The sequence below is a fragment of the Aeromonas sp. 95A genome (assembly GCF_051919235.1).
In the GTDB taxonomy this organism is placed as follows: domain Bacteria; phylum Pseudomonadota; class Gammaproteobacteria; order Enterobacterales; family Aeromonadaceae; genus Aeromonas; species Aeromonas veronii.
In genome coordinates this window covers 3,792,672-3,850,342 of the sequence record NZ_JBQBFC010000001.1, presented here as the reverse complement: position 1 = coordinate 3,850,342, position 57,671 = coordinate 3,792,672, and the positions used below count along the sequence as shown (strand labels likewise).

Annotated in this window: 47 protein-coding genes, 5 tRNA genes, 1 pseudogene and 3 riboswitches (2 of these 56 cut by a window edge); of the genes and pseudogenes, 16 read left to right on the top strand and 37 right to left on the bottom strand. The window is 59.8% G+C overall.

The features are described from left to right. On the bottom strand, positions 1-1,370 hold the 5' end (the start) of the coding sequence (locus ACTG2U_RS17620; RefSeq protein ID WP_439974861.1) for a glycosyl hydrolase family 18 protein. It extends 1,660 nt beyond the left edge of the window; the window shows 1,370 of its 3,030 coding nt (coding positions 1-1,370); it begins with the start codon at positions 1,368-1,370; its stop codon lies beyond the left edge, outside the window. A 115-nt stretch (positions 1,371-1,485) separates the two neighbouring features. Continuing rightward, positions 1,486-1,568: riboswitch (cyclic di-GMP riboswitch) on the bottom strand. 293 nt (positions 1,569-1,861) lie between these two features. On the opposite strand from ACTG2U_RS17620, the gene ACTG2U_RS17615 reads away from it, so the two are divergent. After that, a complete protein-coding gene (locus tag ACTG2U_RS17615) occupies positions 1,862-4,045 on the top strand; it encodes an ExeM/NucH family extracellular endonuclease (RefSeq protein WP_439974859.1) in 2,184 nt (727 codons plus the stop codon). 171 nt (positions 4,046-4,216) lie between these two features. Here ACTG2U_RS17615 and ACTG2U_RS17610 read toward each other — a convergent pair. The 8 genes from ACTG2U_RS17610 to ACTG2U_RS17575 form a co-directional block, all read right to left on the bottom strand. Next, positions 4,217-4,292 (bottom strand) — tRNA-Ala (locus tag ACTG2U_RS17610). A 34-nt stretch (positions 4,293-4,326) separates the two neighbouring features. Beyond that, positions 4,327-4,402 (bottom strand) — tRNA-Ala (locus tag ACTG2U_RS17605). A gap of 48 nt (positions 4,403-4,450) precedes the next feature. Further along, positions 4,451-4,526 (bottom strand) — tRNA-Ala (locus tag ACTG2U_RS17600). A 63-nt stretch (positions 4,527-4,589) separates the two neighbouring features. Then, positions 4,590-4,665: transfer RNA gene (locus ACTG2U_RS17595), tRNA-Ala, on the bottom strand. A gap of 28 nt (positions 4,666-4,693) precedes the next feature. Then, positions 4,694-4,769 (bottom strand) — tRNA-Ala (locus ACTG2U_RS17590). 772 nt (positions 4,770-5,541) lie between these two features. After that, positions 5,542-7,458 carry a glycoside hydrolase family 19 protein gene (locus ACTG2U_RS17585; protein WP_439974858.1) on the bottom strand — a complete coding sequence of 639 codons (1,917 nt, stop codon included), beginning with the start codon at positions 7,456-7,458 and terminating at the stop codon, positions 5,542-5,544. Positions 7,459-7,537: 79 nt separating this feature from the next. Next, positions 7,538-10,519: a M66 family metalloprotease gene (locus ACTG2U_RS17580; RefSeq protein ID WP_439974857.1), complete on the bottom strand. Its 2,982-nt coding sequence runs from the start codon at positions 10,517-10,519 to the stop codon at positions 7,538-7,540. A gap of 73 nt (positions 10,520-10,592) precedes the next feature. Then, positions 10,593-13,205: a glycosyl hydrolase family 18 protein gene (locus ACTG2U_RS17575; protein WP_439974856.1), complete on the bottom strand. Its 2,613-nt coding sequence runs from the start codon at positions 13,203-13,205 to the stop codon at positions 10,593-10,595. Positions 13,206-13,309: 104 nt separating this feature from the next. Further along, positions 13,310-13,397: riboswitch (cyclic di-GMP riboswitch) on the bottom strand. Positions 13,398-13,712: 315 nt separating this feature from the next. Here ACTG2U_RS17575 and ACTG2U_RS17570 point away from each other — a divergent pair. After that, on the top strand, positions 13,713-13,880 hold the full coding sequence (locus tag ACTG2U_RS17570; RefSeq protein ID WP_439974855.1) for a hypothetical protein: 168 nt from the start codon (positions 13,713-13,715) through the stop codon (positions 13,878-13,880). A gap of 134 nt (positions 13,881-14,014) precedes the next feature. Here ACTG2U_RS17570 and ACTG2U_RS17565 read toward each other — a convergent pair whose 3' ends face one another. Both ACTG2U_RS17565 and ACTG2U_RS17560 read right to left on the bottom strand, forming a co-directional pair. Continuing rightward, positions 14,015-16,609, bottom strand: coding sequence for a glycosyl hydrolase family 18 protein (locus tag ACTG2U_RS17565; protein ID WP_439974854.1), 2,595 nt, complete (start codon positions 16,607-16,609; stop codon positions 14,015-14,017). 103 nt (positions 16,610-16,712) lie between these two features. Next, positions 16,713-16,800: riboswitch (cyclic di-GMP riboswitch) on the bottom strand. Positions 16,801-17,034: 234 nt separating this feature from the next. After that, entirely contained in the window at positions 17,035-20,490 is a 3,456-nt protein-coding gene (locus ACTG2U_RS17560) for a hybrid sensor histidine kinase/response regulator (RefSeq protein ID WP_439974853.1), read from the bottom strand. Between the two features lie 215 nt (positions 20,491-20,705). On the opposite strand from ACTG2U_RS17560, the gene ACTG2U_RS17555 reads away from it, so the two are divergent. From ACTG2U_RS17555 to ACTG2U_RS17545, 3 genes are read left to right on the top strand one after another with little or no spacing between them, the layout of a single operon-like run. Beyond that, positions 20,706-21,254 (top strand): DUF2975 domain-containing protein, encoded by a 549-nt coding sequence (locus ACTG2U_RS17555; RefSeq protein WP_076495674.1) that lies wholly within the window; start codon positions 20,706-20,708, stop codon positions 21,252-21,254. Between the two features lie 7 nt (positions 21,255-21,261). After that, positions 21,262-21,471, top strand: a complete 210-nt coding sequence (locus tag ACTG2U_RS17550; protein ID WP_005335250.1) for a helix-turn-helix domain-containing protein — start codon at positions 21,262-21,264, stop codon at positions 21,469-21,471. Positions 21,472-21,478: 7 nt separating this feature from the next. Then, entirely contained in the window at positions 21,479-22,696 is a 1,218-nt protein-coding gene (locus tag ACTG2U_RS17545; protein WP_439974852.1) for a hypothetical protein, read from the top strand. Between the two features lie 77 nt (positions 22,697-22,773). Here the strand turns inward: ACTG2U_RS17545 and ACTG2U_RS17540 are convergent, their stop codons facing one another. Then, entirely contained in the window at positions 22,774-23,928 is a 1,155-nt protein-coding gene (locus ACTG2U_RS17540; RefSeq protein ID WP_421285373.1) for a 3-phenylpropionate MFS transporter, read from the bottom strand. A 423-nt stretch (positions 23,929-24,351) separates the two neighbouring features. Here ACTG2U_RS17540 and ACTG2U_RS17535 point away from each other — a divergent pair, with 423 nt between their 5' ends. Further along, positions 24,352-24,783 (top strand): universal stress protein, encoded by a 432-nt coding sequence (locus tag ACTG2U_RS17535; RefSeq protein ID WP_005335309.1) that lies wholly within the window; start codon positions 24,352-24,354, stop codon positions 24,781-24,783. A 77-nt stretch (positions 24,784-24,860) separates the two neighbouring features. Here ACTG2U_RS17535 and ACTG2U_RS17530 read toward each other — a convergent pair whose 3' ends face one another. From ACTG2U_RS17530 to crp, 4 genes are all read right to left on the bottom strand, one after another. Beyond that, positions 24,861-25,496, bottom strand: a complete 636-nt coding sequence (locus ACTG2U_RS17530; RefSeq protein WP_108539805.1) for a murein L,D-transpeptidase catalytic domain family protein — start codon at positions 25,494-25,496, stop codon at positions 24,861-24,863. A 174-nt stretch (positions 25,497-25,670) separates the two neighbouring features. After that, positions 25,671-26,795, bottom strand: coding sequence for a porin (locus ACTG2U_RS17525; protein ID WP_439974851.1), 1,125 nt, complete (start codon positions 26,793-26,795; stop codon positions 25,671-25,673). Between the two features lie 326 nt (positions 26,796-27,121). Continuing rightward, positions 27,122-27,922 carry a putative RNA methyltransferase gene (locus ACTG2U_RS17520; RefSeq protein ID WP_439974850.1) on the bottom strand — a complete coding sequence of 267 codons (801 nt, stop codon included), beginning with the start codon at positions 27,920-27,922 and terminating at the stop codon, positions 27,122-27,124. 125 nt (positions 27,923-28,047) lie between these two features. After that, the gene (crp, locus tag ACTG2U_RS17515; protein ID WP_005335304.1) at positions 28,048-28,686 is read right to left on the bottom strand and encodes a cAMP-activated global transcriptional regulator CRP; all 639 of its coding nucleotides are present in this window, start codon (positions 28,684-28,686) and stop codon (positions 28,048-28,050) included. A gap of 300 nt (positions 28,687-28,986) precedes the next feature. Here crp and ACTG2U_RS17510 point away from each other — a divergent pair, with 300 nt between their 5' ends. Continuing rightward, entirely contained in the window at positions 28,987-29,391 is a 405-nt protein-coding gene (locus ACTG2U_RS17510; protein ID WP_005362569.1) for an OsmC family protein, read from the top strand. Between the two features lie 93 nt (positions 29,392-29,484). Then, the gene (locus ACTG2U_RS17505; RefSeq protein WP_005348285.1) at positions 29,485-29,781 is read left to right on the top strand and encodes an MliC family protein; all 297 of its coding nucleotides are present in this window, start codon (positions 29,485-29,487) and stop codon (positions 29,779-29,781) included. Between the two features lie 143 nt (positions 29,782-29,924). On the opposite strand, the gene ACTG2U_RS17500 is transcribed toward ACTG2U_RS17505, so the two are convergent. The 3 genes from ACTG2U_RS17500 to ACTG2U_RS17490 are packed head-to-tail and all read right to left on the bottom strand — an operon-like array spanning position 29,925 to position 31,621. After that, entirely contained in the window at positions 29,925-30,458 is a 534-nt protein-coding gene (locus tag ACTG2U_RS17500) for a DUF4136 domain-containing protein (protein ID WP_206877845.1), read from the bottom strand. Between the two features lie 16 nt (positions 30,459-30,474). Further along, on the bottom strand, positions 30,475-31,344 hold the full coding sequence (locus ACTG2U_RS17495) for a phosphoribulokinase (RefSeq protein ID WP_439974849.1): 870 nt from the start codon (positions 31,342-31,344) through the stop codon (positions 30,475-30,477). 52 nt (positions 31,345-31,396) lie between these two features. Continuing rightward, positions 31,397-31,621 (bottom strand): YheU family protein, encoded by a 225-nt coding sequence (locus tag ACTG2U_RS17490; protein WP_005335298.1) that lies wholly within the window; start codon positions 31,619-31,621, stop codon positions 31,397-31,399. Positions 31,622-31,718: 97 nt separating this feature from the next. Here ACTG2U_RS17490 and ACTG2U_RS17485 point away from each other — a divergent pair, with 97 nt between their 5' ends. Further along, complete coding sequence (locus ACTG2U_RS17485; RefSeq protein ID WP_439974848.1) at positions 31,719-32,870, top strand: GGDEF domain-containing protein; 1,152 nt, start codon at positions 31,719-31,721, stop codon at positions 32,868-32,870. Here ACTG2U_RS17485 and ACTG2U_RS17480 read toward each other — a convergent pair. The 3 genes from ACTG2U_RS17480 to ACTG2U_RS17470 form a co-directional block, all read right to left on the bottom strand. Then, a complete protein-coding gene (locus ACTG2U_RS17480; RefSeq protein ID WP_439974847.1) occupies positions 32,849-33,835 on the bottom strand; it encodes a hydrolase in 987 nt (328 codons plus the stop codon). The genes ACTG2U_RS17485 and ACTG2U_RS17480 overlap by 22 nt on opposite strands. A gap of 66 nt (positions 33,836-33,901) precedes the next feature. Next, positions 33,902-34,801 carry a chemotaxis protein gene (locus ACTG2U_RS17475; protein ID WP_005335289.1) on the bottom strand — a complete coding sequence of 300 codons (900 nt, stop codon included), beginning with the start codon at positions 34,799-34,801 and terminating at the stop codon, positions 33,902-33,904. Positions 34,802-34,954: 153 nt separating this feature from the next. Beyond that, entirely contained in the window at positions 34,955-35,614 is a 660-nt protein-coding gene (locus ACTG2U_RS17470; protein WP_439974846.1) for a hypothetical protein, read from the bottom strand. A 39-nt stretch (positions 35,615-35,653) separates the two neighbouring features. Here ACTG2U_RS17470 and ACTG2U_RS17465 point away from each other — a divergent pair, with 39 nt between their 5' ends. After that, positions 35,654-35,857, top strand: coding sequence for a YheV family putative zinc ribbon protein (locus ACTG2U_RS17465; protein WP_005335287.1), 204 nt, complete (start codon positions 35,654-35,656; stop codon positions 35,855-35,857). A 143-nt stretch (positions 35,858-36,000) separates the two neighbouring features. Then, complete coding sequence (gene slyD, locus ACTG2U_RS17460) at positions 36,001-36,672, top strand: peptidylprolyl isomerase (RefSeq protein WP_429012755.1); 672 nt, start codon at positions 36,001-36,003, stop codon at positions 36,670-36,672. A 158-nt stretch (positions 36,673-36,830) separates the two neighbouring features. Here slyD and ACTG2U_RS17455 read toward each other — a convergent pair whose 3' ends face one another. From ACTG2U_RS17455 to glyA, 13 genes and pseudogenes are all read right to left on the bottom strand, one after another. Further along, entirely contained in the window at positions 36,831-37,772 is a 942-nt protein-coding gene (locus tag ACTG2U_RS17455; RefSeq protein WP_144714272.1) for an ABC transporter permease, read from the bottom strand. A gap of 2 nt (positions 37,773-37,774) precedes the next feature. Beyond that, positions 37,775-38,749 (bottom strand): ABC transporter permease, encoded by a 975-nt coding sequence (locus ACTG2U_RS17450; RefSeq protein ID WP_005349514.1) that lies wholly within the window; start codon positions 38,747-38,749, stop codon positions 37,775-37,777. Between the two features lie 99 nt (positions 38,750-38,848). Beyond that, positions 38,849-40,404, bottom strand: a pseudogene (locus ACTG2U_RS17445) (ABC transporter substrate-binding protein). Between the two features lie 70 nt (positions 40,405-40,474). Beyond that, on the bottom strand, positions 40,475-42,199 hold the full coding sequence (locus ACTG2U_RS17440) for a dipeptide ABC transporter ATP-binding protein (protein WP_005358467.1): 1,725 nt from the start codon (positions 42,197-42,199) through the stop codon (positions 40,475-40,477). A gap of 487 nt (positions 42,200-42,686) precedes the next feature. Further along, a complete protein-coding gene (locus ACTG2U_RS17435) occupies positions 42,687-43,181 on the bottom strand; it encodes a phosphatidylglycerophosphatase A family protein (RefSeq protein ID WP_139732883.1) in 495 nt (164 codons plus the stop codon). Then, positions 43,178-44,137, bottom strand: a complete 960-nt coding sequence (gene thiL, locus ACTG2U_RS17430) for a thiamine-phosphate kinase (RefSeq protein ID WP_026034998.1) — start codon at positions 44,135-44,137, stop codon at positions 43,178-43,180. Before thiL ends, ACTG2U_RS17435 begins: the two co-directional genes overlap by 4 nt. A 57-nt stretch (positions 44,138-44,194) precedes the next feature. After that, entirely contained in the window at positions 44,195-44,608 is a 414-nt protein-coding gene (gene nusB / locus ACTG2U_RS17425; RefSeq protein ID WP_005343514.1) for a transcription antitermination factor NusB, read from the bottom strand. A 14-nt stretch (positions 44,609-44,622) separates the two neighbouring features. After that, positions 44,623-45,093, bottom strand: coding sequence for a 6,7-dimethyl-8-ribityllumazine synthase (gene ribH, locus ACTG2U_RS17420; protein WP_005338866.1), 471 nt, complete (start codon positions 45,091-45,093; stop codon positions 44,623-44,625). Positions 45,094-45,296: 203 nt separating this feature from the next. After that, positions 45,297-46,406, bottom strand: coding sequence for a bifunctional 3,4-dihydroxy-2-butanone-4-phosphate synthase/GTP cyclohydrolase II (gene ribBA / locus ACTG2U_RS17415; RefSeq protein ID WP_042054172.1), 1,110 nt, complete (start codon positions 46,404-46,406; stop codon positions 45,297-45,299). Between the two features lie 149 nt (positions 46,407-46,555). Continuing rightward, the gene (locus ACTG2U_RS17410; RefSeq protein ID WP_047438140.1) at positions 46,556-47,209 is read right to left on the bottom strand and encodes a riboflavin synthase; all 654 of its coding nucleotides are present in this window, start codon (positions 47,207-47,209) and stop codon (positions 46,556-46,558) included. Between the two features lie 54 nt (positions 47,210-47,263). After that, a complete protein-coding gene (gene ribD, locus ACTG2U_RS17405; RefSeq protein WP_439974845.1) occupies positions 47,264-48,373 on the bottom strand; it encodes a bifunctional diaminohydroxyphosphoribosylaminopyrimidine deaminase/5-amino-6-(5-phosphoribosylamino)uracil reductase RibD in 1,110 nt (369 codons plus the stop codon). Positions 48,374-48,572: 199 nt separating this feature from the next. Continuing rightward, positions 48,573-49,022 carry a transcriptional regulator NrdR gene (gene nrdR / locus ACTG2U_RS17400; RefSeq protein ID WP_005338880.1) on the bottom strand — a complete coding sequence of 150 codons (450 nt, stop codon included), beginning with the start codon at positions 49,020-49,022 and terminating at the stop codon, positions 48,573-48,575. Positions 49,023-49,172: 150 nt separating this feature from the next. After that, on the bottom strand, positions 49,173-50,426 hold the full coding sequence (gene glyA, locus ACTG2U_RS17395; protein ID WP_005338884.1) for a serine hydroxymethyltransferase: 1,254 nt from the start codon (positions 50,424-50,426) through the stop codon (positions 49,173-49,175). A 324-nt stretch (positions 50,427-50,750) separates the two neighbouring features. Here glyA and ACTG2U_RS17390 point away from each other — a divergent pair, with 324 nt between their 5' ends. Next, a complete protein-coding gene (locus ACTG2U_RS17390; RefSeq protein ID WP_139409659.1) occupies positions 50,751-51,035 on the top strand; it encodes a hypothetical protein in 285 nt (94 codons plus the stop codon). A 52-nt stretch (positions 51,036-51,087) separates the two neighbouring features. On the opposite strand, the gene torS is transcribed toward ACTG2U_RS17390, so the two are convergent. Continuing rightward, the gene (gene torS, locus ACTG2U_RS17385) at positions 51,088-53,910 is read right to left on the bottom strand and encodes a TMAO reductase system sensor histidine kinase/response regulator TorS (protein WP_439974844.1); all 2,823 of its coding nucleotides are present in this window, start codon (positions 53,908-53,910) and stop codon (positions 51,088-51,090) included. Between the two features lie 70 nt (positions 53,911-53,980). Between torS and torT the strand changes: the two genes are divergently transcribed. Together torT and ACTG2U_RS17375 are read left to right on the top strand one after the other, a co-directional pair. Further along, positions 53,981-55,027, top strand: coding sequence for a TMAO reductase system periplasmic protein TorT (torT, locus tag ACTG2U_RS17380; protein ID WP_439974843.1), 1,047 nt, complete (start codon positions 53,981-53,983; stop codon positions 55,025-55,027). Between the two features lie 37 nt (positions 55,028-55,064). Then, positions 55,065-55,469: a GFA family protein gene (locus tag ACTG2U_RS17375; RefSeq protein ID WP_257687226.1), complete on the top strand. Its 405-nt coding sequence runs from the start codon at positions 55,065-55,067 to the stop codon at positions 55,467-55,469. A 36-nt stretch (positions 55,470-55,505) separates the two neighbouring features. On the opposite strand, the gene torR is transcribed toward ACTG2U_RS17375, so the two are convergent. Continuing rightward, positions 55,506-56,219: a two-component system response regulator TorR gene (gene torR / locus ACTG2U_RS17370; RefSeq protein ID WP_439974842.1), complete on the bottom strand. Its 714-nt coding sequence runs from the start codon at positions 56,217-56,219 to the stop codon at positions 55,506-55,508. Between the two features lie 145 nt (positions 56,220-56,364). On the opposite strand from torR, the gene torC reads away from it, so the two are divergent. Continuing rightward, the gene (gene torC, locus ACTG2U_RS17365; protein ID WP_439974840.1) at positions 56,365-57,531 is read left to right on the top strand and encodes a pentaheme c-type cytochrome TorC; all 1,167 of its coding nucleotides are present in this window, start codon (positions 56,365-56,367) and stop codon (positions 57,529-57,531) included. A gap of 40 nt (positions 57,532-57,571) precedes the next feature. Next, positions 57,572-57,671, top strand: partial view of a trimethylamine-N-oxide reductase TorA gene (gene torA, locus ACTG2U_RS17360; protein ID WP_439974839.1) — the start only. It continues 2,393 nt past the right edge of the window; the window shows 100 of its 2,493 coding nt (coding positions 1-100); its start codon is at positions 57,572-57,574; the stop codon falls past the right edge of the window.

Below are 57,671 nucleotides of genomic sequence, written 5' to 3'. Positions count from 1 at the left end.
TTCATCGAGGTGGGGTATTCGTAGTCGATATCGACCCCGTCAAAACCGTACTGGCGGATAAAACTCACCGCCGAGTCAGCCAGGGTATTGATACCGGCAACATTGACCGAGCAGTCACCCTTGGTAGTGGCGGTGTAGAAGCCGCGGGTATCGGCCCAGCCGCCGACCGAGATCAGGGTCTTCACGTCCGGATACTGCTTCTTGTACTTCGACAGCAGGTTGAAGTGGCCCTTGTAGGCGAATTCAGGATCCATCTCGGCACCCGGCACGCCATCCCAGGTCATCTTGGTGGCTGCATCGTCCACCTTGATGGTGTGGCTCTGCTCATCCACCGCCGCGAAGGCGTAGTTGATGTGGGTGATCTTGTTCCATGGAATATCGCTCACCAGATAGGCGGGCAGGCCGTTCTTGCCGGTGCGCCAGGAGGTGAAGTAGCCGATGACCCGGCGGGCATGGTCATCCCCCATGCACTCGTAGCCATCCGGGCGATAGATCTGGCGAATGTCACAAGAGAGGTTGCCACCGGTGGGCGGCAGCGCGGCCTCCTCGACATTGACGGTCACCGCCGCCGACTCGCCGCTCAGATTGGTCTTGTCAGTGGCCACCAGCTTGAGGGCGGCACTGCCTTTGACATCCGGCGTCCAGTTCACCTGCCAGGGGGCAGTGGTATCTTCGCCCACCTTCTTGCCGTCGACATAGAGCTCGACTTTGGCCACATCGTTGTTGGCATCGGTGACATTGCCGCTCACCGCCACACTACGACCCAGCGTCACCTTGGCGCCGCTGGCCGGGCTGCTGATGCTCGCCTTGGGCGCCTCCGGCGCCACCACGGCGGCGACGTTGAAGCTCGAATCCGCCTCGCTCAGTACCTTGCCATCTTTATCCAGCGCGCGAGCCTTGAGGGTATGGCCTCCCACTCCGGCGGCGCTCCAGCTGGCACTCCAGGGCGAGGCGCTGGCCGTGGCCACCAGCTTGCCGTCGACAAGGTATTCCACTTTAACCAGCGCCGTCACCGGGCCGCTCAAGGTCACCGCCAGCGCCACACTGCTACCTTCGTTGAAGCTGGCACCAGCAGCTGGCGAGCTGACGGCTACGCCGAGTGCAGGAGGAGGCACCTCGCCACCATAGGGCTTCCAGGCATCTGCCCAGACCACCCCCACCCCCGGCTCATAGTGATAGGGGGATGCCCCGCACCAGCCTGAATAGGGGAATTCTTTGCACTCGTAGAGGGCACCGACGTTGCTGACGATATCGCCAGCCTTGTAGGCAGTACCGGATTTATAGGCGGGATAAGCGGCCTGAGCCCAGGCGGGCGCAGCCGCAAGGGCGACCAGCATGGCAAGCCTGCTGGGTCTGAAGAGCTGTTGCATATTGTTATCTTCCTTGTTTTGTCTTGGCTTGGTCACCAAGGCAAAGAACAATCGCAACCTGCATGATGGGCGCAGACAACTGGCAATGGACCTGCCACAAAAACCACCCCTCACCCAGGGAAACCCCGCTATCTGGATCCACGATCGAGACCGGAAGCATTGCGCCCCGACATCACTGCCGGTTTGCCCTTTACCTGGGTTCCGTGAGGAACGAACCCAGTATAGGAAGGCGACAAGATCCCCTCAATCTTTATTCTCAAAGAGAATTATCCCCTGCCACGAAAGCGTCATGATCACAGGGTTAAAATTGATTGAATTATCAACAAAATCATATCGTTACTGGGATCATAAAAACGCTTTCCCGCACCTTCCCAGATTCATTTAATGTGCGTTGGCTCACTGGTATGACATGCCAGAAATGTGACAATGCGCGCCCTTGGTCAACGAGCCAAGGCTATGGAATCACTGGCAAAAATAAAAAAGGAACACCTATGAAAGGTACTCGTACCCTGCTGTCGCTGGCCGTGGGGCTGGCACTTGCATCCTCAGGCGCCCATGCGGCATTTGTCTGCCCGTCCGATCCGGCTCAACTCACTCCCATCCCGACCATTCAGGGCACAGGCTCCGCCAGCGCGCTGGCCACCCAGACCGTGACCGACAAGAACGGTAACGTGACCGGTAAAATCAGCACGGGCACCTTCAACGTTCGCGGTATCGTGACGACGCTGGGCCAAAGCCTGACCAAGGGTTTCTATCTGACAGACCCGGTGGGCGATGGCAATCCAGCCACCTCTGATGGCATCTTTGTCTATCTGAACGACAAGGACTTCGCGACCAAATATAAAGACATCAAACCGGGGGCTGAACTCTGCCTTGAAGCCAAGGTCGAGGAGTATTACGGCGGCACCCAGCTCAAACCCACCTTCGAATCCAACAAAGCCCGCCTGCAAGTCACCGCACAAGGGCTGAATGTGCCGACCAGCGTACTACAGGTCAATGAAGGGGAGACGCTTGCGCAAGCGCTCAATCGCCACGAAGGGATGCGGGTACGTCTCGACAGCAGCAGTGACCTGCACCTGACACGCAACTACGGCTTCGACTACAAGGTCTATCGCAACAACGTAGAGTTGGCCCACAAAACCCCGCTGATCAAACCGACCCAACTTCATGTCGCCAGCAGTGCGGACGCTGTCGCACTGGCCACCAAAAATGGCAGCAACCGTCTGGTGGTCGAGTCTGATTACAAAGCACCGGATGGCGTACTGCCCTGGTTCCCGAGCTGGGATGCCGATCAGGGATATCTGCGTATCGGCGATCAACTGACCGGGCTGGAGGGGGTGATCGTATACAACAAGGATGCCTTCCGTCTGGTGGTACCGAGCGATGTCACCCTGACTGCCGGCGCCCTGCTGCGCAGCCCTGAAGAGGATCGTCAAGACGCGCCGGCTCGCCTCGCTGGCAGCGATCTGCGGATCGGCAGCTTCAACGTGCTCAACTACTTCACCAGCCACTCCAGCATTGGCGGCGCACTCAATATCCTGTGCAAGGATCAGGCGGATGCCGATAACGCCAAAGGTTGCAACCGGGGTGCCAAGAGCCAGCCCGAGTTCGAGAAGCAGCGCACCAAGATCGTCAATGCCATTACCGCAATGGATGCCGATCTGCTTGGCCTGATGGAGATGGAGAACAACGGCTTCGAGGATAACTCGGCCCTCCACAATCTGGTGACCCGCCTCAACGAACAGCAGAAGGATGCGAGCAAACACTACGCCTATGTGCGTCTGCCGGTCACTGCCCTTACCGATGGCAAGTTCTTCGGCGGCGACGCCATCATGGTGGCGATGATCTACCGCCCTGCCCTGCTCACCCCCAGCGGAGATGCCAGCGTCATCAAGCTGCCGGAGCAGCGCTACACCACTGGTGGTGTAGCCAAGACAGCTGGTCAGCGCGACTCGCTGGTTCAGACCTTCACCCTCGCCAAGAGCAAGGAGCCGCTGACGCTGGTGGTCAACCACCTCAAATCCAAGGGGTCAGGCTGCTACGAAAATGGCGATGGCAAGACAGAACCGGCCGACCTGCAAGGCAAGTGCACCGAGTTCCGGGTCTCTGCCGCCAAGGTGCTGGGTGAGGCGGTCAGTAAACTGCCAGGCCAGGTGTTGCTGGTAGGCGACTTCAACTCCTACGCCAAGGAAGATCCGATCCGGGTACTGACCGACTACAACCCGGCCACCAGCGAGCGGAAGATCGTATCGGCCTCCCACACCTTTATCGGTGAGCAGTCCTATGAACAGCTCGGTCGCGAAGTGACTCGCAGCTACGGCCTGATCGATCTCAACGTCAAATTCAACAAGGAGAAAGCCATCTCCTACAGCTACGACGGGGAGCTGGGCACCCTGGACTACGCCCTCGCCAACCCGGCGCTGGCCAGCAAGGTGGCAGGTGTCGCCGACTGGCACATCAACTCCTTCGAGAGCTCCCTGTTCGAGTACGGCAGCCAGTACACCGGCACCCTGCTCAAGTCTGACAACCCCTTCAGTGCCTCTGACCATGATCCCATCATCGTCGACCTGAGACTGGAGAGCGATGCCACCAAACCGGACACCTCCTCAGGCGGTGGTGCACTGGGACTCGGCCTGCTGGCCCTGCTGCCGCTGGCCTGGCGACGTCGCCGTTAACCACAGGCGCATTTGAATAGTGCAAGCAAAGCCCGCAACTCTCGCGGGCTTTTTCAATCAGGTCATTGGATTTACAAATGAAAGGCGCGGACGTATGGAGAAAATAAATGATGGAGAAAACAAAAAGGCCACCGTGATGCGGTGGCCTTATTGCTTCTTGTAACAAGAATTTGGTGGAGCTACGCGGGATCGAACCGCGGACCTCTTGCATGCCATGCAAGCGCTCTCCCAGCTGAGCTATAACCCCGATTTGTGTGAATGACCGGCAGTCACTCTGAATTTGGTGGAGCTACGCGGGATCGAACCGCGGACCTCTTGCATGCCATGCAAGCGCTCTCCCAGCTGAGCTATAACCCCAAATTCGGTACTGAATGAATGGTTCTGGCGGCCATTCATCCTAAATAATGGTGGAGCTACGCGGGATCGAACCGCGGACCTCTTGCATGCCATGCAAGCGCTCTCCCAGCTGAGCTATAACCCCACAAAGGTCGGCTTGGGTGATACACACCACATTGCCCTGGGTATTCAATCACAATCAAGAATCTGGTGGAGCTACGCGGGATCGAACCGCGGACCTCTTGCATGCCATGCAAGCGCTCTCCCAGCTGAGCTATAACCCCTTTGATTCCAGATTGTTCGAGGAGAATTTGGTGGAGCTACGCGGGATCGAACCGCGGACCTCTTGCATGCCATGCAAGCGCTCTCCCAGCTGAGCTATAACCCCAACTCACCTCGGCGCCACCGAAGTTATCTCCGGCAACGGAGGCGCATGATAGGCATCACCCGCTTTGCTGTCAACCCTAAAATAACCGCGACTGATTCGTTTAGTCAAAATTGCAGCAGTTCGCTGTTTTTACCAGCAAGGCGCGTGCTATCTCTCTGTTTTATGTCACAAATCGGCTCAAGCACCTATACAGGAGAGGCCGTGCAGCAAGCCTCTTTCCCCGTGCAACGCCCCCGCTCTCAGGCATCTTTTGCAGGCTGATCGTCAGCTTCTCCCCCGTCACCTCGGGAAAGCCTTTCCATAAAGGGCATTGCATTTGAAAACCCTTCCCATGATTTTTGTAAATTTACAACACAGAAAGTTGATCTGGCTCACAAATGACCATAGGATCAAACCGTGACCCAGGTCACACACCATAACCATAAATGACTGAGCGATGAGGTAAACCATGTTTGAGAATCTGGCAGTCCTGTTCCACCTGCGCGGTGCAACTACCAAGAACGGCGTTGTAGAGAAAGATGCCTATGCCCCCTCCACCCGTGAATACTACTTCCGCTACGGCAAATAATTGCTGAAAGCCTTTCACGGAAAATGTAATAAAATAACAACACACATCATCACACAGCCCTTTCGAGGCGCTGTCCTGTCCGGGCCAGATGTTCCACGGCCAAACCTGAACTCCACCAAACAAGAATGGGGCCCGCAGGCCCCATCTTTTATTGCACCAGATAGTGCGCAGGCTTGTCGGCAAGCCTTGTAACCCTGAAACGGCTCAGAGCTTGATCCAGGCATCGGCCCAGGCCGTACCCTTGCCCGGCTCATAAGCCCAGGCAGCACCTGCACACCAGCCGGTGTAGGGGTGCGGTTTGCACTCGTAGCTGGCACCGCCGTTGCTGACCCGCTCGCCCGCCTTGTAGGGAGTCCCCTCTTTATAGGCCGGATAGTCAGGCGGCGTCACGCCCCCCTCCTCCCCTTTCACCAGCAGGCTATGGGTAGTGCTGCGGCTCAGATTACCTTCATCTGTGACCGTCAGTTTGATCTCCAGCTTGGTATCGCTGGCCGGCTTGGGCAGAGTCAACTCCAGCGTCACCTGCTCCAGCGCAGGCGCAGAAGCTCCAGCCGGGACAGTCCAGGCATAAGAGAGTGGCTTGCCTTCCGGATCGCTGGAGTGCTGGCCAGAAAGGGTCACCTTGCTGCCACCTTCGGCCTGCGCCGGGCCGGTGATATTGGCCACCGGTGGCAGGTTGGTGCCACCGCCGTTATCCTCGATCACCACCTCCGGATAGAAGTGCTGAACGCAGCGGCTGTAATCCCCCTCCTTGAAGGCACTGAAACGGGTCTGGTAGCCCACCAGCTTGCAAGCGTAACTCTTGCCGCCGTTGGGGTTCTCTGCCACATAGCTCCAGTCCTGCTCCCAATAGATGGGCAAGGCACCGGCGCCATTGTCGTCAAACACCTTCATGTTCTTGCAACCCAGCACTTCGTCGGATGGCACCGCCACCCCGAGGTAGTTGGCAAACTCGCGGTAGTAGTTGATGCGGTTCTGGGACTGGGCGTGCTCGACCGGGCCACCGCACTCCACCCCACCGTTGATGATCTGGGTGGTGACTCCGAAGCCCGGCACCAGACCGTTCTGCTTGTCATGGTCATTCGGCTGCCAGGTGCCATCGATGACATGGAGCATGGAGGGCTTGGGCGGCTGCGGATAGGTATAGAAGAACACCGCACTGGCGAGGTTCAGCCAGGTGTCGGCCACCAGATCGGGGCGGTCGAGCAGGGTGCGCACCGTGCCGAACATCGCCTCGGAAAAGGGGCCGTAGTTGTAGTTGTAGGAGAGCTGCTTGGCGCCGCGGCCAAAGTAGCTCTTGAACTCGCCATTATCGAACGTACCGCACGGCCACTGCTGACCCTGCCACACATCCGGGCGGCACTCGGCGTTGTAACCGCCGCGCATGGTCTCATTCCATCCCATCTCGCGCACGTAGACCAGCGCCTGACGCCACTCGGCCTCCGGGCGCCAGTTTTCATGGCCACCGGTCTCCTGGGCGAAGTGGGCGAACATGGTTGCCAACGTCTTGCGGCAGATGGCATCGGCATCGCGGCCATCGCTGTAGTCGCTGCACAGGGCAGGGAACTTGGCCGCCGCTTGCAGCAGGCCGCGATAGGTGTACTCGGGGGCGCGCAGCGGGAAGAGGTAGTTGAACTGGCTCTCGCTCAGCAGGCTTTCGACCCGCTTGACGTTGCCCGGGTTGTCGACACGGCCCGGCAGCACAGCTTCTACGACCAGATTGTCACGGGTCGCGATGGAGGCCTTGACCGCTTCCATCGCCGGGAAGTCGGTCAGCGCCTTCTCTTTGGCATCCAGCTCGGCCTGACTCATATAGACGGGGGTAGTGTTGCCATCCGGCGGAGTTGGCGTCGGCGGATTGGGCTTGTCATCGCCACCGGTATCCGGCGGGGTCACTTCCCCTTCGCCGACAAGCTTCCACGGGGTATCCCACTCATTGGCGGCCGCCATGCCCGGAGCCTGACCCGGGTTGACCCACCACTTGGCCTCGAAAACCTGGCCGTTGTAATTGACCTGACTGCCGCCCGGATAGGATTTGTTGATGTCGTATGCCTCGGCCGCCCACAGGTGGCCGCTCAGCATCATGCCGGCAAGCAGAAGGGTGATGCGGTTTTTTTTCATTATTGTTGCTCTCTATGGTTTTGTGGCAAAAGGCAGAGCCCGCCTGAACAGGCTCCGCCATCTTCATCATGGACTCAACCTAGGGGCAGCTTGCCGCCCCGACATCCAGCCAGACATCGTGCTTGCCCGGCTCGTTACCCTGAGTCCACCACTTGGCCTTCCACTGACGGCCGTTGTGGTTGGTCAGCTCCGCGCCGTTGTAGGCAACGGTCGCGCTCCAGCCCAGATCAACCTGACTCGCCAGCGCCCACTGATCGGCACTGCGGCTCGGCGCATTGCCCTGAGTCCAGTACTTGGCACGCCATACCAGCTGGTTGTGGCTCACCTTGTCACCGCCGTTGTAGACCTTGCTGGCCTGCCATGCGGGAACATTCGCCGCTTCCGGATCTGTGGTGTTGCAAGAGCCGTCGACCACGGGCTCCAGCGTCAGCACGACGCGCCCTTCGCTCTGATGTACCCCATCCGAGACGCTCACACTCAGCTCATGCTGCTCGCTGGTGGTGACAACTGGCGGTAACAGACGCAGGTTGGCACTGGTCTCGCCGTCCGCCTGCCAGCCAGCTGGGAAGTGCCAGCGGTAGCTCAGCGCATCGCCCTCGGGATCGCTCGCCTCGGCAGTGATGGTCAGCCACTCACCGCCGATGCCGCCAAGCTGCGCCGGTACGGTCACCACCGGAGGCTGGTTTTCCACCACGCCCTGCTCCAGCGGCCGCCCGTTGACGGTAAAGGAGAGGGTCTGCTGCGGTGGCAGCAAGCTCTGCTGTACCAGTGTCTGGCCACGACACTGGATGGTGGCGCGGCCGGGCTCGCTGGCGGTGGGCAGGTTGATGTGGAACTTGTTCATGACGCTGCTGGCCGCCCGGTGATTGGCTAGCCTGAAGCGCTGCAGACCATCGCGAGTCTCCACCTGCAACTGGCAGTCACTGCCGGACAGGGTGTTGCTGTCATCCGGATAGGTGAAGCCGTAGGCGCCATGCAGCGCCGGATAGATGTAACTGGGCAGACTCCCCTGCGGGTCGTAATAGCCCACCAGGGTGGTCACCGGCACGCCGAACTGCTCCGGCTTGCGCGCAACCTTGGTATCGATGAGGGAGACCTCCACCCAGCTCTGGCCATCCGAGGTGAAGCTCTTCTTGAAGCCCCGGTTCACCACAATTTCCTTGCCGTTGATAAAGAGGCGACTGTTGTAACCGGCCCCATGATCGATGGTCAGACTGCGCCCACGGTTGTCCGCAGAGGCAACCGGCACCCGGATATCACGAGTCCAGCGTCCATCCCACATGGCAACCCTGACCAAGCCGTAATCCGCCAGCAGGGCACTCAGTCCGGCCTCGCTCAGGGCATCCATGGGAGCATCGACCTTCTCGATCCCCTCGATTGTGTGCTGATAGGGCTCCATTCTGGCCGTCGCACTGTTCCACTTGCTAAAGCCGGTGGCCGAGTTGGCATCGAACACCGCCTTGCTCTCCAGAAAACGCTGGATGATGGCGGCGGAATTGGGGGTATAGAGGGTGAAACGGTTGGCGCCGGAGAGGGGGCTGCCACCCGCCATTGCATCGTAGCCAAACTTGCGGCCATCGAACGGTGGCTGGCACTGGCCATCCAGACAGGCATCCTCATTGGTGCGGGTCGGCGAGAAGTTGGGGATGAAACGGTGTTTGTCACTGTCCCAGCCCCAGCTGGAGTTGAGCTGATCGGCACTGCGATGAACCGAGCCACGGAAGCCATCCACATAGTGGCCAAGGCCGAAGTTATGGCCCACTTCGTGGCTGAACTCATTGCCCAGCGAATCATCCAGCGTGACGATACCACCGCCACCGGAGCCACCGTGCACCTGAACCCCATTGGCATATTTGCCGCGGCTGTTGTGCGCCGTCAGCTGGGCCACCACAAAGGGATGGCTCCCCTCCCCTTCACCGGCACTACTATTGATGCCGTAGTTGGCATTGTCGATGCCGTGGGAGATAAGCTCCTTGCCGATGCGCTGGCGCATGGTGCCGCCATGCCAACCCCCCTCGCTCGGGTCAAAATCGGTCAGCAAGGTGCCATTGGGCAGCATCACCTCAGGCAGGGAGAGCGGTGCATACTGACTGACGATCAACCGGCTGGCCGGGATGGTCTGGAAGTATTCGCGATGGGCCTCCTTGTCATTGGCAAAGGCAAAGCGATCCCGTGGCGTGGTGAGCATGCCGATGTCGATGGTGTGCAGCAGCAGCTCGCCGGGGGCGCCGACTTTGATATCACGCAGTTCACCACTGAGGTTGCCCTGTCGAACGGAGAGGTTCAGCCCGGGCTGGCTCCACCCGGCAGGCAGCTCGCCACTCCAGGTATTCGGGGCATAGGTGATGCGGTTGTTCTCCAGCTCCCCCTCACGGAACCACTGCCCCTTGGCAAACTTGAACTGCAGGGTCTGGCCACGGGAGACGGTCACCTGTCGCTCGCCATAGAAGGCCGTCGAGTTATAACCAGCGCTAGAGCGGATCCGCACCATCTTGCCCTCCAGCTCCGGGCTCACGGGCAGGTAGATATCCCGAACCCAGCGGCCGTCGGCGGTCTGGATCTCCACCAGCGCGCGACCAGTCAGCCGCTCCTTGAGGAAGGCGCCGCTCTTGTCGCTCAGTTTGGCCAAATCAGCACTGCTGCTGATGATGGCACTGCTGCCGCTCTCCGGGACGAAGCTCACTCCGCCTTCGGGAACCCCCGCGAGGTGGTAGACCGTCTCGGGCAGCGCCGATGGCGGCGACAAGGTCAGGGTGCCAAGCAGCTTGCCGCTGCCGTCACGGGCCTCCACCGTCATGGGGGTCACCCCGTCGGCCTGGAGTGGTTTCACCAGCAGCAGGCTCTTGCGCAGGCTGGTCAGGATGGGTTGGCGATCCCCCTCTTTGGGATAGGAAGGCAGGATCTGGCTCTGGGCAAACTGCACGCTGGCAGCCAAGCTACCCGCCAGATCGCTTTGCGGTGTCGTGTCATTGAATATCAGGGGCGAGGTGGCGGCAGACAGGGGGCCAGCCGCCAGGGTTGCCATGATGAGGGCAGCGATTCGGGTCACATTTGTGGTCATTGTCGGGTTCTCGTTCATATTGCTACCGGGAATGAGGGGCATGTCGCCATGCCCCGTCATCGGTGAGGAGGCCTCAGTTACAGCTTGCTGCCCCGATATCCAGCCAGACATCGTGCTTGCCCGGCTCATTGCCTTGAGTCCACCACTTGGCCTTCCACTGACGGCCGTTGTGGTTGGTGAGATCCCCGCCCTTGTAGGCAACGGCAGCGTTCCAACCCAGATCAACCTGACTCAGCAGCGCCCACTGATCGGCGGCGCGGCTCGGCTCATTACCCTGAGTCCAGTACTTGGCCTGCCATACCAGCTGGTTATGGCTCACCTTGTCACCGCCGTTGTAGACCTTGCTGACCTGCCATGCGGGAACGTTGGCCGCTTCCGGATCTGTGGTGTTGCAAGAGCCCCCTTCACCGCCTTCGTTGACTGGCGTGACGGTGAGACGGGTGGCCGCGTTGGCGTCGAGTGCGCCATCGGAGACGGTCACAGAGAGGTCATAACCGGTTTCGGTATCCACCGCCGGGCCGGTGACCACCAGGGTGGCGCTGTTCTGGCCGGTCGCCGTGATACCGGCAGGCACTTGCCATTGATAGACCAGCTCGTCGCCATTGGGGTCGGATGCCTTGGCGGTGATGGTCACCTGCTTGCCCTCTTCCACCTTGACGCTGGTAGGCAATGTGACCACTGGTGGCAGGTTGGGCTGTGGCGCCTTGTTGGTCACCACCACCTCATCCCTGGCGGTCAGTTGATGGTCATCGGTCACCGTCAGTTCGAATACCAGGGCGGTATCGGCACTGACGGCATTCACATCGACCCGCACCTTGGCCTGCGTGGTATCACCCAGCACGGCTTGCGGACCGGAGACCTGCTTCCAGCTGTAGGTCAGGGAGCCTTTTTCCGGATCATGGGAGGCTGAGCCATCCAGCGTCAGGGTAGCCGGGCCGGTCACCGCCACATCGCTGCCCGCGTTGGCGACCGGCGGCTTGTTGGCTGGCGGAGTGACCCCTTCACCGTGACCGAGACCTTCATGCATGGCGTTAAGGATGTCGCCATTGTCGGCATCGATCTCCCAGGAGAAGAGGCCGCCCAGCTTGTTGGCCAGCACGTATTGGCCTTTCGCCTTGACCGAGCGCTCGTCGTCATAGGTGATCAGCTCGCCGGTGGAGGGCTTGAACAGGGTGGCCGCTTCGGCAGTCTCGTCGTAGTTGTACTCCCAGCCTGCGCCCATATGGCTGTTGACGATGTGGCGATAATCCAGCACGCCATCTTCCCAGGTGCCCTTGATCTTGCCGGTGGCGGTGCCGGTGAAGGGATCGTTGCCCTGATAGCCGCTCACCCCTTTCCAGCCGCGACCGTAGGCGGCGGCACCGATCACCAGCTTCCCGGAGTCGACCCCTTGCGCCAGCAGTTGCTGTACCGCTGCATCAGTGTTGTAGCGCTTGTTGGCCGAGCCGTTGGTGGCCTGATAGAGGTTGGCCTGATGACCCAGGGAGGTATTGCTCCAGGCACCGTTGTAGTCGTAGCTCATCACGAAGAGGTGGTCCATGTACTGCTGGGCAGCCTTGTAATCCACATCCTCAATCTTGTCGTAACCGGCCCCGATGGCGGAGGTGAGCTGATAGGTGCGACCGGTCTCGGCCTCCAGCTCGTCGAGCATGGCGCGCAGATCCTTCATGATCAGCACATAGGTTTCCCCATCTTTGGTCTTGTCCCCCAGATTGGGGTTGGCACCGTCGCCGCCCGGGAACTCATAGTCGATGTCGACACCGTCGAAGAACTTCCAGGTCTGCAGGAACTCCTTGACCGAGGCGACGAACACGTCACGCTTGGCCTTGTCATGCATGAAGAAGAAGGGGTCGGAAAGGGTCCAGCCACCGACGGAGGGGAGGATCTTCAGGTCCGGATAAGCCTGCTTGAGAGCCATCAGATTGCCGAAGTTGCCCTTGTAGGGCTCATCCCAGGCGACCAGTGACCCCTGCCCTTTTTGCAGCGCAGCCCAGGGATCGTGAATGGCGACCTGGAAATCCTTGCGCCCGGCACAGGCACGTTGCAGCGCCTGGAAGCTGCCGGCAATCTCTTTGAGGCTGTCGTTGAGGCCATCACCGCCACAGATCGGGGTGAAGCCATAGAGGATATGGGTCAGGTTCTGGGCCGGCAGCTTGTCCACGGTGAAGTTGCGATCATAGACCCCCCACTCCACATAGTAGGTACCGACCACCTTGCCGGACTTGTTGACATAGGGTTTGTTATTCTCCTGCAGGGCAGGCTTGAGCGGCGCAAGGTGGCTGCCATCGGTATCGGCGACCACGATCTCCTTGGCATCAGACAGGGTGCAGCCATCGCCGTTGCATAGCGCGACCTGCATCTGATAGCGGCCCCCCTTGTGCACCTTGAAGGTGGCGGTACCCGCGGCGGAAGAGGGACCGGACCAGACTTCCTTGCCATCCAGCAGCACCTTGGCACTCTGGCCAATATCGCCGTTCCAGAGATTCCAGGTGACGGTCACATCGGCGCCATCCTTCACCTTGACCAGCTCGTTATAAGCGGTCGCGGACTGGCTGATTTCGACGATGGCAAACTTGGTGGGGCCCCAACCGATGGCGGGTTTGCCGGGAGCTGCCGCATAAGCGGCGGAGGAGGCGAGCAGGGTACCGACCATCATGGCCAGCAGTGCGGGTTTTGGACTTAGCATATTGCTTTCCTTTTCGTTTCGTTATGGGAAAAACGAAAGGGCAACGCAACACGACAGGTGACACAAAAACGGCCACCCCTTGGCAAAGGCAGCCTGCATTCTACTGTGGTGGCCCCGCTATCCTAGGTCGTCTTGACCCTTAGACCGGAAGCTTTGCGTCCCGACTTTTCAATCGGTTTGCCCTTGTCACAACGTTATTTCTGGCGATAAATAATCGCCGATTGACTGTAGGGTAATTCTGATAAGTAAGCAAATCGGACCATTGCCAGCCCACCAGTTACCAACCCCGACAATTACCGACTTTCAAGAAATTAATGTTTAAAAAACAGCCGGATATGCAGAGATAATCTCATCACCTCCAACCAGATACCTCACACCATTTTTTTGATCTGCATCACACCAAATTGAGAAAAATCAATGAGTAAGAACAATATGCGACAAAAGACCCATCTGTATCGCAACTAATGAATTTATAATCGCCGCTTTGCATGGCCAGCAGGTGTCTTCATGCCCAACGAACTGCCCTCACGCACCCGGTTATCCAGATACGACAAATTTGTTCGTTTGACGATTTATGCCTTGCCACTGGCCGGGATGATCTGGCTTATCAACAGCCTCAATGGCTGGCAAAAAGCAGCGTGCGGCACAGATACCAGCTATCGGGGAGAGCATTAATCACTAGGCAGGAGTGAGCACTTTGCAGGGACACGAGAGAAGCTGGGGGAAACCGGTTGGCAGACCCGCCAGAATGTGGCGAAGCGGGGAGAAAAAATGGGGCATGACCGGCATGCCCTGCCACCATTCAATGCTTATTTACAGCTGGCGGCCCCCACATCCTGCCAGACGTCGTGTTTGCCGGGCTCATTACCCTTGGTCCAGTACTGCGCCTTCCACTGACGGCCGTTATGGGTGGTGAGCTCGCCACCGTTGTAGGCCACATTGGCATCCCAACCCAATTGCACCTTACTCACCAGCAGCCACTGATCCGCAGTGCGGCTAGGCTCGTTGCCCTGGGTCCAGTACTTGGCCTGCCATACCAGCTGGTTGTGGCTCACCTTGTCGCCGCTGTTATAGGTGCTGGCCGCTTTCCAGACTGGCCAGTTGGCCGCATCCGGATCGGTCGCCGTGCAACCACCGCCACTGCTGGCCGGTTTGACCGTCAGACGGGTTGCCGCGCTGGCATCCAGCCCGCCGTCGGAGACGGTGACGCTGAGGTCATAGCCGGTGTCGCTGGTGACGCTCGGGCCAGTCACCACCAGGGTGGCGCTGTTCTGGCCCGTTGCGGTGATGCCTGCCGGCACGCTCCACTGATAGGTCAACGGATCACCGTTCGGATCAGAGGCGGTCGCCTTGATGGTCACCTGCTTGCCCGCTTCCACAGAGGCCGTGGCAGTTACACTCACCACCGGTGCCAGATTGGCTTGCGGCGCCTTGTTGGTTACCACCACCTGATCCTTGGCACTCAACTGCTGGTCATCGGTCACCGTCAGCTCGAACACCAGATTGATGTCGGCGGACACGGCATCGAGTACAACCCGGGCCTTGGCCTGAGTGGCATCGAGCAGGGCAGCCTGCGGGCCGGAGATCTGCTTCCAGCTGTAGCTGAGCGCGCGGTTTTCCGGATCGTGTGAGGCCGACCCATCCAGCGTCACCTCGGTCGGGCCGGTCACCTTGAGGTCACTGCCCGCGTTGGCCAGCGGCGGCTTGTTGGCTGGTGGAGTCGTTCCCTCGCCGTGGCCCAGCCCCTCGTGCATGGCGTTGAGGATGTCACCGTTGTCGGCATCGATCTCCCAGGAGAAGAGGCCACCGAGCTTGTTGGCCAGCACATACTGCCCCTTGGCCTTGACCGAGCGATCGTTGTCATAGGTGATGAGATCGCCGGTCGCCGCCTTGAACAGATAGGGCGCCTCGGCCACCTCGTCATAGCCCTTCTCCCAGCCCGCCCCCATCCGGTTGTTGACGATGTCGCGGTAATCCACCACCCCGTCCTCCCAGGTGCCTTTCACCTTGCCAGTCGCCTTGCCGGTGAAGGGGTTGTTGCCCTGATAACCGCTCACCCCGGTCCAGCCACGGCCATACATGGCGGCACCGACCACCAGCTTGCCCGGTTCAACCCCCTGCGCCAGTAGCTGATTGACCGCCTTGTCGGTGGTGTACTTGGTATCGGGATCCCAGCTCGCCGCATAGAGGTTGGTCTGGTGACCCAGCTCGGTGTTGCTCCATGCGCCGTTGTAGTCGTAGGTCATCATGAAGATGTGATCCATGTAGGGCTGGGCCGCCTTGTAGTCCACATCCTGGATCTTGTCGCCCCCCGCCCCGATGGCCGAGGTGAGCTCATACTGGCGACCGGTCTCGGCCTCCAGCTCGTCGAGCATGGCTCGCAGCTCCTTCATCAGGGCCACATAGGTGGCACCATCGCTCGGGCTGCCCAGTTTCGGGTTGGCGCCCTGTCCGCCCGGGTACTCCCAGTCGATATCCACACCGTCGAAGAACTTCCAGGTCTGCAGGAACTCTTTCACCGAGCCGACAAACACGTCACGCTTGGTTTTGTCACCGAGGAAGTAGAAGGGGTCGGAGAGGGTCCAGCCGCCGACCGAGGGGAGGATCTTGAGGTTCGGATAGGCCTGCTTGAGCGCCATCAGAGCGCCAAAGTTGCCCTTGTAGGGCTCGTCATGAGCAGTGAGGTTGCCTTGCGGCATCTGGATGGCGGCCCAGGGATCGTGCATCGCCACCTTGAAGTCGGCCCGGCCGGCACACGCCCGTTGCAGCGCCTGGAAGCTCCCTTCGATCTCCTTGAGGCTGTCGTTGAGGCCATCCCCGCCGCAGATGGGGGTGAAGCCATAGAGGATATGGGTCAGGTTCTGGGCCGGGATCTTGTCGACCGTAAACTTGCGGCCATAGACCCCCCACTCCACATAGTAAGTCCCCACCACCTTGCCGGACTTGTTGGCGTAGGGCTTGTTGTTCTCCTGCAGCGGCGCCTTGAGTGGCGCCAGATGGCTGCCGTCGGTATCGGCGACCACGATCTCCTTGGCATCAGAGAGGGTACAGCCATCGGCGTTGCACAGCGCCACCTGCATCTGGTAGCGCCCCCCTTTCTTCACCTTGAATTTGGCGCTGCCCGCCGCGGCCGAGGGGCCGGACCACACCTCCTGACCATTGAGCAGCACCTTGGCACTCTGGCCCAGATCACCGCTCCAGAGGTTCCAGTTCACCTCCACATCGGCGGCATCCTTTACCCTGACCAGATTGTTGTAGGCAGTGGCCGCCTGATCGACTTCAACGATGGAAAACTTGGTGGGGCCCCATCCGATGGTCGGCTTGCCGGGCGCCGCAGCATAAGCGGACGAGGCGCAGCACAGACCGACCGCGAGGGCCAGCATGGTAGGCTTTGGACTTAGCATTTTTTATATTTCCCTATTTCGTTATGTTGGCAACGAAAAGGGTTACGCCCTGACAGGTAACGCAGACGGCAGTGCGGCCTCTTGGCAAAGGTGCACAACAACCTGTGGTGGCCCCGCTATCTCAAGTACGGCTCATCCCTGGACCGGAAGCTTTGCGTCCCGATCTTGCGATCGGTTTGCCCTTCGGTTACTTCATTTGCGATGCAAAAAATCGCATCCCGACTATAGAGTGAGCCAATCCGATCTGCCACTGTCGGCGTTCACCGACAGTGGCAAGCCAATGCACTAACTGGCAGCCATTACGCAGGAAGATGAAGAGATCTTCGCCAATAAATCTCTGTTTTCGGCATTCATCCATGACCAGGGTCCACAGGATCATTGCGCGGTTTTGTGAGCAGGTTCACGGCTAGCAGCCCCGGCTGCGGCTAGCGCAGCAGCAGGCTGTTCATCAGGGCCCGCAGTTTGAGTGGTTTGACCGGTTTGCTGATGTAGCCATACCCCCGCTCGCGGATCTGCGTCTGCAGCTCGCTCTTGCGATCAGCGCTGATGATGATGCCTCCCAGCTCGTCGCCACACACCCGCTGCAAGGCAGCGAGCGCCTCCAACCCGGTCTTGCCATCGTCGAGGTGGTAGTCTGAGAGCACCAATCTCGGCACAAACCCGTCTGCCACCAGCGCCTCGGCTTCGGCCAGATCGACGGCGCAGCGCACCTCGCAGCCCCAACGGCCGAGCAGGGTGCTCATGGCGGTCAGAATGTCCCGCTCGTTGTCGATACAGAGCACGGCTACACCTTCCAGCTGGCTATCACGCACCACCGGCGCCGCCAGCTGATGGGCCGTGACCGGCCGGGTCGCCAGATTGAGGGTCACCGCAAAGACCGACCCCTTGCCCGGCCAGCTCTGCAATGTGAGCTGATGACCGAGCACCTGCGAGATGCCGCGGGCGATGGCGAGCCCCAGACCCAGCCCCTGCTCCTTGGCGGTGCGGGAGTGATCGAGGCGGGAGAACTCGTCAAAAATAGCCTCCTGCTTGTCCTGCGGGATGCCGGGGCCGTTATCCCACACCTCGATGCGGATCTTCTCCCCCATCCGGCGGCAACCGAGCAGCACCCGGCCCCCCGGGTTGTAGCGAAACGCATTGGTGAGGAAGTTCTGCAGCACCCGGCGCAACAGCCGCACATCGCTGTGTACCGCGTGCTTGCACTCCACCACCGAGAAGTGGATCCCCCCCGCCTGCGCCAGCACGCCAAACTCCGCCTTGAGGTTGTCGAACAGATCGCGCAGGGCAAAGTCGAGTTTCTTGGCCTTGAACTTGCCTGCTTCGAGCCGCGAGATATCGAGCAGATCGGTGATGAGATCCTCGGTCGCCCCCAGCGCATCATCGATATGGCGGGCAATGCGGGCCTGCTCGCCAGCATCGGGCAACATCTCCAGCAGGGAGGAGGTAAACAGCTTGGCGGCATTAAGGGGCTGGGTCAGATCGTGGCTGACCGCCGCCAGAAAACGGCTCTTGGATTGATTGGCCCGCTCCACCTGCTGGTTCACCAGCAGCAGTTGACGGTTGAGTTCGGAGAGCTCACGGGTGCGCTCGGCCACCCGTGCCTCCAGATGTTCGTTCGCTTCGCGCAGCACCCGCTCCGCATCGCGAAACGGGGTAATGTCGGTAAAGGTCATGACAAAACCACCGGCGGGCATGGGGTTGCCCTGCATCTCGATCACCCGCCCATCCGGGCGCTCCCGCGCCGAGATATGGGCGCTGCCCCGCTTCATAAAGGCGACCCGCCGTGCCACGTGATCCTCGATATCGCCGGGGCCACAGAGCCCCTGCTGGGCGTTGTAGCGGATGATCTCTTCAATGGGGCGCCCTGCCTGAATAAGCCCCGGCGGATAGTGGAACAGCTCGATGTAGCGGCGGTTCCAGGCCACCAGCCGAAGCTCCCTGTCCACCACCGAGATCCCCTGTCCGATATGCTCGATCGCCCCCTGCAACAAGCCTCGGTTGAAGCGAAACACGTCGGAGGCCTCATCGACTATGGTGGCGATCTCCTCGAGCTGCATGTTGCGCCCCTGCAGGGCAGAGGCGAGCACCAACCGCGCCGAGGAGGTCCCAAACACCCCGGCCAGCAGCCGCTCGGTGTGGGCAATCAGCTCGGCCGAGGCCTGCATCTGCGGAGCAAGGGTGCCGCCCCGCTCACCGGCGAAACGACCAAAGGCGCGTTTGACCCGGCTTGAACCGACAAAGCGGGCTGCCAGCATCTCCAGCTCCTTGACCGAGACCCGCGCCTGATAGAGGGCGGCGGTATCGCGGCTCGGCTTGCCGACAAAGTTGGCGGCCTGCAGCCGCTCGCTCACCGCAGGGCGCGACAGCAGCGAGCCCGCCACATAACCGAGCAGGTTGAATAGCAGGCTCAGGAAGATGCACCAGGCTCCGAGACTCAGCTCGCGAAATGCGGGCCAGTCCGGCGGCGCCAGCAGTTCAGCCAGCGGTGAACCGGCCAGCAGTCCGCTCTCCACCAGTAAGGTCACGAACCAGAGGCTCACCCCGAGGCTCAACCCAAGATAGACCCCCTTGCGATTGCCATGACGCCAGTAGAGGCCGAGCAGCAGGGCCGGCGCAAACTGGGCCACCGCGCCAAAGGAGAGATAGCCGATGCGCGACAAGCTGGTGAGATCGCCGAGCCAGAGGTAAAGCCCCCAGGCCGCCAGCAAGATCAGCAGAATGGCGCCACGGCGCACCTGCAACAGCAGCCGTACCAGCCGCTCGTCGCGCCCCTGCCGCCAGAAGCGGCGCAGCAGCACCGGCAGCACCAGATCGTTGCTCACCATGATCGCCAGCGCGATGGTGCAGACGATCACCATGCCGGTGGCCGCCGAGGTGCCGCCGAGAAACGCCAGCATCGCCATGCCATCGAAACCGAGGGCCATCGGCAGACTGATCACATAGGTGTCGGAGGCCATATCGGCACCCACCCACTGCTTGCCCGCCAGCGCCAGCGGCCAGATAAAGAGCCCCATCACGAACAGGTAGAGCGGGAAGATCCAGCGCGCCCAGTGCAAATCCTGCCCCTGATTGTTCTCCACCACAGTCACATGAAACTGGCGCGGCAGGCAGATGACGGCGCACATCGCCAGCACCGTGTAGATGGCAAGCTCCAGCAGGTTGCCGGGGCTCACCGCCACCACCTGCGCAAAGAAGTCGCGGGTCACCTGCTCGTGAGCCTCGCCCGGTTTGCTCAGGATCAGCCAGAGGGCGAAGCCCCCCACCGCGATAAAGGCCAGCAACTTGACCACCGACTCGAAAGCGATGGCCACCACCATCCCCCTGTGGTGCTCGGTGGCATCGAGATGGCGGGTACCGAACAGGATGCTGAACAGCGCCAGCAGCAAAGTAACCCCGAGCGCCAACTCGCTGGTATTGCTGGTCGGGCTGATGCCGCCGCTGTTGACCATCAGCAGATCCAGCCCGGTGACGATGGCTTTAAGCTGCAACACCAGATAGGGGAGGATCCCCATGATGGCGATAAGGGCGATCACCATGGCGAGCCGCTGGGATTTGCCGTAGCGGGCGGCGATAAAGTCGGCGATGGAGGTGATGTGCTCGCGCTTGGCCACCAGAATAAGGCGGGCCAGCAGCCGCCAGCCAAACAGGAAGACCAGCATGGGGCCAAGGTAGATGGGCACCGGCGACCAGGGGGATTCACTCGCCTGCCCCACGGTGCCGAAGAAGGTCCAGGAGGTGCAGTAGACAGCCAGCGACAGACTGTAGAGCAGCGGTTGCCCCTTGAGACGGTGCCGTTTGTGCTTGTCTGCCACGAAGGCGATCAGAAACAGCAGCCCCAGATAGGTGAGCGACAATCCGATCAGCAGCCATCCCTGGTGCATCGATAACTCCTTGTCCATGTTGAGTTTTTGTATACAGCCTCGCCAGTCTAGAGAGGCTGCAGCCAAAAGTCATCCCCTTCGGAGAGATTGAAATTATCGTTTTTCAATAAGTTTTATCTTGACTGTATATCGCAAAACAATAAACATTGCCGATGTAAATATTGATAAACGATAAACTTTACCTTTCAGATAAAACCATCACAGTGAGGAATGAGATGATCTCCAACAAACTCGAACGCTCGAGCATGCTGATCGAATGGCTGCTGCTGCTGGCACTGCTGGCGACCCCTTTGATCACCTTGCTGGAGGTGTGGACCCCCTTCGGTGGCGCCGATTTTCTGCAGGAGAAGCTCAACACCATCTTGAGCCGCCCCGGCATCAATCCTGCCGACTATCCCCTTCACTTCTCCACCCGGCTGCTCGGCACCCTGGTGCAGCTGTTGCCGGATCTGGTCTTTATGATGATGCTCTGGCAACTGCGTCAGCTGTTTCGTGGCTACCGCGCCGGTCTGCTCTTCACCTTCGAGCAGATCCGCCGCTACCGGCAGATCGGACTGCTGCTCTGTGCAACCTTCCTGGTCGAATTGATCCTGACCCCCTTGCTGGATACGGTGCTCACCATGAGAGGCCCGGAAGTACTCGGTACCATAGCGCTGAGTACCTCAGATTTCCGGGTACTGCTGGCGGGACTGATCGTACTGGCGCTGGCACTGGTCATGCGCGAGGCCAAACTGCTGGCCGATGAACAGCAACTGACGGTGTGAGGAACATATGCCCATTATCATCCGCCTCGATGCCCTGCTGGCCGAGCGCAAAATGACCGCCCGCGAGCTGGCCCAGCGCATCGACATCACCGAGGCCAACCTCTCGATCCTCAAGAATGGCCACGCCAAGGCGGTGCGCTTCTCCACTCTGGAGGCCATCTGCCGTGAACTCAAATGCCAGCCCGGCGATCTGCTGGGCTACGAGCAGGAGCGCTAACCCCCTTATGAGTCGTCATATCACCCTGTTTGCCCTGTGGCTGCTGCCGCTGTGGGCCTGCGCTGGCAATGACGCGAGCGGCCCCCGCTATCTTATCGAGCAGGGCGCCAACGCCAATGTGCTGCAAGTGCGCCTCACCATGCAGGGCAAACCTCCCTTTACCCTGCTCCCCGCTCGTCAGTTACCGGGCAGTGCCGCGCCGGTGTCCCCCGCGCTGGTCTGCCTTGCAGACAACCAGCCGGTTGCCCTCAACCAGCCCTTCTCCTGCAAGGAGATCGGCTGGCAGATCACACTCACACCGGCTCCGACAGAGGGTGCGGATGCCTCGGCCCAACAGTCGCTGCTGTTTGCTCCCAACCAGTGGCTATTGACCGAGTGGGGTAACTTTGTGCGCCAGATGGGGAGCCGCCAAGGAAAGGTATGTCTGCCGGATGGCAGCTGCCAACGGCTGCCGGATGTCAACCGGCCGCCGCTGATCCTGCCATTTGGTCTGGACACTGTGCCCGTCACCAAGCCGGATCCGCGGCTGGTGCTGAGCCATGACGAGACCGCCAATCAGCTCGTTCTGCCAGCACTGCAACAGCAACTGAATGAGATCATCGACTATCTGGCCTTCCAGCTCGATGTGGATCCACCCACTCACCCGTGGCAACTGGTGTGGCTGGGGCGAGATGTGGCGACCCACTCCCTTGGCGGAGCCGCCGGGGATCAGGTGTTTGTCGCCAACTACCCCACCGAGGCTGGCAAGCCGACGCCACAGGCCCCCTTGCGCCTGCTGCGCACCTCGGCCCACGAGGCGGTGCATATCCTCAGCGCTCGCCGCGCGGCTCCACAACCCACCTGGGTCAACGAGAGCCTCGCCGAGTACCTCGCCATCAAGGCGTTGCGCCGCTTTCGGCTGCATCAGGTCACGGCGGTCAACGAGCTGGCCGAGCGGGGCAAACTGCTACCCCATAGCGAGAGCGGCCTCTATCGGGCAGCTCGCGAGGTGCTGGCGGGCGATCGCTCCTACTACCCGCTCTTTTACGTCAAGGGGAGCGCCTTCTGGGAAGCGCTGGAGCGGGAGCTGCAACACAATGACGTGACGCTGGCGCAACTGCTGCCCCAACTGGGCTGGCTGCCGGATGGCCGCTTTGATGCTGCATCCAATGAGCTGCTTGCAGGCACCATCGGCTCGGATACCTGGCGCCGCCTCAGCCGCCTCTATCTTGGCGAGCAGCAGTAGCGCCACAAACCGCAGTAACGAAAAAGGGAGAGCCGTGGCTCTCCCTTTTGTTAGGTGACGATTCAAATAGACAAATATCAGGCTGGAGCACTCTCCTGCGCAGACGGCGCAAAGGGGCGCAGCCGCAGGAAGAAGACCGGCAAGACCACCAGCACCATCAGGAAGAAGATGCCGCCGCCGAGAGGCTCGAACAGCACGCCGCAAAGTGCCATCAGGGCCGCCACCGTCATGCCGAGGCCAAGGGCCGCATAGAGCGCCTGGGTCGGGATCAACTGCTCGGCGGGCAGCTGGCGAGTCATAAAACGCACCGCCCCGAGATGACTCATGCCAAACGTCACCGAGTGGAGCAGCTGCCCCAGCACCAGTACCCACAGTTCAGTCGAGGCCCCGAGCAATACCCAACGCACCACACAACCGATAGCACCGGCGATAAAGAGACTCTGGGCGCCAAAGCGCTGCAAGAAACGCTTGTCGGCGGCAAACATGCAGATCTCGGCCACCACCCCGATCGCCCAGAGATAGCCGATGATGGTGCCGCTATACCCTTGCGCCTTCCAGTAGATGGCGCTGAAACCGTAATAAGCGGCATGGCTCCCCTGCAGCAGCGCTGTCAGCAACAGGAAGCGGCGCACCGACGCGCTGCGCAGGGTTGCCAGCAAGGACGCCTTGGCCCGCTCGCCCTGACTATCCTGTGGCGCCGGATAAAGCGGCAGCCAGCTGAGCAGCAGCATCAGCACCAGCCCCGCCACCATGGTGTGCAAAATCCAGTCACTACCGAAGTTGCCCACCAGCGCCCCCACCAGGGTAGAAGCGACGATAAAGGCAAAGGAGCCGCACAGCCGCACCTTGCCGTAATCGAGGTGCGCCTGCACCACCATGCGGGTCGCCAGCGCCTCCCCCACCGGCATCAGGGTCGGATAGATAAAGTTCGCCAGCAGGGTCAAGCCCACCAGCCACCAGAGGTTATGACTGAGATAGAAGCCGAGAAACGCCAGCAGACTGAGCAGGGAGAGCAACCGGGTAACCGGCAGCAGATGGCCCGCCCCCTTGATCTGCCCCATCACCATCAGGTTGCCGGCAAAGCGGATCGCCATCCCCGCCCCCAGCAGCAGACCTATCATCTCGGCGCTGACGCCCACCCCCTCCAGCCAGAGCGACCAGAACGGCAAGTAAGCACCGTAGACAAAATAGAAGGCGCCGAAAAAGAGCGCTAACCAGGAAAACGCGGGCATAGATCCTCTGCAACCGGATGACGGGAGCAGAATGATAACCCATCCGCCCCCGCAGATCCCGATGGAAACCCCGCAAAGAAAACGAAAAAACTTCAATAAAATTGAACTATTACCGAAGAGGTGGGGTCTACTTGGTAACACCTCCTCCTGGTTAGTGTTGCAATCCTTCCACCCGCCCATGGCGGGTTTCTTTTTTGCTGAATGAATATAGTCAGGTCAGACCGATGCGCAGCATGGTCAGCATTATCCTCGCAGGGGTGAGGAGAGCATTTATCACCTGATTTATACCATGCATTGATCGCGGCGGGCGGAGAAAACATCTCGCATCTCCATTTTGCGACCGGGTCGAGGGTTATTTGCGGTCGGATCGTTATGATCGAGTAAAGATTCAATAGCACCCCAATCAGTAGAGGAGACTGCATTATGCCATCGATCAAGACTCTGCTCTGTCCAGTCGATTTTTCCCAAATGTCTCGCGCGGTACTCGACTATGCCGTTTTTATGGCACAGAGCCATCAGGCCCAGCTCAAGCTGATCCACGTGGTTGATCAACTGCACGGTTTTGACAGTTACAAGATCCTTCATATGACGGCCATCGAGATCACTCACGAGATGGAGCGTCAGGCCAGAACCCAGCTCAAAGAGCTGGTTGCCACCCTGCCGATCCCGGCCACCTTTGATATTCGCTTTGGCCGCGCCGCCGATGAGATTGTCATTCAGGCCAAGGAGGATGAGGTTGAGCTGATCGTGATGGGCAGCCACGGCCGCTCCGGTATCAGCCATCTGCTGGTAGGCAGTGTCGCCGAGTCTGTGGTGCGTCATGCACCCTGCCCGGTACTGGTGGTGCGCCAATAACGCGCCACGTTTAGTGTGAAAAGCGTAACAAACAAGGCCAGCGATTGCTGGCCTTGCGTTTTCTGGTGTTGTGCCCGCTAGCCGTGAGCGTAGATGACACTCCCCCCCTTGATGGTATCTATGATGGCTCTGGCCTGCTCTTTGGGCAGGGCGGGGCAACCCCAGCTGCGGCCCAGCTTGTCATATTTGCGCAGATGGGTCGGGCTGGCATAGGCGGCGCCATGTACCACGATGGCACGCTTGCGGGCATTGCTGTTCTTGCCGGGGCTGAGCCCGTCCAGCCGCAGGGAGTAGCCATGCTTGCCCAGATAGGTTTCTGCGGTGCGATAGACGCCGAGGGAACTTTGGCGGGAGTTGAGCTGGTTGGAAAAGTGTTTTGCGGCCAGTTCACCTGAGTTGCGGCCATGGCTGACCCAGGTGTGATAAAGCAGCTTGTGGCGTTTCATATCGATGACAAACAGTCTGCGCTGGGTGGATGGCTTGCTGTAATCGATGATGGTGAGAATGGGTTTGCGTTTGTGGCGCACGGTTTGATAACTGTTGAGTGCCTGACGAAAGGTCTGTTTATCCAGTTTGCCGGCCAGACCCAGTTGACGATAGAGGCTCTGATCCCAGCTGGCATCTGCCGTGCTGCTCCAGATGAGCGATATCAACAGCAGTGGCAAAAACAGCCACCCGCGTTGCCAGTCTATGTTCCCGCGCGCTTGTCTCATCCGTGAATATCTCCTTGTCACTCCCTGTCAACGATGCGGATATTGCCATCAATCCGCTCGATAGTTATATGCAAGGTGCTGAAAAGGCGCAATAAAAAAACCGGCCGCAGAGCGGCCGGAAGTCATTCAAACAGTAGACATTGGTATCACAGGGTATAACTGACTTCCAATTACTTAGAAGTTGTACTGCAGGGCAACCGCGACTACGTCGTCGGTGTTCTTGCCCAGAGAGTTGGTGGACTTGCCATCTACGGAGTCCAGCAGGTTCAGCTTGTAATCAACGTAGGCGTTGAAGTTCTCGGTGAAGTTGTACCATGCACCGATAGATACGTACTCGGTGTAGGTATCATCGATACCGTGAGCGGAGTCTTTCACGTCAGTGCGCAGGTAGGCCAGAGAAGGCTTGAACTTGCCGATGGCGTACTGGGCAACGGCTTCGTAGCCATCCATCTTCTCGGCGTAACCGTTGTTGACGAACAGGTGGTCTTCACCGTGGGAGTAGGTTGCAGCCAGGTAGAGGTCGCCAGTTGCATATTTGGCACCGAAGCCCATCAGCTTGGCATCCTTGTCGCCACCGAAGGCGGCATAGCGAGCTTGCTCGTCGGTCTTGCCAGCCTGGTTATAGGCAGCACCCAGGCTCAGGCCCATATCGAAATCGTAGTTGGCAGATACTGCGAAGCCTTCTTTGGAACCAGTGCTGTTCCAGGTTGTGTCATTACCGATAACAGTGCCTTTATCGTGGTCAACGCTGAAATCTTTATCAGTCGCAGTGCGACCAGAGTTCTGCGGATCATTGTTACCGGTGAACTGGGCACCCAGGGTCAGCCCCTGATAGGTGTAGATGTACTGGGCCAGACCGTTGGTACGGCCGGTACCGAATACTTCGGTATTTTTACCCAGGCCGTCACCGCCCCACTCAGGCAGGACGTCGGTATAGTTGTTGACGGCCTTGGTGAACAGGCCATCCTGACGACCATAGCTGAAGGCGCCGAAACGGTCGTGCTTGATGCCGGCATAGGCATAACGCAGCTCGTCGTTGTCAGAACCGGAGGTCGGCAGGTTGTACTCGGCAAAGCCGAACGCCTTCATCTCGGGAGCAATCTTGGTCTCGCCAGCAACGTGTAGACGGAAGTAGCTCTGGTCACCTTCGGCACCGTTGTTGTCAGTACCGTAGTAAGCACCTTGTGCACGGCCACCGATCTCCAGCTTGGTATCGTTCTGGTTGTAAACGGTAGCAGCATGGGCGCCGCTCGCCAGCAGCAGGCTGGAGATGGCAATAGTCAGTGCAGACTTCTTCATATGCGTTATTCCTCTGGTGTAGACACGCCCGAATTTGTATTCGGAACTGTGAAATCGGAAATAGTCCGATAGCCACACGGTTGGCGCCGAAACCTTGATTGGAGCTGAATTAATCGGTAGTTAATTTTGGTTATTGTCAGAATAAAATATCGCTATTGATGCTTTTGTTGTTTTGTTAATCCAATAAATTCATAGGGTTGGTTTTTTAATCTGTGGCCAAGTGCTGCAGACGCTGGCGGGGATAAGTGGTCCAGGTTGTGAACCAACTCACGTTTTGCGGTTCAAAGGGGCGGCGAGAGCAGTGCCATCCTGCTCTCGCACTGGGATCAGAGCGGTTTTTGCCACAGAGTCAGCAGCAGATCCTGTTCCAGCTTATCCGGGCCCTGTTGAGCGAAAGCATGACGCTGCTCACCGGTGGCCCGCCAGCCGAGACGGCTGGTCTCCAGAATAAAGTTGCGCATGGCCTGATCCATGGTGAGGCTGAACTGGCAGCGCTGTTGAGCCACCGGATTGAGGCCGCCGAGGGTTGGCCAGCTGAGGGGGTGTTCCATGCTCACCGGATTGAGGCTGACTCGCAGTTGCCACTGATGGCGCGGGCCCGGTTGCAGATAGAGCAGATGGCCACCGGGGGCCAGCCAGCTGACCAGCTGTTCGGTCTTGACCTTGAGATCGTTGACCAGCAGCACCTGAGCCGAGCCCGGCTGCAGCGGCGCACGGGCGGGATCGGCAATGACAAACTGGCCGTCCGGTTGCGCCTTTTTGGCGGCAAAGATGGTGTTCTTGGCGATATCAACCCCAGCAAACTGCCAGCCGGGCAGGCGCTCTGCCAGCGCGCGGCAGTAGTAGCCTTCACCGCACCCAAGATGGATCAGCTCTTGTGGGGCCAGCGGAGCGAGCAGGCCGGCCATGGCCTCAACCAGCGGCAGTTGGTGGCCGGCTTCCAGGAAATGGTGCTTGGCGCGCATCAGGGCACGGCTGTCGCTGTCTTTGGGGTTTTTCTTGCCGGGGATGAGATCCAGATAACCTTCCGGTGCCGGATCGAAGTGATGCTTGTTGTCGCAATAGCGCCCCTGAGAGGCTTCATGAAGATGGAGCGGACTGCGGCAGCGGGGACATTGAAGATGCATAGTAACTCTCTGGGCGAATGCCGGAACAGTGAAGGGCGTTCGGGATTATAGGGGAGAGGATCAAAAAAGGCTGCCGTAGCAGCCTTTTTTATCCCAAGGCCTCAGTCAGGCCTGCGGACGGGTCATCAGCGAGTGCCAAATACCACAATGGTCTTGCCGTGGGCAGAGATGAGCTCCTGCTCTTCCAGCATCTTCAGGATGCGGCCCACGGTTTCACGAGAGCAGCCGACGATCTGGCCGATCTCCTGACGGGTGATCTTGATCTGCATGCCATCCGGGTGGGTCATGGCATCCGGCTGTTTGGCCAGGTTGAGCAGGGTCTGGGCGATCCGGCCGGTCACATCCAGGAAGGCGAGGTTACCCACTTTCTGGCTGGTGTGTTGCAGGCGCTTGGCCATCTGGCCAGAGAGACGCATCAGAATGTCCGGGTTGACCTGGATCAGCTGGCGGAACTTCTTGTAGGAGATCTCTGCCACTTCGCAAGAGCCTTTCGCGCGAACCCAAGCGGAGCGCTCGGGATTCTCGTTCTCCTCGAACATCCCCATCTCGCCCAGGAAATCGCCCTGGTTCAGATAGGAGAGGATCATCTCTTTGCCCTCATCGTCCTTGATCAAGACGGCCACAGTGCCCTTGACGATGTAGTAGAGGGTCTCCGCTTTTTCACCCGCATGGATCAGGGTGCTCTTGGCGGGATACTTATGAATGTGGCAGTGCGACAAGAACCATTCCAGGGTGGGATCGCTTTGCGGTTTGCCAATGACCATGAGAATTCCTCTGTAGTGTCTTTTTATGGACTTGTGCGTCCGGGCAAGCTGCCAATCTTGCCATTCCTTGTATTGGTCGCAGTAGGATAAGAGCCTTTGCCTGTGCTGACAAGGCTTTGCGGGCTTTTGACAGAGCCCTTTGAGTAATGCCTGCTGCGCCGCTTCGGCCATTCTAGGGAAGATAGAGGTCGGAGATGTTGATTTTGATCTATTTCCATCCCAACTCCCCCTGTTCGGCAGAGATAAGCGACTGGGTTATGCTAGGGATCCATCATCATGATTAACAGGAGAGAGTGCGAGATGAAAGCCAAGGTCAGCTGGGTGGAAGGGATGAAGTTTGTGGGTGAGAGTGAATCCGGTCACAAGGTGATCCTGGATGGTGCCAACCCCGGTGAGGGGGCCAGCCCGATGGAGATGATCCTGCTGGCGGTCGGTGGCTGCAGCTCCATTGATGTGGTCTCCATCCTCGAAAAAGCGCGCCAGTCGGTGACCGCATGCCATGTTGATGTCAGTGGCGAACGGGTCGATAGCGTGCCCCGGGTTTTCGAGAAGATTAATCTGCACTTCGTGGTGACAGGCAAGGGATTGGCAGAGAAACAGGTGGCCAGAGCGGTCGATCTGTCGATGGAAAAATACTGTTCTGTTTCCCTGATGTTGGAAAAAGCGGTACAAATTACCCATAGTTATCAAATTGTTGAAGCTTGATAACGATAGTTTCGTTGGTACCCTGGCATAAGGCCGTTACGTAAGGCCACTGCACAAGGCCATGACATAAAGCCATTACATAAGGAAAGTGCAATGAAAAAATTGATCGCTCTGCTTCCCCTTTTGGGCCTGGCGGCGTGCAGCAGCCCGCAACCTACCCAGTATCAATACAGCCAATACCAGTGTGGCGAAGAGATGCTGGCCGTTACCTATGATGCTCAGGCCGACATGGTGCAGTTCCCCTATGCCGGGGTTTATCACAAGCTGGCGCGTGTGGAGTCAGAGTCTGGCGCCAAATATTCTGATGGCCTGACCACTTTCTGGAATCAGGAGAAACAAGCCCTCCTCACCCAGAAAGGGGTCACACTGCTGACCTGTACGCTCAAATAAGTGACCACAGATAGCTGAAGGTGTGCGGCTTTGTGCCCGAGTCTGGCCTTGGCCGGATTGGGTCAAGAGGTTGAGACCACAAAAAAAACGGCTTGCCGGGAGGCAAGCCGTTTTTCTATCCATCCATTATCACTAAACAAGCGTTAGTTGGTGGGGACGCGATTGAGCAGCTCGGCCGCGAGCTGCTGGCTGAGTGCCTGACGCTGGCTATCTGCAATGCTCACGTCGCTGGTCAGCTGGATGATGCTGCTCCAGACCGCTTTCTGGGTTTTGCGATCGAGCAGCACGATGGCCAGCGACCCTTTGCGCTGGTTGGCCGAGGCATATACCCCGGGCGTCATGCCAAGACGGGCGAAAATCTCGCCGTCACTCATATCCTTGCCGCCCGCGACGCCGATGGCGACCCACAGATCCGCCTCGTCGAGCGGTGCACTCTGCCACCCCTTGCCATTGAGCTCCCGGCTTACCGCCTGCTGCATTGGCTCCAGCCACCCTTCCGCCAACTCACCGGCAAATTGATACTGCTCGGCCAGGGCGTAGCGCGGGGTTGTACCATAGGTCCAGTTGCCCATCGGGCGAACCAGCATGGTCCCGGACTCCAGCGTGGGGGCCGCCGGCCCGCTGCTGCAACCGCCAAGCAGGGCGAGCAGTGCCACAGAGAGATAAGCAAGCCGCATCGTGAACTCCTTTGAATCAGGTTATTTTGCCGGTTTCGATCAATTGCTGGATGAGCGGGCGCAGGATCAGCTCCATCGCAAAGCCCATCTTGCCACCCGGCACCACTATGGTGTTCATCCGCGACATGAATGAGCCGTCGATCATCGACAACAGGTAGGGGAAATCCACCTGCTTGATGCCGCGAAACCGGATCACCAGCATACTCTCGTCCAGACTCGGGATCACCTTGGCGCTGAAGGGGTTGGAGGTATCCACCGTCGGTACTCGCTGGAAGTTGATATGGGTGCGCGAGAACTGCGGGGTGATGAAGTTGATGTAGTCATCCATGGAGCGAACGATGGAGCCGGTCACCGCCTCGCGGGAATGCCCTCGCTCCGAGGTATCGCGAATGAGCTTTTGGATCCACTCCAGGTTGACGATGGGCACTACGCCTATCAGAAAATCCACGTGGCGCGCCACATTGTGATCCTCGGTGACCACACCACCGTGCAGCCCTTCATAAAACAGCAGATCGGTATTGCTGGGCAGATGCTGCCAGGGGGTGAAGGTACCGGGCATCTGGTTGAAGGGCACCGCCTCGTCAAAGCTATGCAGGTAGCGGCGATACTGGCCATTGCCATCCTGCCCATAGCCTTGGAAAAAGCTCTCCAGCAGTCCGAAGTCATTGGCCTCAGGGCCAAAATAGCTGATATGACGCCCCTGTTCGCGCGCCTTGCGGATCGCTACATCCATTTCCGGTCGGGTGTAGCGGTGAAAACTGTCACCTTCCACCACAGCCGCGGTATATCCCAGTTGATGGAACATGGAGCGAAAGGCGTTGGTGGAGGTGGAGGTGCCGGCACCGGACGAACCGGTAACGGCAATAATGGGGTGCTTGGCCGACATGGGATTCTCTCTTCCTTGGGAATTCCGTTATAAGGTCCGGATTGCGGTTGGGTCAAGACTGCTCGATGAAGCGGTCTTTCATCACGATATTCACCGATTCGTGCAGCTCGCTATAGACGATGACAGCTTTGCCTTGCTGTAATTGTTCTCTCACTGCATCGACTTTGACGCCAAGCGGTACATCCTGCTCTCCATATTCGGTTCCTTCCTGCAACACAAAGTGTTCGATCAGGTTGGTCAGGGTGTCGCCGTCCAGTTCTTGCCAGGGAATGATCATTTAAAGGTCTCACAGCAAAAGAGGTGATCGTCAGGCTATTGTTGTGTTGAATCCCGCGAATGCAATCACTTTTTACCTTTTCACCGGAGTCTGAGAGATGTTGTCTGAAGCGCAGCGCAGCGCGCCGTTAACCCTGACTGAGCATCTGGACAGCGCACGTCGAGAGGCGATTGCCCGAGGCATGGTGTGGTTCTGGTTGTTGAACTGGCTGGTGGTATTGTTTCTTTCGATACGCTACGAGGTTTACAGCCAGGTCGGGCTCGCCAGTGATGACAGCTTACCCTGGCGCTTTCAGAGTGAGCTGGCCCTGGTCATGGTGGTGTTATTGCTGCTACCTGTTGTCAGCCTGTTTTGTGACCATATGCAGGACCGCCTCTGGTTACGGATGGCTGCACTGGTGATGGTGCTATGGGGCGGACTCTGGACGCTGCATATCTATACGATTGGTCAGGTGGAACTGCGGGGAGGGGTCAGCTATGCCAACGGGATCATGCGGCTCAACCTGCTGGCCGCGCTCATCGCGTTTTATCCCGATCGCAAGGTGTTGTATGGCTACCTCTTGGGCCCGATGACGGTGGGTGTGGGGTTGGAGCTCTTTTTGCGCGTCGATTTTCTCCAGATTTACCTGCTTGGCGTGTTGTTTGGCGTGATTGCGCTGGAGGTCGGCCGTCGCATGCTGCACCGCTGGTTTGAGTTGGCGATCATGCGAGAGCATGAAAATCTGATGCTGCTGCGCCAACTTGATCAGCTCGCCAAGCAAGATCCTCTGACCGGTGTCGCCAACCGGCGGCATTTCAATATCGAGCTGGATCGCGCGTTGGCCCATAGCCAGGAGAGCGGCGCTCCGCTATCGCTCATCCTGATCGATGTGGACTATTTCAAGCGCTTCAACGACCACTATGGCCATCAGGTGGGGGATATGTGCCTCAAGGAGGTGGCACAAGCGCTCAACCATGCGGTACGCACGCCATCTGATCTGGTGGCCCGCTATGGCGGGGAAGAGTTTGTGCTGCTGCTGCCCAATACCGACCGTCAGGCGGCGGCCAGCGTGGCGCAGCGGCTGCAAGATGGCTTGGCCAGCCTGCAGCTGGAGCATCTGGCGTCCGATGTTGCCCCCTGGGTGACGGTGAGTCAGGGGATTGCCAGCAATGTCTCCGGCGAAGGGGCGAGCCAGTTGCTGGAGCGGGCCGATCAGGCGCTCTATCGGGCCAAGGAGTCGGGACGCAATCAGTTCTGTGTTGCAGAGTGACTCTGTTCGGCAATCCAGCGACTGATCCGTTCATCCAGCCAAAACCGTGGCCGCCAGGGCGTGCCGTGCAGAAAGCCGACATGGCCGCCGCACTGGCTCAACTCATAGCGCACCGTGGGCGAGAGTTGCTCCGGCCGGGGAATGACCGCGCGTGACATAAAGGGATCGTCGGCGGCGTGCAGGATAAGGGTAGGGATGGGGATCTGAGCCAGCAGCGGTAGTCCCGAGCAGCTCTGGTAGTAGTGGTTGGCGCTGTGAAAGCCGTGCAGCGGCGCGGTAACCAGCTCGTCAAAATCGCGCAGGGTGGCAATCTGCTCCACTTGTCGAGGTTGCCAGCGTTCACTCGCTTTCTGCTGCTGGCTGATCTTGTTGAGCAGGTTGCGGCGCATGGTGCGTAGCAGATAGTTCTGATAGACCTTCGAGAAGCCCTGATTGACCCGCTCGGCGCAGCTCGCCAGTTGCAGCGGGGCCGAGACCACCACCGCCGCTTTCAATGCCGCAGGACAGGCCCGCGCCAGCAGATTGACCAACATATTGCCACCCAGTGAAAAGCCGATGGCGATCAGCGGTTTGCCCGGGAAGCGCTGACTCAGCTCGGCAATCAGCTCCTGCGCATCACCGATGGCGCCAGAGTGATAGGCCTGCAGGTGGCGATTGGGTTCGCCACTGCAACCGCGAAAGTGCATCAGCACGGCCTCTCTGCCCTCTTGCTGCAGGTGGGCGAACAATCCCTTGGCGTAGTGGGAGTGAATGCTTCCCTCCAGCCCGTGAAACACCACTATCAGCGGCCGTTCATCAAGGCTGACTTCCCCGCTCCAGGCGAGGTCGACAAAGTCCCCATCCTGCAGTTCAAACCGCTCCGCCACAAAACGGGCAGGGGGGCGGCGCAGCCATTTGGGCAATATGGTCTGCAGATGAGGATTGCGTGCCCACCAGGGGGCGTGGAAGTGGCTCTCGGTCAGCATGGGGTCAGTCGGTCTGGGTCGAAGATAAGGAGGACGGGAGGCGTGTTCCTCCCGCCAGTCATTGGCTTATTTCAGCAGGCGATCGTGATGTTCGGCGCCGCGCAGCATGGCCTGGATCAGCTCATTGGCTTCGAACTTGGTCAGCGCCTCATGAGCACCCACCTGATGGGCCCGCTCCACACTGATCTCGCTGGAGAGGGAGGTGTGCAGGATGATGTAGGCCCCCGCCAGTTTGCTGTCGCTCTGCACCTCGAAGGCCAGCTCGTAGCCATCGAGCCCGGGCATCTCGATATCGCTCACCAGAATGTCGATCGGGGTCTTCTGGCTCGCCCGCGTCTGCATCAGGGTCAGTGCATCCTTGCCATTGGTGCAGACTTCATAGGGGATATTGATGTAGTCGAGGGCGGCCATCAGCTGACGGCGAGCGACCGAGGAGTCATCGACCAGCAGGATCCGCATCGGCTTGATCCGCTCCCGCTGCACATCGGTCAGCACCGGATAGAGGTGGCTCGGATCGTCCGGATAGACCCGGGAGAGGATCAGTTCCACATCCAGCAGCTGGATCAGCTGGTCATTGACCCGGGTCACGCCGGTTACGAACACATTGTGACCGAGGGAGGCGGGTGGCGATTCAATATCGCGCCAGTTGCACTCGGTGATCTTGTCGATACCGCGTACCAGAAAACCCACCAGAGTGCGGCGGCAATCGGTAATGATGATGAAGCAGTGGGGCATCTCCTCCTTGCTGATGGGGCGATAGCCCACCGCCATCGCCATGTCGATCACCGGAATGGTGGAGCCGCGCATATTGGCGGCCCCCAACACGGTCGGGTGCGAGTGGGGCATTGCCGTCAGCTGGGTGTAGGGCACTATCTCCTTCACCTTGAGGGTACCGATGGCAAAGGATTGTTTGGCTGAAAGGTGAAACAGCAACATGCCCTGGGATTGATTGGCTTTGCTCGTCATGGCAGATGTCCTGTTGGTCGAAACGTTGGCAGTCACTTCAGGCCTCTAGCATAAAGGATTACGGGGGGAATGGCCCTTCCTTGTTAACGACCATCTGGCAAAAAACTGGACTCATTCAGCCAATTTCGTTGGCACACTCACACCGGCGTCCGGTTATTGATCTCCATCCTCGCCAACGCCCCACTGCTGGCAGGCCGCTTGCAATGCGGCCTCATCGGCATAACCCAGCTTGCTGGCCACCTGCGCGGGTTTGCTGCCGCCCTTGAGCAATCTGAGCGCCTGCAGCAGTTGCCACTGTTGTTGCAATTCACTCCCTTCCACCGGTGCATCGGCTTGTTGTGCCCACAGTTGCAGAGACTCCGGTTGGCCATTGGCCAGCGCTTGCCAGCAGGCTTGCAGCTCACCGTGACCTTGCTGGCTGATGGCGCACTGTTGCAGCTCATCCAGGATCACCTGCAGTCGCTGACCGTAGGCCCCTTGCCACTCTTTTGGACGTTGCCACCGGGCCAGCGAGTCGAGCAGGGCATCGAGCAGGGGCGTGGCCTGCAGCCAGCCAGCCTGCTGCGGCTGAGCCACGCGCAAAGAGACGCTCAGCTGATCGAAATCGCAACCGCTGAGGGGGCTGAAGGCCGCGAGGGCATCGGCACAAAGCCAGAAGCTGCTGCCTGCCGGAAGCAACAGCTCATGTTGGCCCAGTCTCAGCAGCGCAGCGCCCCGGGTGATCCGCAACAGCTGCCCGACCGGGGTCCGTTTGCGGTTGCCGGCGTGCAGGCCCTGGCAGGAAAAATGGTGATACTCGATGGCGTGATGCATGTAAAAACCCTGATATGATGCTGCCTGGAGGTAACAAATATGGAAACCAGACGTAAAAAACGCTTCATTGCCGGTGCGGTTTGCCCGGCGTGCGGTAAATTGGACAACATGATGCTGTATCTGGAGCATGGAGTCGAGAAGGTGACCTGCGTCGCCTGTGGCGATACCCAGGTACAAACGCCTGCCGAGGTCGACAAGCAGACTCGCGAGGCGGAAGAGGTGATCGGGGTGTTTCGCCCCTGATAAGGCAACGGCGGGTTGAATGCGGGTCTCCTTGCTGACGCTGCTGCCGTTTTTTTCGTCACCCCGTGGCGCCGCACGGCATATGCGCGGCCCGCTTTTTAGGGTATTCTGAGCCCGTTTTTTTCTATCCGCAGGATCCTGACATGAAAGTAGCTCCTCTGAGCGTGGTTACGCTGGAATACACAGTCACCGACGAGCACGGTGAAGTCATCGACAGCACTGTCGGCAAAGAGCCGCTGGTCTATCTGCACGGCACCCGTTACCTGGTCTCAGGCCTGGAAGCCGAGCTGGAAGGTCGCGCGGTAGGTGAAGCCTTCGAAGTGACTCTGGTACCGAGCCAGGCCTACGGCGAATATGACGAGACACTGGTACAAGAAGTACCGGGCGAGCTGTTCGACGGCATGGAAGTCTCCGAAGGGGATACTTTTGTGGCTGAAACCGACGATGGCCACCGTCCGGTGACCGTGGTTGAAGTGTCCGAAGAGTTCGTCAAGGTGGATGGCAACCATCCGCTGGCTGGCGTAACCCTGGGCTTCAAGGTCGAGATCAAGGATGTGCGTGCTGCCACTGCCGAAGAGCTGGCTCACGGCCACGTTCACGGTGTCGGTGGTTGCGGTCACGATCACGGTCATGACCACGATCACGGCGGCTGCTGTGGCGGCCATGGTCACGACCACGATGAGGATCACGGCCACGGCGGTTGCTGCGGCGGTGCAGGCCACGGTCACGATCATGGCCACGACCACGGTGACGACCATGGTCACGCCGGCTGCTGCGGTGGCGGCGGTTGTGGTGGCAAGGGCCATCACCACTGATCACGGCCACGGCGATGATAAAAAACCCGCATCAAGCGGGCATCAAATAAGAAGAGGGAGGCACTGCGCCTCCCTCTTCTTTAGCTTTTTGACACAGTTAAGCTCAAATTACCTGAGCTTGTCTGCACAGAAATCTTCCCAACGCTCTGATTTTCTATTCACCCTTTGTAGACCTTGGGGTTAAACACATCCCGCAGCCAGTCACCCAGCAGATTGATGACCAGCACCAGCACCACCAGACAGATTCCCGGGAAGGCGGTGATCCACCAGGAACCGGAGAAGATGTAGTTGAAGCCGACGCTGATAAGCGAACCGAGCGAGGGCTGATCAACCGGCATCCCCAGGCCGAGGAAGGAGAGCGCCGCCTCGCTCATGATGGCGTTGGCCACCTGCACGGTGGAGATCACCAGAATGGGCGACAAACAGTTGGGCAGAATGTGGCGGAACATGATGCGCGGGGCGCGGAACCCCATCACCTTGGCCGCCTCCACATACTCCTTCTTCTTCTCCGCCAGCACAGAGGCGCGCACAGTACGGGCGTACTGCGGCCACTCTGCAATACCGATGATCACCACCAGCATCATGATGGCGAACTTCGAGTAGAACTCGGAGCCAAAGGTTGCCTGAAAGATGGCGGAGATGATGATCGCCACCATCATGGTGGAGAACGACAGCTGCACATCGGCAAAGCGCATCAGCAGGTTGTCGATACGACCACCGAAATAACCGGCAATCAGACCGATGACGATACCGAGCACCAGCTGCAGCGCCACCGCAAACAGGCCGATGGTGAGGGAGATACGGGCGCCATAGAGGATGGTGCTCCAGATATCCCGCCCCTGGTTGTCGGTACCGAGCCAGAAACGCTCCTCGCCGCCTTCGAGCCAGGAGGGGGGCAACTCGGCATCCATCAGATCAAAACTGGTCTGGTCATAGACGTTGTGCGGGGCGAGCCAAGGCGCCAGCAGCGCCGCCAGCACAAATACCACGAACACCGCAAAGCTGAACATGGCTACCTTGTCCCGCAGGAAGTAGTAGACGATGTCAGAGTTCTTGAATCGTGCCCAACGGCTTGGGCTTGCAGTTACAGCGTTACTCATGCTTACCCCTTGGCAGTCAGGTTAACGGTCGGGTTAATCAACCCGTAGAGCAGGTCGACCAGGGTATTGGTCACCACGAAGATCAGTCCCACGAAGATGACGTAGGCGGTGATCAGCGGGGTATCGACCCGGTGGATCGCCTCAAGGAACAGGAAACCGGTGCCCGGCCACTGGAACACGCTCTCGGTCAGGATGGTGTAAGCCACCATGGTGCCGATCTGCACCCCACCGACGGTAATGACCGGCAGCATGGTGTTCTTCAGTGCGTGCTGATAGTAGACCTTGTTGTTATCCAGCCCTTTGGCGCGGGCGAATTTGACGTACTCGGAGGAGAGCTGCTCCAGCATCTCGGAGCGCACCAGCCGGATAAACAGCGGCAACATGATGGAAGAGAGCGACACCGCGGGCAGGATCAGGTGCAGGATGCCGTCCCAGGTAAAGAAGCCCGACTCCCAGCCCAGCAGGTTACGGGTCTCACCGCGACCATAGGCTGGCAACCAGCCCAGCTGGATGGAGAAGAGGTACATCAGCATGATGGCGGTCAAAAATACCGGGATCGAGATACCGATACTGCTCCCCGCCATGATGATCTTGGTGGGAATACTACGCGGGCGGATCGCCGAATAGACACCGAGTGGAATGGAGACCACCACGATGATGAGCGCGGCAGCAAACACCAGCTCAAGGGTAGCCACCAGCTTGTCGAGGATCACCTCGAGAGCGGGTCGCTTGAAGAAATAGGAGGTGCCCAAATCCCCATGCACCGCATTTTTCAGAAAGCGGCTGTATTTGATGAGGAAGGGATCGTTGAGGCCCATCTTCTCGCGCAACTCGTGACGCTGGGCTTCAGAGACGGATTGTCCCACCAGCTCGCGCAACGGGTCACCCAGGTTATCCTGGATGGAGAAGGCGACCAGGCTGATGACGAACATCACTATCACGGCCTGATAGAACCGTTTCAGCAGGAATGTAAACATGCTTGTCCTTCTACGTGGCCTGTGTCGTGGCACAGGCTTCTGTTAGTGGGCGGAGTGGCCAGCTGACCACCCCGCCCCGTCCTTCCTTGCGACGTTCTCTTACTTGCTGACCACCAGGTCACCCAGGTAAGGGAAGTTCATCACGTTGACCACCGGCTTGATGTCGACGTTCTTCTTGGCGCCATAGGCCAGATCTTCCCAGTGCAACGGCACGTAGGCAGCATCTTCGATCAGCATGGCTTCGACCTTCTTCAGCATCTCGGCACGCTTGGCCGGATCGGTCTCGGCGTTGGCATCCATCACCAGCTTGTCAGCTTCGGCATTGGCATAACCGGCGCAGTTGTACTGGCCCATACCGGTCTTGGCGTCCTTGGTGAAGGTCAGGAACTCGAAGAAGTTCGCGGTATCTTCGGTGTCGGAGTGCCAGCCGATCAGCTGCATGTCCGCGGCGCACTTGTCAAACTCGGGCCAGTACTGGGCCACCGGCATGGTCTTCAGATCCACCTTGATGTTGATCTTGGCCAGCATGGCGGAGACAGCCTGGGCAATCTTGACGTCGTTGACGTAGCGGGCAGCCGGGGAGATGAAGGTCATCTTGAAGCCTTTCTCGTAACCGGCCTCTTTCATCAGCTCCTTGGCCTTGGCCAGATCATACTGGGGTACCAGCGCCTCGTTGTGACCGGCATAGCCTTTCGGGCTCAGCTGACCAGCAGGGGTACCGAAGCCCTTGTTGATCTTCTCGACGATACCCACCTGGTTGATGGCGTAGTTGATGGCCTGACGTACACGCTTGTCTTTCAGTGCCGGGTTGGTGTTCTGGTTCAGCTCGATGATGATGGCGCGGGTACCGGACAGGGTGACCAGCTGGGAGTCCTTGCCATTCTTCACGCGCTCCAGATCGTTCGGCGCAACCGGATAGATCATGTCCACATCGCCACCCAGCAGGGCTGCAACACGGGTCGCATCTTCCTTGATCGGCACCACGGTCAGGTTCTCGACGTTACCCTTGGAGGCTTTGTCCCAGTAGTTGGCGTTGCGGGCATAATCCAGCTTCACACCCTGCTCGCGGAACTTGACGGTGAACGGGCCAGTACCGGGACGTGGGTAGAGGCGTAGGAGTCGCCGTTTTTGACGATCTCGGCCTTGTCTTTGCCCGCTTCGGTCTTGCCGGTGTAGAACTTGGAGTCCATCGGGAAGATGTAGGTGACGGTCTGCAGCACCAGCGGGAACGGCTTGGCGGTAATCAGATCGACGGTGTAGTCATCGACTTTCTTCACTTCGCTGATGGGATCGAAGATCGCCTTGAAGTCGACGGAGGATTTCAGGCGGTTGACGGTCCACACCACGTCGTCAGCGGTGAAGTCGTTACCGGAGTGGAACTTGACCCCTTTGCGCAGGTGGAAGCGGACGGTCTTGTCATCGACACGCTCGAACTTCTCGGCCAGACGGGGCTCGAACTGCAGGTCCTGGGTGTAACGCATCAGGGGATCGAATACTAGGTGCGACATCTCCAGGGTCTGACCGGAGAGCTGCTCCTGTGGATCCAGCGAAGTGGCGTCAGAAGCGACACCCACCTTGATATCAGCGGCTGAGACACTGAAGGCGAAACCGGCGGCAAACAGCGCCAGGGCAATCTTGGACAATCCTTTCTTCATCTTGTTCTCCATGCTTTTGGCTTTCTTATGACACTTTTTTTGACAAGCAGACCGGCGCACCGGCGCTCTCCTAGCTTGCGATTTCCAGCCCCTCGCGGGACATTCCCTTGAACTCCGGCATGAGGGAGATCAGCTTGCGGCTGTACTCATGCTCGGCATTGGTAAAGAGTTTCTCGGTCTCGGCCACCTCCACCAGATGACCGTGCTGCATCACCCCGATGCGGTCGCACATCTGGCGGATCACCGGCAGATCGTGGCTGATAAACAGCATGGTGAGCTTGAGCTCCTGCTGCAGATCCTTGAGCAAGTTGAGGATCTGGGCCTGCACCGACACATCCAGCGCCGAGGTCGGCTCGTCGCAGATAAGGAAGCGCGGGCGAGTGGCCAGGGCGCGGGCAATGGAGATGCGCTGGCGCTGGCCGCCGGAGAACTCGTGGGGATATTTGACCCCGGCACCACGACCGAGACCCACGTGATCCAGCAGATCGCCGACGATCCCCTCGATCTGGCTCTCGCTGCTCGCCAGCTGATGGAAGCGGATCGGCTCGGCAATGATGTCGCGCACCTTCATCCGCGGATTCATCGACGAATAGGGGTTCTGGAACACCATCTGCATCTGGCGACGCAGCGGGCGACGCTCGCGCTCGCTCTTGAGGGCGGTCAGATCGATCCCCTCGAAGAAAATCTTGCCGGTATCAGGCGGATAGAGACCGGTGATGGCGCGGGCAATGGTCGATTTGCCGGAGCCCGATTCCCCCACCAGACCGAAGGTCTCCCCCTCGAAGATCTCGAAGCTGATGTTGTTGCAGGCGCGCACATACTGGCGACGGCTCGGGAAGATGGAGTCCTTGGTGACGAACTTCAGATCGACATTCTCCACCCGCAGCAGCGCCCCTTCATAGGCACGCTCGTCCTGACTCTGGCCGAGCCAGTGGGTCTTGAGGTCGATGTTGGTATCCGGCGCACTGGCATCCTCGATATAGGAGACCAGCGGGAAACGCACCAGCTTCACATCGGAGCGGGGTACCGCCGAGATGAGGCTGCGGGTATAGGGGTGATTGGGGCTGCCCAGCACCTGTTCGGTCAGGCCGAACTCCACCAGATCGCCGCGATACATCACCGCCACCTTGTCGGTAACGTTGGAGACCACGCCCATGTCGTGGGTCACCAGCATGCAGCCCACCTGACGCTCTTTGCAGAGGGCGCGGATAAGCTGGAGGATCTGATCCTGAATGGAGACGTCAAGCGCCGTGGTCGGCTCATCGGCGATGATCAGCTCCGGATCGCAGGAGAGCGCAATGGCGATAACCACCCGCTGACGCATGCCACCGGAGAACTGGTGCGGATACTGTTTGATGCGCAGCTCCGGCTGCGGAATACCCACAGCCCCCATCAGCTCCAGCGCCTTGGCAAAAGCCGCCTCGCGAGAGAGGTCGGTATTGGCCAGAATGGTCTCCACCAGCTGATGCTCAACGGTGAACAGCGGGTTGAGGGAGGTCATGGGGTCCTGGAAGATGAACCCGATACGGGAGCCACGGATGGCCCGCATCTCATTCTGGCTCTTGCCGGAGATGAGCTCGCCATTGAGATAGATATCGCCACGGGCGATGCGACCCGGCGGGCTCAGGAGATCGATAACGGCGTTGCCGATGGTGGACTTGCCAGCGCCGGATTCACCGACCACCCCGACAATCTCACCCTTTTCGATAGAGAAAGAGAGATCCTTCACCGCGGCCAGTACCCCGTAGCGGGAGGGGTACTCGATCCGCAAGTTCTTTACTTCGAGCAAGGACATGTTTACCTCTGCGGGGGACATCCGTCCCAAATAATTCGTCCGTAAATCAGCCGCAGATGCCGGTTGTTACCTTGGGCAATATTTGCTCAATCCATGAGGCAGCGAAACCAGCGATCCGGGCGGGTTTTTTGCATTTTTTTGGAATAACCCGCGAGTAACTTAGACGGTTTGACCACGGGTGTAAATGATTGAGTTATACAATTCCGCAATGTTTTGTGCAGATAACCACCAATTCAGCAGAGATAAATGATGATTTTCATCACAAAAATGGCCGGTGCGTCCGTACATCTATTGGTATCATTACTTTAATTTCAACAACAACGCAACAAGCAGCATTTATCACTATTTCCAAAACAATCACCAGCCCCGAATGAGTAGTGAATATTTATGTGAAATGGATGATAAACGGCAGCATATGCCGATGAATGAAAATTAAGCAGATATAAATCGGGGGATGCTAGAACGGTCATCCCCCGGAAGATGGCTCTCAACCGAGCCAGAATGCCAGTAATTGCATACAAAACAGGGCGAACAGGCCGGCGATCAGATCGTCCAGCATGATGCCCAGGCCACCGTGGATCCGGCGATCAAACCAGGAGATGGGCCAGGGTTTGAGCACATCAAACAACCGGAACAGCGCGAATCCCGCCACCACCCACTCCCAACCGCCTGGCGCGGCGATCATGGTGACGCCAAAACCGATCACCTCGTCCCAGACGATGGCGCCGTGATCCGGCATGCCGATGGCATCGGTGGCGCTCTGGCAGATACGAATACCGACCACAAACCCAACCGCCAGCAGGGCGATGAACCAGTGGGTCGGCAGCCCGCTCACCAGCAGATAGAGCGGAATGGCCGCCAGGGTGCCCATGGTGCCCGGCGCCTTGGGGCTGAGACCGGAACCAAACCCCACCGCCAAAAAATGAAGCGGATTTTTCAGATCCAGTCGTGTCAGCTCGGGCTTTATCCTGAACAAACTCATGCGAAGTGATCCCACCCTTTCAGTTGCAGCTCGACCGCTTGGTCACCACGCAGGTAGTCGATGCCCGGCTCGCCCGCCACGATGCGGCCGATGCGGCTGAACTTGACCCCGCTGTGAGCCAGCGCCGTATCGAGCGCGCCGCGGTGCTCCTCCGGTACGGTAAAGCAGAGCTCGTAGTCATCGCCACCGGCCAGCGCCAATTGCCACGCCTCCTGCTCGCTCACCGCATCCTGCAGCACCGGCGAGAGCGGTAGCAGATCGAGATCGATCTGGGCCCGTACACCGGAGGCCTTGAGGATATGGCCGAGATCCGATGCCAGCCCGTCGGAGAGATCCAGCGCACTGCCCGCCAGCCCGCGCAGCGCCTGACCGGCCAGAATGCGGGGATGGGGGTGGTCGAGCCGTGGCAGCACGGCAGCCAGCTGGTTCTCGTTGAGGGTACGTTTGCCCAGCAGGTGGGAGAGCGCCAGCGCGGCATCCCCCAGAGTGCCGGTCACATAGATGCCGTCACCCGCTTTGGCGCCGCTGCGCATCAAGGCGCGCCCGGCAGGCACCGACCCCTTCACCGAGATGGTGATGGAGAGCGGCCCGCGGGTCATGTCTCCGCCCACCAGCGCCACATTGTAGTACTCGGCCAGCTCCAGAAACCCTTCGGCAAACCCGGCAACCCAACCTTCGTTGATGGCAGGCAGAGTCAGCGCCAGCGACACCCAGCGCGGCTCGGCCCCCATGGCGGCGAGATCGGAGAGATTGACCGCCAGCGCCTTGTAGCCGAGATCCACCGGATCCATGTCGGGAAAGAAGTGTACGCCGCTCACCAGAGTGTCGGTGCTCACCGCCAGCTGGGTATCGGGGGGCAGGGTCAGCAGGGCACAGTCATCTCCAGGGCCCATCACCACGTCCTTGCGGGCGTGGGGGACCTTGAAGTACTTATCAATCAGCTCAAATTCACCCATACAGTAAAAAGCCAGCAATAAGCTGGCTCCTCTCTTAGATGCTGACGGACAGCAGGATCAACGCTTGTTCAGCGACTTGATCACCTTGTCCAGTACACCGTTGACAAACTTGTGGCTGTCATCGGCAGCAAAAGCTTTGGCCAGCTCGATCGCTTCGTTGATGACCACGCGCGGCGGTACATCATCACGACGGGTCAGCTCATAGGTCGCCAGACGCAGGATCGCCTTGTCCACCATGTCCACTTCTTCCAGCGGACGGGAGAGGAAAGGTGCAAACACCTTGTCCAGCTCGCTGCAGTGGAGGGCTACCCCGAACAGCAGATCGCGGAAATAGTTCAGGTCTACACCCTTGGTGTCCTGATCGATCTTGAACTGCTCTTCGATGTCACCCACGTTAGCCTTGGTCATCTGCCACTGGTAGATGGCCTGGGTGGCGCAATGGCGGGCTTTACGGCGCTCAGACGGTTTCAATGTACTTCTCCTCGTTACACGTCCAGTTCTTTCAGGACGTTGATCATTTCGAGCGCTGCCAGTGCAGCCTCTGCACCCTTGTTACCCGCCTTGGTACCTGCACGCTCGATGGCTTGTTCAATGTTTTCAGTGGTCAGCACACCGAAGGCAACGGGAATTTCATATTCCATCATTACCTGGGCCATGCCCTTGCTGTTCTCGTTTGCCACCAGGTCGAAGTGGTAGGTGCCGCCACGGATGACAGTACCGACCGCCACGATGGCGTCGTATTGACCACTCTTGGCCAGCTTCTTGATGACCAATGGCATTTCAACCGCGCCCGGCACTTTTACCAGTGTCAGGTTGCTGTCCTGCACTTGACCTTGACGCTTCAGTACGTCCACCGCGCCGTTCACCAGACTGTCGTTGATGAAGCTGTTGAAACGGGCAACAACAATAGCAACGCGCGCCTCAGGAGCGGCGATATTTCCTTCGATAACCTTCATTGGAAATCCTGTATCTGTGCAATCAAAAGGGCCGGAGTCAAAAGTGCGCATATTCTAGCACAACAGACCCACGACAAAAACCATGGCCGCAATAGACGGCCATGATTGCGATTTAACCAGTCCGGCGCGCTTACTCGCCGGTAAATTCCACGACTTCCAGACCGAAACCGCCCAGAAGGGGATGGTACTTCTCTGGTAGTACGTTACTCGCCAACGTACTCAACCACTTCCAGACCGAAACCACCGAGGGCATGGTACTTCTTCGGCGAGCTCAGCAGGCGCATCTTGCTTACACCAAGGGCCTTGAGGATCTGGGAGCCCACGCCAACCCGGCGTGAGGTGCCCTGCCACTTGGCTCCTTCCGGTGCCAGTCCCTTGTCGGCGGCTTCAAAACCCTTGACCCGGGCCAGCAGCTCGGCGCCATGGGATTCCGCCCCCAAAATCACCAGCACCCCGCCTTCGTCAGCGATGCGGGCCATGGATTTGGGCAGCGGCCAGCTGCGGGCGGCGTGGCGGTCGGTCAGCAGCAGATCGCTCAGCACATCGTGCAGATGGACCCGCACCAGGGTCGGCTGGTCAGCCTGCACCTCACCCTTTTTCAGGGCGAAGTGAACCTGATTGTCGATGGTGTCGCGGAAGGTGATGAGGTCGAACTCGCCAAACTCGGTCGGCAGCTTGCATTCGGCCACCTTCTCGACCGTGGTCTCGTGCTGGTTGCGGTACTCGATAAGGTCGGCGATGGTGCCAAGCTTGATGCCATGCTGCTCGGCGAACACCTCCAGATCCGGACGGCGCGCCATGGTGCCATCTTCGTTGAGGATCTCGACGATGACGGCGGCCGCCTCGAAACCGGCCAGACGGGCCAGATCGCAGCCCGCTTCGGTGTGACCGGCACGGGTCAGCACGCCGCCATCCTGCGCCATCAGCGGGAAGATGTGGCCCGGCTGCACCAGATCGGCCGCCTTGGCATTGGGCGCCACAGCCGCCTGCACGGTCACCGCGCGATCGGCGGCTGAGATACCTGTGGTCACCCCTTCTGCCGCCTCGATGGAGACGGTAAAGGCGGTGGAGAACTGGGCATTGTTGCGATCCACCATCAGCGGCAGCGCCAATTGCTTGCAGCGATCCCGGGTCAGGGTCAGGCAGATGAGGCCACGGCCGTAGCGGGCCATGAAGTTGATATCCTCCGGACGGACGCAGGAGGCGGCCATGATGAGGTCCCCTTCGTTCTCCCTGTCTTCGTCATCCATCAGGATCACCATCTTGCCAGCCTTGATATCGGCAATGATTTCCTGGGTTGTGCTCAGCGCCATGGGCTACTCCATCAGTGTGCTTGGGGGTTGAGCCCGCAGGCTCAACGCAAATGCGTGTGTATGTTGCTCTAGATTGGGGCTAGCGGCTCCATTTCAATCAGAGCGGGATCACAGAAAATCGTTTTGGTGGCCAGACTCAGCGCACACCGTCAGAGAAAACCGGCCTTGGCCAGCGTCTCCATGGTCAGGGTCGAGGCGCTGCTCTCCTGACTTTTTCCCATCATCAGCCGCTCCAGATAACGGGCGATCTGATCCACCTCGAGGTTGACCTTGTGACCCGGCTTCCAGCTGGCAATAGTGGTCTCCTGCGCGGTGTGGGGCACGATCGTCAGGCGGAAAAGGTCCCCCTGCACCGCGTTGACGGTGAGGCTGATGCCATCCACCGCAATGGAGCCCTTCTCGGCGATATAGCGGGAGAGTTCCCCCGGCGCCTTGATCCAGTACTCGATGGCACGGCCGCTGCTGGAGACGCTTTTCACCTCCCCTACCCCATCCACATGGCCGGAGACCAGATGGCCGCCGAGGCGGGAGGTGGGCATCAGCGCCTTCTCGAGGTTGACCCGATCGCCCACTCTGGCGGCGGCAAAGCCAGTACGGGAGAGGGTTTCCAGCGACACGTCGGCGGTATAACTCTTGTCGCCCAGCGCCACCACGGTGAGGCAGACGCCGTTGGTGGCGATGGAGTCGCCCAGTTTGACGTCACTGAAGTCGAGATGCGGTGCATGGACGGTGAGGGCCATGTCATCGCCCTGACGGCGCAGCTCGGCCAGGGTTCCCACCGCTTCGATAATTCCGGTAAACATGCAGATCACCTTGCTGATGACGGGGCTGATTATGCCCCCTTGAACATTGATAAATCAGGCTATTTTGGCGGTAATGCGAATATCCTGGCCGACCATGCGCACATCCTTGATGGCGAGCTTTGGGGCCTGGAACAGCCGGGTCAGGCCCGGCAGATGGAACAGGCCGCGCCCCTCATCCCCCATCAGTTTGGGCGCCTGATAGAGCACCAGCTCATCCACCAACCCCTTATCCAGTAGAGCGCCGCAGAGCCGTGGCCCCGCCTCGACCAGCACCGAGTTGACGTTCTGTTTGGCCAGCAGCATGAAGAGGCTGACCAGATCCAGCTTGCCATCCAGCAGCGGCAGCTCCAGCTGTTGCACCCACTCGGGCCACTCACCGGACGCCTTGTGACGGGCCAGCAGCACCGGGCTCTCGCTCTGGAACAGCGGCAAGTCGGGGGTAAGCCGGTTTTGCGAATCGACGATGACTCGCAGCGGCTGGCGCAGGGTCTCTTTGGGATAGCTCGCCTTGACCGAGGGGGGAAGCTCGTCCCAGCGCACGGTCAGGGAGGCACCATCGGCCAGCACGGTTTCGGCGCTGGAGAGCACCGCATCGTGGCGGGCACGCAGCCGCTGCACATCACGGCGCGCATCGGGAGAGGTGATCCACTGGCTCTCGCCGCTCGCCATGGCAGTGCGGCCATCGAGGCTGGCCCCCAGCTTGACGGTCACCCGCGGGAAGGCGGTACGCATCCGCTTGAAAAAGCCCGGGTTGAGCGCTTCGGCTTCGCTCGCCAGCAGGCCGAAATCGGTCTTGATCCCCGCTTCGGAGAGCATCCGCAGGCCACGTCCGCCCACCTGGGGATTGGGATCGACCATGGCTGCTACCACCCGGGCCACGCCGGCGTTGATCAGCGCCTCGGCGCAGGGGGGAGTGCGACCGTGATGGGAGCAGGGTTCGAGGGTTACATAGGCGGTAGCGCCACGGGCGTTGTCACCGGCGGCGCGCAGGGCGTAAACCTCGGCATGGGGCTCGCCCGCCTTTTGATGCCACCCTTCGCCAACTACCACGCCATCTTTGACCAGCACGGCGCCGACGCAGGGGTTGGGGGCCGTGGTGTAGCGGCCGCGGCGGGCCAGTTCGAGGGCCCGACTCATCCATTGGTAATCATCTTGACTAAACATTCGGGCTCCTTTGACAACACATCTCGACTTTACGCAGTATCGTAGGTTCGATTAGCGCAGCGTAATCGGACGCGGCAACATGGGTGAGAATGGCGGTTTACTTCTCCAGCTTGGCGATCTCTTCGCCAAACTCGCGAATATCTTCGTGTCCTGAAGTAGAGAGGGGCGAAGTGGATATCCACTTGCCCATCCGATACCATCATTTCTCCAATTTGGCGATCTCTTCACCGAACTCGCGAATATCTTCGAAGCTGCGATAGACGGAGGCAAAGCGGATATAGGCCACCTTGTCGAGACTCTTGAGCTCATCCATCACCAGATTGCCCACCAGCTCGGAGGCGACTTCGCGCTCGCCGGTGGCACGCAGGCGGGATTTGATATGGTTGACCGCTTTTTCGATGGCCTCCATGCTCACCGGCCGCTTCTCCAGCGCCCGCAGGATGCCGGCGCGCAGCTTGTCTTCGTTGAACGGCTCGCGGGAACCGTTGGACTTGATGACGCGGGGCATCACCAGCTCGGCCATCTCGAAGGTGGTAAAACGCTCGTGACAGAGCAGACACTCACGACGGCGGCGCACCTGATGGCCTTCTGCCACCAGACGGGAATCGATCACCTTGGTATCAACCGCACTACAGAATGGGCAATGCATCGGACCTCCGGCGTTAATGGAACAGGGACCGGCCCGGCGGGCCAGGATCTAGGTCGGCCAGTGTAGCACGGCCATCCAAAACCGGTAAAAGCCAGAAAAAACAATGCCACCCGCAGGTGGCATTGGTCTCAAACCGAACGGTCTGGCTTATCAGCCATAAACCGGGAAGCGGCGGCAGATATCCAGCACCTTCTCGCGCACGGTGGCCAGCACGGCATCGTTGTCGTGGTTGTCCAGTACGTCGCAGATCCAGTGGGTCAGCTCGATGGACTCGGCTTCCTTGAAACCGCGGCGGGTGATGGCCGGGGTACCGATCCGCACACCGGAGGTGACGAACGGGGAGCGCGGGTCGTTGGGCACTGAGTTCTTGTTGACGGTGATGTTGGCTTTACCCAGTGCAGCGTCAGCATCCTTACCGGTCAGCTCGCGGCCGATCAGGTCAACCAGCATCAGATGGTTGTCGGTACCGCCGGAGACGATCTTGTAACCGCGCTCGATAAAGGTCGCAGCCATCGCCTTGGCGTTTTTGACGACCTGAGCCTGATAGGTCTTGAACTCCGGCTCCAGCGCCTCTTTGAAGGCAACGGCTTTACCGGCGATGACGTGCATCAGCGGGCCACCCTGACCACCCGGGAAGACGGCGGAGTTGAGCTTCTTGTAAAGCTCCTCGTCGTCAGCGGCGGAGAGGATCAGACCACCGCGCGGACCGGCCAGGGTCTTGTGGGTGGTGGAGGTGACGACGTGAGCGTGGGGCACCGGGTTCGGGTAAACGCCAGCGGCAATCAGACCAGCCACGTGGGCCATGTCGACGAACAGGTAGGCACCGACCTTGTCGGCGATTTCGCGCATGCGGGCCCAGTCAACGATGCCGGAGTAGGCGGAGAAGCCACCGATCATCATCTTCGGCTTGTGCTCGACAGCCTGACGTTCCATGTCGTCGTAGTCGATCTTGCCGGACTCATCGATACCGTAAGGCACGATGTTGTAAAGCTTGCCGGAGAAGTTGACCGGAGAGCCGTGGGTCAGGTGACCGCCGTGTGCCAGGTTCATGCCCAGTACGGTGTCGCCCGGCTGCAGCAGAGCCATGTAAACGGCGCTGTTGGCCTGGGAGCCGGAGTGCGGCTGCACGTTGGCGTAAGTGGCACCGAACAGCTCTTTGGCGCGCTCGATAGCCAGTGTTTCGACCACATCCACATACTCGCAACCACCGTAGTAACGCTTGGAGGGGTAACCTTCGGCGTACTTGTTGGTCAGCTGGGAGCCCTGGGCTTCCATGACACGGGGGCTGGTGTAGTTCTCAGACGCAATCAGCTCGATATGCTCTTCCTGACGACGGGTTTCGTCTGTGATGGCCTGCCACAATTGCGGATCATAATTGGCGATGGTCATGTCACGTTTCAACATCCGTTTCTCTCCTGAAAATCGTTTGCGCGTTAGGTGAAGTGGGCGCGGGCATTGTAACGTGAGCTGGATCAAAGAGACAGTCCAACCACCTAAAAAAATGTTGAATTTATGTTGTAAAAAACAAGATTCCCTCCCCGTTCAATACCCTGGCCGCTCCGCCAAACGGCACATTTTTCATCCCGCGGCGGGCGGGCAAAACCCGAAGGGGATCACAACGCCCTCTTTATCCATCCTGTAACATACTCATTCGAAACAAATTTAATGATGATGGAGCTGATTGCAGCCATGCATCCGAGGGGCTGCACCTAACCGGAGGAGTTCAAGATGGACCATCTGCTGACATTCGTGATCCTGGCTGTCTTTTTTCTGTTCTACTGGGTCTACTACACCAGCCAACGAAAACATGTTTCCACCACCTCGTGGGAGCAGCTCCCCACCAAAGCCGACTATCTGGCGGCCCACCCTGAATCAGTCGATGGCGACATCATCTTCTGTTATCACTGCGGCCACCACGAGTTGCTGGAAGTGGGCATGGTGCACCTGACCGATTTTCGCCGGGAATGGGTCTGTGCCAAGTGCAAGCAGGTGCTGTTTCGCGAGATCGAATAAACGGCGCAGGGGCTGGCCACCCCCTCTGAACGTTGTGCATCGCCAGCAGGGATCAGAACGGCGAATCCCTGTTGGCCACCAGCCACTGCTGCAACCCGCTCACCGCAGCGTCAAATTGCGCCCCGATTGCCGCTGGCTCACCGCCTCCCGCCTCAAGAGCAGCACAGTGGCTGGCAAATTCGGTCAACCCCAGCGCCAGCGCACTCCCCTTGAGCTTGTGCGCCAGCTGACGTTGCTCACTTCCCTCACCCTGAGCCAACTCATCCACCAACACCCGCCCTTGCGACTCAAACAGCGCGACCAGCTGGCGGATCCGCGCCATGCCGAGCAGGGGCAGATCGGCGTCCAGCACCGGATTGGCCCACTCGAGCTGGTTAGTCGAGGGCGCGGCAGCTAGCTGCACAGGCGGCTCGATAGCGGCGCCTTCTTGCCGAAACAGCTGATCGATAGCGTTCGCCAGCACCGCCAGCCGTACCGGCTTGCCGACAAAATCGACAAACCCGGCGGCAAGGCAGTGGCGGATATCCTCCGGATACATCTGGGCCGAGATGGCGATGGCGGGCAGCGGCCGCTCATGCACCTCTTCGCTGATGGCGGCCAAATCCTCGCGCAGGGTCATGCCATCCATGTCGGGCAGATTGATATCGAGCAGCGCCAGCTCGAAGGGGCGCTCGGTCACCAGCGCCAGCGCGCTGCGGCCATCCTCCGCCAGGGTGACGCGATGGCCGAGGCGAGTCAGCATGCCGTGCGCCACCAGCCGATTGATCTCATTATCCTCCACCAGCAGGATGTCGCGAGACTGACCAAGGTGCAGCGGCTGTGCCTCGGCGGGCAGTTGGGCGCTCGAGCGCTGCAACGGCAAGCTGAAGCTGAATTCACACCCCTTACCCGGTTCGCTGGCAAGGATCAGCTCGCCCCCCATGGCGGCCACCAGCTTGCGGCTGATCGCCAGCCCCAGCCCAGTGCCGCCCTGATGGCCCACGTCTCGCTGGCGCTGGCGAAACGCCTCGAATACCGCCTCCTGCTCATCGGCCGGAATGCCGGGGCCGCTATCGCGCACCACAAAGCGGATGCAGGGTTCGGCGCAAGGGCCTTGGCAGACAAGAGGCGCCACCGTCAGGGTAATCTGGCCACGGGCGGTAAACTTGACCGCATTGCCGAGCAAGTTGCCGAGCACCTGCCGCAGCTTGCCCAGATCCCCCTCGACCACAGGCGCCAGCCCGGGCGCATATTCCAGCGCCAGGGTGACCCCCTTGGCCGCTGCCTTTGGCCGGAACAGTGCGCTGAGCTCATCCACCAGCTGGAACAGGGGGAAGGGCTCGCGGCGTGCCTCCACATGGCCCGCCTCTATCTTGGAGTAGTCGAGAATGTCGTTGAGGATCTCCAGCAGGGATTCGCCGCTGTGCTCGATGGCGGCCAGATAGCGCTGCTGGGTCTCGCTCAGGTGGGTATCTTCCAGCAGCGTCAGGCCCCCGAGAATGCCGTTCATGGGGGTGCGGATCTCGTGACTCATGGTGGCGAGAAACACCGACTTGGCGCGGTTGGCCTGTTCTGCCTCGGCGCGGGCCTGCCGCTGCTTCTCCACCTCCTCATTGAGCCGCTCGTTGGCGTGGCTGAGCTGGCCGGTGCGCTCCTCGACCCGCGACTCCAGCTCGCGCTGATAGCGGCCCAGCTCCACCGCATTGTCACGAAACACCTGCAAGGCCCGCCCCAGCTCCGCCAGCTCATCGCGCCCGGTGCTGGCGATCGGCTCAAGAGGTACCAGATCCCCGCGCGCCAACCGGCTCATCCCCGCCACCGCCCGTTGCAGCGGCCAGACGATCCGGCCATAGACCATGCGCCACATCAGCAGCATCAGTAGTAGCAGGGTGAGCAGGCCAATGGCCATCAACGCCTGCTCCAGCAGCCTGAGGCGCTGGCTTAGCGCCTGCTGGCTCTGCCCCAGCGAATCGCGGGCACGGTTGACCAGCTCACCGACCTGCTGGTTGAGGCTGCTCATCAGGGCCTCATTGGCATTGGCCAGCACCCGCAGCGCCTCCCCCTTGCCGAGCCAGTCGCTGCGCAGTTGTACCAGCTTGTCGCTCTGCGCCAGCACGGTCAGCGCCTGCTCCACCGCCTGCCGGCGGGCCGGATCGGTCACCGCCCCGGCCCGCAGTTGCAAGATAGCCAGCTCCCGCTGCCCCTCTTGCAATAACGTTTGCAACTGTTCCTGCCGATCGCTGCGCCACATCTCTTCGATGCGCTGCTGCTGCATCAGGGTGCGATGGCGCAGCTCGGTCATCTGCTCCAGCCAGTCGAGATCCTGCTCCAGCAGGCGGTCCAGCGTCCGGGCCGCCTGCGCACCTTGTTGTTGGTAGAGGGAACCCAATCCCGCCACCATCACGGTTTCGGCGTTCTCCATCTGGCTGCGCGCCAACTCGGCGATCTGTCCGGCCGCCGCCACCAGACGGGCCCGCTGCGCCTCCCCCTGCGCCATCAGGGTCAGTCGCTCCCCCACCAGCCAGCCCTGCTGGCCCAGATTGCCGATGATGCTCTGACTGAGCTGATCGAGGCTTGTTGAACCCTGCCCACGGCCGAGTTGCTCCAGCACCTGTTGCAGCTGTTGTCCCTGCAGAGTGAGCAAGCGCCCCTGATGCTCCCGCTCCTGCTCGCTGGTCGCTGTTGCCAGCAGCCGCGACGCGCTCTGGATCTCGCTGCTGAGGCGAGAGAGCGTGCGGGCCAGCTCCTGATCGGCGAGAGTCTGCTGCACCCCTTGCTCAAGCTGGCGCAGATGGCTAAGCCCCACCCAGCCCAGCAGGGAGGCACTCAGGGTCAGCAACGCCATCAGGGAGAAGGCCAGCAGCAACTTGCCACCCAGGCCGGAAAAGATTCTCACGGGAAGTCCCTTGGTTGTGGTCGGCTTTGACCGGATAATATGGCCCAACACTTTAACAAAACCCCTGGCCATGCGAAGCGTCTATCTCTCCCCGTTGTTGCTCATGTGGTTGCTCACGCTGCCTCGCGCCGCCCTCGCCTTTGCAGTCGATATCTGGCCCGGCGGCGAATTCAGCGGCCAGCCGCTGCGCCAGCAGTGGCAGGAACCTGCTGCGGCAACCAAACCGCTGACCCTCTGTGCCCTCTACCCCCATCTGCGCGACGCCTACTGGCTCTCGATCAATCAGGGCATGGTTGACGAGGCGAAGCGGCTGGGAATCAAGTTGCAGATCCACGAAGCGGGAGGCTATGACGCCCTCGCCGAGCAGCGCCAGCAGTTGCAGCGCTGCGTGCAGGAAGGCAGCGACGCCATCTTGCTCGGCGCTGTGAGCTATCAGGGCTTGCGCGAGGCAATCAAGGCTACGCCGCTGCCGGTCTTTGGACTGGTCAACGATCTGCCCAGCGGTCTGGTGCAGGCGAAGGTGGGGGTCTCCTGGTACCAGATGGGCTGGCAGATTGGCCACTGGCTGGCGCAGCGTCACCCCGCCGGCAGCAAGCCGGTCTCGGTCGCCCTCTTCCCCGGCCCGCAGGCGAGTGGCGGCAACAACTTCGTCGAGCCGGGCTTTGCCGATGCCATCAAGGGGAGCGCCATCAAGCTGGTCACCACCGAGCGCGGCGACAACAGCCGGGAAATCCAGCGCACCCTGGTGCAGCAGACGCTGGCCCGCTATCCCGACCTCGACTATCTGGTGGGGGGCGCCATCGCCGCCGAAGTGGCGGTCAATGAGCTGGCGCAGCGCCATCTCGACAAACCCCAGGTGCTGAGCACCTATTTCAGCCACGGGGTACAGCGGGGCCTGCGCCGGGGCAAGATCCTCGCCGCCAACAGCGATCAGATGCGGCAGCAGGGGCGCCTTGCGGTCACTCAGGCGGTCTGCCTGCTGCAACACCCTGATGCCAGTGCCGAGCAGTGCCCGCGGGTGATGGGGCCACCCATTCTGACGCTATCTGCACCGCTGGCCGACCCCGCAGATTCCCTCTCGGATGGCGCTTTTCGCCCCGTCTATCGGGTCGAATAGCCGTTCCAAATCCGATCAGCACACTCAAGGAGAAGAGATGAAAGAGTTACATGCCAGCTGCCTGTGCGGCGCCGTCGCCCTGACCCTGCCGGATCAGTTCGACTATATGGGGAACTGCCACTGCAGCGAATGCCGCAAGTTTTCAGGGGGAGATTACGCCTCGGTCGGCGGACTGGATGGCAGCAAGGTCACCATAGTGAAGGGAGAAGAGGCCATCGGCCGCTACCGGAAATCGGCAGAGACCACCCTGGCCTTCTGTCGTCACTGCGGTTCCAGCCTGTTCAGCCAGAAGAGCAGCAGCGGCAAGATCAATCTGCGGTTGGGGATACTGGACGACGTGCCGAGCCAGCGACCCGCGTTTCACATCTTTGTCGGCTCCAAGGCGCCTTGGCACCAGATTGGCGACGACTGCCCGCAATTTGATACCCGCCCTCCGGTCTGATACCCGGTCAAACAGGTCAAGGCCACCGCAACGGGGTCAGGAGGCTATCTCGCCGGCAAACAGATAGCCTTCACCATGGACGGTGACAAACAGCTGGGGATCCCGCGGATCCGCTTCCATCTTGCCGCGCAGCCGCCGGATCAACACATCTATGGTGCGATCGCTCGGGCCATCGCCGCGATGGCTGATGAGGGTCAGGATCCGCTCCCGACTGAGCACCCGCCCGGCATGGGCGACAAAGGCCACCAGCACTTCATATTCGGCCTTGGTCAGACGCACCGGCACTCCGTCCTTGCTGAGCTGGCGGCGGGGGATGTCAAAACGCCAGGGGCCGAAGCGCACCGCATCGTCAGTGACCGCAGGCTCGCTCGGCGCAGCGGCCGCCAGCGAGATCCGCCACAGCAGATTCTTGACCCGCACCAGCAACTCCCGCAGCTCGAACGGCTTGGTGACATAGTCATCGGCCCCCATCTCGAGGCCGACAATCTTGTCCACCGCATCGCTGCGGCCGGTGACCAGAATGATCCCCACCGTGCTGCGCGCCCGCAGTTCACGGGTCAGCAGCAGACCATCTTCTCCCGGCAGGTTGATATCCAGCATCACCAGATCGACCGTCTGCTCCGCCAGCACGGCGCGCATCTCCTGGCCGTTTTCGACCGCCGTCACCCGATAGCCCTCCCGCTCGAAATAGCCGGTCAGCTTCTCGCGGGTAACCGCATCATCTTCAACAACCAGAATGTGGTAGCTCATGGGCAGGGTTCACGATGGTCGACAAGGGAGGATTATTCTATTCACATTTTGTCATAAATACCCCTATTTCATTAATTTGTGGCGGCAGCCCCGTTCACAACGCCTCCCTATCATGGCCCCCATCAAAAAAGTGATGTGAGAGAGCATGATGAAAAAACTGTGGCACTTCCTGCGCACCCCCAGCCGTCGCTGGTCGGTACTGGCGCTGCTTCTGGTGGGCGTCGGCGTCACCCTCGCGGGCACCGTCGGCCTGCACTACGGCTTTGAGAAAACCAGCAGCCTCGAATTCTGTATCTCCTGCCACTCCATGAAAGACACCGTCTATCCGGAGTACAAGGAGTCCATCCACTTCAAGAATGCCTCAGGGGTACAGGCGATCTGTACCGACTGTCACCAGCCGAAGGATTTTGTCGGCAAGGTGGCCCGCAAGATGGAGGCGGCCAACGACCTCTATCAGGAGTACATAGGCCACAGCATCGACACCCAGGAGAAGTTCGAGGACCGGCGCCTGCATCTGGCCGAGAAGGTGTGGGCACGGATGAGCAGCCAGAACTCCAAGACCTGCAAGTCCTGCCACAGCTACGACAACATGGATCACGCCAAGCAGTCCCCGGCGGCAGCGCTGGCGATGAAAGATGCGGCGGCGAAGAACATGAACTGCATCGAGTGCCACAAGGGCATCGCCCACGAACTGCCCAACATGGCGGGCGGCTTCCGGGCCACTTACGCCACCCTGGTCAACGACGCGCAAGAGGCGCCAGCCACCGAGACCCTCTACAACCTGGGTGAAAAAGATCTCTATGCCAGCGAACAGAGCAGCGACCCGGTCGGCAAACTACTGCCCGCCTCCCGCATCGACGTCGTAGACCGCAGCGGCGATCGCCTCAAGGTGACCATCGAAGGGTGGCGCGAGAGCGATGGCAAGGGCCGGGTGCTGAGCGAATACATGGGCAAGCGGGTCTTCGTCGCCACCATCCGTGACGAACTGAAAGCGAGCGAGAAAGTGCTCAAGCAGGAGACCGACAGCGCCACCCATATCAAGTGGGAACAGGTTCAGGTGCAGGCCTGGGTCGATGGCAAGGGCTTTGAGTCCTCGCTCAAACCGATCTGGGATTACGCCGGCGAGATGTACAAATCCACCTGCAACTCCTGCCACGGCGCGCCGGATCCCGCTCACTTCACTGCCAACGGCTGGATCTCGGGACTCAAGGCGATGTCTGCCTACTACCGCCTGAGCAAGGAAGAGGAGCGCACCCTGCTCAAATACCTGCAAAACCATGCCGCCGATACCGGTGGTCAGGGCAGCCACTAATTCCGGATTCGAGTTCCGGATCCGAGAGAGGAATAACAAGATGATCAATATTTCCCGTCGTGGTTTTCTGGGCGGCTTGCTGGCCAGCGGTGCCTCTGCCCTGATCGGCCCCTCCCTACTCGGTCGCGCTGTGATAGCCG

Coding starts and splice junctions, on each gene's coding strand:
- ACTG2U_RS17615 (WP_439974859.1), top strand. CDS start 1,862: ATGAAAGGTACTCGTACCCTGCTGTCGCTGGCCGTGGGGCTGGCACTT.
- ACTG2U_RS17585 (WP_439974858.1), bottom strand. CDS start 7,458: ATGAAAAAAAACCGCATCACCCTTCTGCTTGCCGGCATGATGCTGAGC.
- ACTG2U_RS17580 (WP_439974857.1), bottom strand. CDS start 10,519: ATGACCACAAATGTGACCCGAATCGCTGCCCTCATCATGGCAACCCTG.
- ACTG2U_RS17575 (WP_439974856.1), bottom strand. CDS start 13,205: ATGCTAAGTCCAAAACCCGCACTGCTGGCCATGATGGTCGGTACCCTG.
- ACTG2U_RS17570 (WP_439974855.1), top strand. CDS start 13,713: ATGCCCAACGAACTGCCCTCACGCACCCGGTTATCCAGATACGACAAA.
- ACTG2U_RS17565 (WP_439974854.1), bottom strand. CDS start 16,609: ATGCTAAGTCCAAAGCCTACCATGCTGGCCCTCGCGGTCGGTCTGTGC.
- ACTG2U_RS17560 (WP_439974853.1), bottom strand. CDS start 20,490: ATGCACCAGGGATGGCTGCTGATCGGATTGTCGCTCACCTATCTGGGG.
- ACTG2U_RS17555 (WP_076495674.1), top strand. CDS start 20,706: ATGATCTCCAACAAACTCGAACGCTCGAGCATGCTGATCGAATGGCTG.
- ACTG2U_RS17550 (WP_005335250.1), top strand. CDS start 21,262: ATGCCCATTATCATCCGCCTCGATGCCCTGCTGGCCGAGCGCAAAATG.
- ACTG2U_RS17545 (WP_439974852.1), top strand. CDS start 21,479: ATGAGTCGTCATATCACCCTGTTTGCCCTGTGGCTGCTGCCGCTGTGG.
- ACTG2U_RS17540 (WP_421285373.1), bottom strand. CDS start 23,928: ATGCCCGCGTTTTCCTGGTTAGCGCTCTTTTTCGGCGCCTTCTATTTT.
- ACTG2U_RS17535 (WP_005335309.1), top strand. CDS start 24,352: ATGCCATCGATCAAGACTCTGCTCTGTCCAGTCGATTTTTCCCAAATG.
- ACTG2U_RS17530 (WP_108539805.1), bottom strand. CDS start 25,496: ATGAGACAAGCGCGCGGGAACATAGACTGGCAACGCGGGTGGCTGTTT.
- ACTG2U_RS17525 (WP_439974851.1), bottom strand. CDS start 26,795: ATGAAGAAGTCTGCACTGACTATTGCCATCTCCAGCCTGCTGCTGGCG.
- ACTG2U_RS17520 (WP_439974850.1), bottom strand. CDS start 27,922: ATGCATCTTCAATGTCCCCGCTGCCGCAGTCCGCTCCATCTTCATGAA.
- crp (WP_005335304.1), bottom strand. CDS start 28,686: ATGGTCATTGGCAAACCGCAAAGCGATCCCACCCTGGAATGGTTCTTG.
- ACTG2U_RS17510 (WP_005362569.1), top strand. CDS start 28,987: ATGAAAGCCAAGGTCAGCTGGGTGGAAGGGATGAAGTTTGTGGGTGAG.
- ACTG2U_RS17505 (WP_005348285.1), top strand. CDS start 29,485: ATGAAAAAATTGATCGCTCTGCTTCCCCTTTTGGGCCTGGCGGCGTGC.
- ACTG2U_RS17500 (WP_206877845.1), bottom strand. CDS start 30,458: ATGCGGCTTGCTTATCTCTCTGTGGCACTGCTCGCCCTGCTTGGCGGT.
- ACTG2U_RS17495 (WP_439974849.1), bottom strand. CDS start 31,344: ATGTCGGCCAAGCACCCCATTATTGCCGTTACCGGTTCGTCCGGTGCC.
- ACTG2U_RS17490 (WP_005335298.1), bottom strand. CDS start 31,621: ATGATCATTCCCTGGCAAGAACTGGACGGCGACACCCTGACCAACCTG.
- ACTG2U_RS17485 (WP_439974848.1), top strand. CDS start 31,719: ATGTTGTCTGAAGCGCAGCGCAGCGCGCCGTTAACCCTGACTGAGCAT.
- ACTG2U_RS17480 (WP_439974847.1), bottom strand. CDS start 33,835: ATGCTGACCGAGAGCCACTTCCACGCCCCCTGGTGGGCACGCAATCCT.
- ACTG2U_RS17475 (WP_005335289.1), bottom strand. CDS start 34,801: ATGACGAGCAAAGCCAATCAATCCCAGGGCATGTTGCTGTTTCACCTT.
- ACTG2U_RS17470 (WP_439974846.1), bottom strand. CDS start 35,614: ATGCATCACGCCATCGAGTATCACCATTTTTCCTGCCAGGGCCTGCAC.
- ACTG2U_RS17465 (WP_005335287.1), top strand. CDS start 35,654: ATGGAAACCAGACGTAAAAAACGCTTCATTGCCGGTGCGGTTTGCCCG.
- slyD (WP_429012755.1), top strand. CDS start 36,001: ATGAAAGTAGCTCCTCTGAGCGTGGTTACGCTGGAATACACAGTCACC.
- ACTG2U_RS17455 (WP_144714272.1), bottom strand. CDS start 37,772: ATGAGTAACGCTGTAACTGCAAGCCCAAGCCGTTGGGCACGATTCAAG.
- ACTG2U_RS17450 (WP_005349514.1), bottom strand. CDS start 38,749: ATGTTTACATTCCTGCTGAAACGGTTCTATCAGGCCGTGATAGTGATG.
- ACTG2U_RS17440 (WP_005358467.1), bottom strand. CDS start 42,199: ATGTCCTTGCTCGAAGTAAAGAACTTGCGGATCGAGTACCCCTCCCGC.
- ACTG2U_RS17435 (WP_139732883.1), bottom strand. CDS start 43,181: ATGAGTTTGTTCAGGATAAAGCCCGAGCTGACACGACTGGATCTGAAA.
- thiL (WP_026034998.1), bottom strand. CDS start 44,137: ATGGGTGAATTTGAGCTGATTGATAAGTACTTCAAGGTCCCCCACGCC.
- ribH (WP_005338866.1), bottom strand. CDS start 45,093: ATGAAGGTTATCGAAGGAAATATCGCCGCTCCTGAGGCGCGCGTTGCT.
- ribBA (WP_042054172.1), bottom strand. CDS start 46,406: ATGGCGCTGAGCACAACCCAGGAAATCATTGCCGATATCAAGGCTGGC.
- ACTG2U_RS17410 (WP_047438140.1), bottom strand. CDS start 47,209: ATGTTTACCGGAATTATCGAAGCGGTGGGAACCCTGGCCGAGCTGCGC.
- ribD (WP_439974845.1), bottom strand. CDS start 48,373: ATGTTTAGTCAAGATGATTACCAATGGATGAGTCGGGCCCTCGAACTG.
- nrdR (WP_005338880.1), bottom strand. CDS start 49,022: ATGCATTGCCCATTCTGTAGTGCGGTTGATACCAAGGTGATCGATTCC.
- glyA (WP_005338884.1), bottom strand. CDS start 50,426: ATGTTGAAACGTGACATGACCATCGCCAATTATGATCCGCAATTGTGG.
- ACTG2U_RS17390 (WP_139409659.1), top strand. CDS start 50,751: ATGGACCATCTGCTGACATTCGTGATCCTGGCTGTCTTTTTTCTGTTC.
- torT (WP_439974843.1), top strand. CDS start 53,981: ATGCGAAGCGTCTATCTCTCCCCGTTGTTGCTCATGTGGTTGCTCACG.
- ACTG2U_RS17375 (WP_257687226.1), top strand. CDS start 55,065: ATGAAAGAGTTACATGCCAGCTGCCTGTGCGGCGCCGTCGCCCTGACC.
- torR (WP_439974842.1), bottom strand. CDS start 56,219: ATGAGCTACCACATTCTGGTTGTTGAAGATGATGCGGTTACCCGCGAG.
- torC (WP_439974840.1), top strand. CDS start 56,365: ATGATGAAAAAACTGTGGCACTTCCTGCGCACCCCCAGCCGTCGCTGG.